Here is a 53,374-nt window from a genome sequence, read left to right as displayed (position 1 = left end):
GTTACAGCGAAGCCAAGCGTGAAGCCGTGGCGGCCCTGCTCGACGAGTTCGGCGTGACCCTGATCGAGGACGAGCCGTACCGCGAGCTGGTGTTCGATGCCGGCAGCGCCACGCCCATCGTCAGCCGTCTGAAACAGGCCAGCTGGATCTACACCGGTACCGTGTCCAAGACGCTGCTGCCGGGCTTGCGTGTCGGTTATCTGATCGCCACCAAGGACCTGTATCCGCATCTGCTGCGCCTGAAGCAGTCGGCCGATCTGCACACCAACCGCATCGGTCAGTGGCAGGCGCTACAGTGGTTGGGCAGCGATCAGTACCGCGGTCACCTGGCCGAGTTGCGTGATTTCTACCGTATTCGCCGTGACGCCATGCAGGCGCAGTTGCTGGAGCATTTCGGCGACCTGGCCGATTGGGAAATTCCGCAGGGCGGTCTGTTCTTCTGGCTGACCCTGAAGCAGCCGCTCGATACCCGCACGCTGCTCGATGCGGCGCTGGCGCAGAACGTCGCCTTCATGCCGGGCGAGCCGTTCTTCATCGACCCGGATGCCAACCCAGGCCACCTGCGACTGAACTTCAGCCACGTGGCGCCGGAGCGCCTGGGCGAAGGGCTGCGCCGGTTGGCGGCGGTGATTCGTGATGCGCAGGGCGCAGCAGCGGTTTGATTTTGAGGCGGCGAGCTTGCCGCGAGGATTGATAGGGAGAGCAACGCGATGTTCAAGGTCTACGGCGATTACCGTTCGGGCAACTGCTACAAGGTCAAGCTGATGCTGCATCTGCTGGGCAAGGAGTACCAGTGGATTGAAGTCGATATCCTCAAGGGCGATACGCAGAGCGAAGCCTTTCTGGTCAAGAACCCCAACGGCAAGATTCCTGTGCTGGAACTGGACGACGGCACCTGCTTGTGGGAGTCCAACGCCATCCTCAACTTCCTCGCCGATGGCAGCGAGTTCCTGCCGACCGAACCGCGCTTGCGCACCCAGGTGCTGCAGTGGCAGTTCTTCGAGCAATACAGTCACGAGCCGTATGTCGCGGTGGCGCGGTTCATCCAGCTTTACCAGGGGATGCCCGAAGAGCGCCGCGAGGAGCACGCGCGCTGCCTGAAGCTCGGTTACAAGGCCCTGAAGGTGATGGAGAAACAACTCGAGCGCACGCCTTATCTGGTCGGTGAGCAGTATTCCATCGCCGATATCGCGCTGTATGCCTACACCCATGTGGCCGACGAAGGCGGTTTCAGTCTCGAGGCCTTCCCGGCGGTCCGCGCCTGGCTCGAGCGTGTCGCCAGTCATCCGCGCCACGTGACCATGTGCGGCTGAGCTGCCTGGGCAAGCCTCGACTAGAGCTTGGCGGTAGTCCTGCGAGGGGGCTGCCATGTCGAATGGAAATCGCAGACTGGGGTTAGGATCGCTGAGAGCTCCGGTGGTGGGGCAGTTGCTGTTCAGTGGATACGAGTGGCTGATCTTTGCTGCGGTGCTGGTGACGGCGCTACCGGCCGGGTATGGGCTGTACGGCGGCCACCTGAGCTTGTGAACGGGCTTGGAGGATCGCCACTCGAGGTGGATAATCGACGCCTGCAATCCAACTGGTAACTGACCTACCCATGCGCGAACGGCTGCGTACCGCTCTAGTCTGCCTCCTGATGCTGGCCTTGCCGATGCAGGCGATGGCCGCGTTCGGCATGCAGCTTTGCCAGCAGGTGCACCGTAGCGCCACCGTGCATGTGATGCCCGAGCATGGTCAGCGGCATGCTGCGATCAAGCCAGCGGCCGACGGTCAGCATCACCCGGCGAAAGCCGCCTCCTGCAGCCTCTGCACGTTCTGCGTCAGTGCGGTGGTGTTCACCCAGCCCTTCGTCCAGGCCGCTGAGGCGCGGCGTGCCGAGCCACCTCAGGCGCTGAGCCCGCGTCTGGTGTCCATAGTGGCGGATACGCCCGAGCGCCCACCCCGTCCGACTTTCTCCTGATCGAACACCTTTCAACCACGGCCTCAGGCCGGCTGCAACAGCCGGCACGCCGCGCGCGCTCTTGCGCGTGAACGTTACCAACGATTGGAGATGCACAGATGAAGCGACGTATCAGCCCCTTGCCGGCCCTGCTTCTCGCTGCGCTGTTGCCTGCACTGCAGGCGCAGGCCCATGAAGACAGTCACGCCGGGCATGGCGACATGCAGATGATGGATCACGGGCCAGCACAGAAACCCTGGGGCATCGCAGGGCAGGCCGACAAGGTCGACCGCACGGTGGAGATTCGCATGGGCGACAGCATGCGTTTCACCCCGGAGAAATTGCAGATCAGGCAGGGCGAGACCATCCGCTTCGTCCATCACAACGATGGCAAGCTGTTGCACGAGTTCGTGCTAGGGACGCGGCAGACGCTGGATGAACATGCCGCCGAAATGCTCAGGGCGCCGGGCATGGCGCATGGTGAGGCGTACATGGCGCATGTTGCGGCCGAGGCGCAGGGCGAGATGATCTGGACGTTCAACCGAGCCGGCGAATTCGAGTTCGCCTGTCTGATCGCCGGGCATTACCAGGCCGGTATGCGCGGCAGCATCGAGGTGCTGGCTAACTAACCAACTAAGGCGGGAAGGGTAGGGGAAGGCCGCGATCCAGAGGGGGATCGCGGCCGCACTCTGAATCAGTTCAGAGCGTCGGTCAGGGCCTTGGCAGGCACCAGCTTGACCACTTTCTTGGCAGCGATTTCGATGCTCTTGCCGGTCTGCGGGTTACGGCCAGTACGGGCCGGGCGCTCGCTCACCTTCAGCTTGCCGATACCCGGCAGGGTGATCTCACCGTCGTTTTCCAGCGCGTCGCCGACAATTTCGCCCAGCTGATCGATCAGGGTGCGGACAGTGGCTTTGGGCAGGGAAACGGCCTCGGCCAGGTCGCTGATCAGTTGGTCTTTGGTGATTGCCATGATGTAACTCCGTTTGCAGGTGAGAGGTTCGGCTTGGCAGACATGAAGCCGCACAGCCGAAAACGTGGGAAAGCTAGCACAAAAGGGATGGCTCGGCAGCGCCTGACAGACTTTACCGATAGGGCTTAGTGTCGCATCAGTCCTGGTGGTTCCAGCGTGCGACCAAAAAACGCAGTCGGCCGCTGATACCGGGTTCACTGGCACTGTCAAACGGCACTTCGATCTCCAGGCTTCCATCCTTCTGAAGGTTGCCATCGAGTTTGCGGTCGGCGCTGTGTACTCCCTCATTCTGCCAGGCGTGACTCACTTGCCAGTCACTGTCGGCGCCGGGTGGGGTTATTTCCAGCATCAGGCTGTTGCGGAACAGATAGCTCCCCTCGAAGTGCTGGTTGACCCACAGCTTGCGCTCCACCTCGTAGTCCGGCACGCGAACGTTGAAGGTCAAGGTATAGGCCAGCCCCTTGCGCCTGCTGTTCACGCGCGCCCGGTCAGCGAGAAACAGGCTGCCGAGGTACAGCTTGCCGTTCTCCTGCGGTGCCTTGAGCCAGTGCTGATGGGCGAGACAGGCCACCGAGTCCTCCTCGGCGGTGCGCCGGCTCAGGTACCAGAGCTTGCCGCGAGGGGCGGCAAGTACTTCGAACTGGTACAAGGCGTTGACTGATTGTCCCTGGCTTGCCGCTTTGCGCAGCTCCTTGGGCAGGCTGATGGCGTCGACTTCGGCCCAGATGTCTACACGCACATCGCCGAATAGAAAACGGGTGAGATTCTGGTAAGCCTCCTCGCTGTTGACGATGCCGAAGTAGCCGGAATGCGCTCGATAGGTAAAGGCTTTGGCGCAGGGCGCTGTCGGTTTGTTGCGAGCATCCACGCCGCCGAGGGTCGCGTTGTCGATGCGCACCAGGCCGTCGCTACCGTGGCCTGCGAAGGTACGCGACAGGCCGAGACCGGCTTCGTAGTCCATGCGGTTGGTGCCAACCATGCAGAAGAAGCGCTTCGACGGGAAACGTGCCTCGGGTAGCCAGTCGACGCGCTCGGTGAGCTTGTAGGCTGCTTCCAGATCGAGAAAAGTCGCCAGGCGCTGGCGGTTGAAGTTGCTGATGTCGCTCAGGCTCAGCCAGCTTGGCGGGTTGATGTCGAGCAGGTCGATACCATTGTGTGGCGTGGCGTAGGTAAAAACCTTGTCCACCAGTTTGGCCGCGCCACCTGGATCCAGCTTGGGGTTTTGCAGCAGGCCTCGGCACACCAGGCCACCCATCGAATGGGCCACCAGGTAGCAACGGAAGTCGGTCTTGGTGATGGCGTTCTTCGGGTTGGCGCACACCAGCTCGCGCACCTTGAGAATCAGCTCGCCAAGCTTGCTGGCGAACACCTCCAGGCTCGGTGTGCTGCCGATACCCAGCAGCCGGGAGGCTTCGTCGTAGTAGCGATAGATGATGATCGAACGGCTGCCCAGACGGTTGTCCGGGTTGGCGGCCCATTCCGGGTCAAGAATGTCGTAGCCGTCTTCGTACACGTCCTGATAGTCGAACTCCGAGGCCAGGCGGATCACCGGCGACTCGAAGACAAATTTGCGTGGCTGGCGGGTCTTTTCCGCTACCGCACGGTAGACGGTGGAACCGAGGTTGAAGCCGCAGAACGGGTCGGCACTGGTCTGGTCGATCTCTCCCGGGGTCATGGCGTAGCCACGCACGTAGATGATCGGATGGAAGGGGCTATGTGAATTGGCCATGGTTGCTCCTGAGGTGGCGTGCGCGTGCCTCGGGAATGCTCATCATGGCCGAACTGCGGGATGCGACGAGTGGCGCGGGTGGTTGTGAAGAAGGTTAGCTCAGCGCTAGAGGTTTTCCGGATTTTTGCGCGGCCAGACGGCGACTTGGCAAGGTTCGACTAAGCTACTGAGACCTGCCTAATGCTGGAGTGCCATCATGCTGCGCGCATTCACCGATCTGGGGTTCCGTTGGAAGATTGCCCTGCCGATTCTGTTGCTGGCCGCCTTGCTGGTAACGATGGGCGCCTTGGGTGTACGTGGCATCACTCAGGTCGCTGAATCCAGTACCACGCTGACCAATCGCCATCTGCCTGCCATCAGCCTGCTGCTCAATGCCGACCGGGACCTGTACCAGGCCTTCGTCGCCGAGCGCAGCCTGCTCGACGAAGACTCCGGTTCGCATGCCGCGCAGTTGCGCGCCTCGCATACCGAGAACCTGCAGCAGGCCTATGACCGCGTGCACAAGTTCGCCGCGATGCAGCCAGGCAGCGAAGCGCTGGCTCTGGTGGCCGATTTCGACCGTGGTTTCGAACGCTGGAAGGCGACCTCGTTGCGCGTGCTGGAGCTGGTCAACAGCGATCCCAATGCAGCCAGCCGGTTGAGCTTCGCCGACAGCGAGGCGCAATTCGAAGAGGCGCGCAGTGCCATCGACAAGCTCGGCGAGCTTGAGGACAACGCGGCCAATGCGGTGGGCACCGAAGCCATCGCCCGTGGCGAGTCTCTAGCCTGGCAGCAAGGGCTGATCATCGCCATCGGCCTGCTGGTGTGCCTGGTGCTGGTAGTGGGCTTCCCGCTGTTGGTGACCCGTCCGCTGCACAACCTGCTGCATCGTATCGAACAGATCGCCGATGGTGACGGCGATCTGCGCGTGCGTCTGGACGTGCTGTCCAAGGACGAACTGGGCCAGCTCAGCCATGCCTTCAACCGCTTCCTCGACAAGCTGCAACCCTTGATCAAGGAAGTCGGCCGCGTCACTGACGAAGTCGCCGATTCGGCCAAAAGCCTGGCTGGCCTGGCGGTTGCCAATGACCGGCTGATCAGCAGCGAGCACGCGGCGGTGGATCAGGTCAGCACTGCGGCCACCGAAATGAGCGTGGCGGTGCATGAAGTGGCGCGCAACGCGCAGAGCGCTGCCGATGCAGCGCGCAATGCCGAGCAACAGTCGCGCGAGGGTGCCCAGGTGGTGGGGGCGACCATCCATTCGATCCGTCAGCTGGCTCAGGAAGTGGAAAGCGCCTCCGACACCATCCAGACCCTGGAGCAGGAAACCGCCAACATCGGCGCGGTGTTGGCGGTGATCAAGGGCATCGCCGAACAGACCAACCTGCTGGCACTCAACGCAGCCATCGAGGCGGCGCGGGCCGGCGAGCAAGGCCGTGGTTTCGCCGTGGTCGCCGATGAGGTACGGGCGCTGGCCGCGCGTACTCAGGAGTCGACCAAGGACATCCAGCAAATGATCGAGCGTCTGCAGGCTGGTGTGCAGAACGCAGTCAAGGCCACACATTCGGGCAGTACCCGCGCGCGGCAGAGTGTGGAGCAGGCCGCTGGTGTGGATCAGGCGCTGAGCGTCACCGGTGATTCGGTGCAGCGCATCAACGACATGGCGGCGCAGATCGCCACTGCCTGCGAGGAGCAAAGTAGCGTCACCGAAGAAATCGCCCGCAACATCAGCGATATTCGCGACCTGTCCAACGAGGCGGCGCAAACCTCCGAGCAGAGCTCGCGGGCCAGCCAGCACTTGTCCGATCTGTCTCATGGCCTGGCGCAATTGGTGGGGCGTTTCCGCGTGTGACGTCAGTGTCTCGCGTATCTAAGTGTTTGAAGCAGTTGTAAGTTTACGTTTAGCCGTTACAATGGCGCGGCCCGTCGCAATGGCGGGCAGCGTTATGGTGGCCCTGCCGGTCCCCTCGCAACGATTACCCGTTAACCTGGTCAGGCCCGGAAGGGAGCAGCCACAGCGGGAACATTGTGTGCCGGGGTGTGGCTGGTAGGGTCCACCTCCAGTTTTCCAAGCCTCCCCCTATCTAAATATCCTCAGTGTCTATCTGAACGTTTTTGCTGTGCGCAATAAAAAGCCCGCGCTTTGGGCGCAGGCTTTTGGCTGTTTGCAGGTTCAGGCGATGCGGTAATTCAACACGCTGTCCTGTTCCTTGAGTGTCTTGCGCAGATCGGCTGGGATATTACCGGCGCGTACGGCCAGTTCCAGGCGAATTTCTTCCAGGCTCTGGGCGAAGGCATCCTGATCGGTGACCTGTGGCTTGGCCAGGACGCGGCTGTAGACGGTGCTGTCGCTCTCGTCGAGCAGGGCGAGGATGATACTGCCGTCCGGGCGCGGCGAGCTGAAGCTGGCGCGCAGCGGATTGAACAGGTGATCGACGAGCTGTTGGTTGGTGAGTTCCATGTCCTACTCCATCCTGAGGTTGGTCACCTTCGACCTCAGGATGATGACTTGGTTCAGGCAGTGAGCGACTGCCGGGTGCGTTCGATCACCTGTTGCAGCGACTCGTCGTTGTACTGGCCAGGGTACAGACGCTGGCTGTACTGGGCGATACCGGTCTTGTCGACCAGGGTAAAGCTGAAGCTGCCCTTGCGCGTTGCCTGGATACGGCAATCGAACGGCGCGAAGGCGTGAGTCAGGGTGCTGATGGCTTTCTGAATTTGATGTTGAGCATTCATTTTTCTAGGTATTCCTTAAAGCATGTGCGCTTCGTTGCGCGTGGTGTAGCTCCATGTTGTTGGCCAAAAAGCGGCCATAGCATGTCAACCGATCGGAGCTTGATTAGCACGATAAAGTTCCATTGTTACGGTTCTTCGGCGTGGTCGGTACGTCGGAGGCAGGCAGAGGAACTGCACCGATAAACGGCGAGTCGGCCTGATCAGTCAGCAGGTGGGATCGGGGAGGGCGGCAGCGCAGAGATGCGCTAGGCGTTGAACCGGGAAACCAGCGAGGGGGCGCAAAGGCCTTAATGACTTACAGCGTGGTACGAACGGCGCGGATGATAATGCGTTGTGCAAGAAATAACCAGCACTATTTCTCAAGTCAGGGTGATGCAGCTCCACACATGCGGGTGGCGGATGCAATTTGCCGGTTGCTCCGCTAGGATTAGCCCACTTTTGCTTTCCTCTTGTGACGGTTTTCCATGAGTTATCAGGTTCTTGCACGTAAATGGCGTCCGCGCTCGTTCCGCGAAATGGTCGGCCAGACGCATGTGCTCAAAGCCCTGATCAATGCCTTGGACAGCCAGCGCCTGCACCATGCCTACCTGTTCACCGGTACCCGTGGTGTGGGCAAGACCACCATTGCGCGGATCATCGCCAAGTGCCTGAACTGCGAAACCGGCATCAGCTCTACCCCTTGCGGCACCTGCTCGGTGTGCAGGGAGATCGATGAAGGCCGCTTCGTCGACCTGATCGAAGTGGACGCCGCCAGCCGCACCAAGGTCGAAGACACCCGCGAGTTGCTCGACAACGTGCAGTACTCGCCAAGCCGAGGACGCTTCAAGGTCTACCTGATCGACGAAGTGCACATGCTCTCCACCAGTTCCTTCAACGCCCTGTTGAAGACCCTGGAGGAGCCGCCACCCCACGTCAAATTCCTCCTCGCCACCACCGATCCGCAGAAGTTGCCGGTCACCGTGCTGTCACGCTGCCTGCAGTTCTCGCTGAAGAACATGCCACCGGAGCGCGTGGTCGAGCATCTGACCCATGTACTGACTGCCGAGAACGTGCCGTTCGAGGACGACGCCCTGTGGCTGCTCGGCCGGGCTGCCGACGGTTCGATGCGCGACGCCATGAGCCTGACCGACCAGGCCATTGCCTTTGGTGAAGGCAAGGTGCTGGCGGCTGATGTGCGCGCCATGCTCGGCACGCTCGATCACGGCCAGGTCTACGGCGTGCTGCACGCTCTGATCGAGGGGGATGCACGTGCGCTGATCGAGGCGGTGCGCCATCTCGCTGAGCAGGGGCCGGACTGGAATGGCGTGCTGTCGGAAATGCTCAACGTCCTGCACCGCGTTGCCATCGCCCAGGCGCTGCCCGATGCAGTGGACAATGGCCAGGGCGACCGCGAGCGCGTGCTGCAACTGGCCCAGGCCTTGCCGGCCGAAGATGTGCAGTTCTACTACCAGATGGGGTTGATCGGTCGTCGCGATCTACCCCTGGCCCCGGAACCGCGCGGTGGCTTCGAGATGGTGCTGCTGCGCATGCTGGCCTTCCGTCCGGGGGGCGCTGACGATGCGCCCAAGGTCACGCTAAAGCCCTTGGGGATCAGCCAGGCCACTGCTGATTCCCAACAAAATCCAGTGGCCGGCACCGCTATGCCGGCTCCTGTTCCTGTGCTTTCTTCGCCTGCTCCAGCTGTCGCATCGGCGCCTGTCGTTGAGCCTGCAGTGAGTGAGCCGGACCCCGAGGTTGTGCCTCCGGTTGCAGCGACCGCTATCGTCGCCCCTGAGCCTGAGCCTGAGCCTGAGCCCGCTGCGCCTGCCGCCGTCGATGTGCCCTGGGAAACGGCCGCACCCGTTGCGCCCGTGGCCGACGCCGTTCAGACCGTCGCGTCAGCCGCGCCTGAGGTGACTGTTGTCGAGCCTGAAGTCCCGCAAGTGACCGCGACTGCCACGCCGGAGCACAGCGAGGCTGCGCAGCCCGTGGTGGAAACCGATGGCGCCGACGACGAGCCGCCGCTTGGCGACTACGACTATGTCGAAATGGACGCCGAAACCCTCGATTACGATTTTGGCCAGGCCGAAACCGCGGCTTCCGTGGTCGAGGAGCCGTTGCCGGCCGCCAAGCCGGCTACGGGGTTGGCGGCGGAGTGGCTGTCACTGTTCCCGCAGCTCGGCCTGGGCGGCATGACTGGCAGCATCGCCGCCAACTGCACCCTGATCGAAGCCAATGGTGATGACTGGCTGCTGCACCTGGACCCTGCGCACAGCGCGCTGTTCAACCCGACCCAGCAGCGCCGTCTCAATGATGCGCTGAACCAGCAGCAGGGACGCAGCATCAAACTGCGCATCGAGCTGTGCAAGCCCGAGCAGGAGACACCGGCACAGGCCGCTGCTCGTCGCCGTGCCGATCGCCAGCGCAGCGCCGAGGCCTCGATCCATGCCGACCCGCTGGTGCAGCAAATGATTCAGCAGTTCGCCGCCAAAGTGCGCGACGACAGCATCGAACCAATCGATACCCCCAGTTAATTCTGAACACCGAGGATACCGACATGATGAAAGGTGGCATGGCAGGCCTGATGAAACAGGCTCAGCAAATGCAGGAAAAAATGCAGAAGATGCAGGAAGAGCTGGCCAACGCCGAAGTCACCGGCCAGTCCGGCGCCGGTCTGGTCAGCGTGGTGATGACCGGTCGTCACGACGTCAAGCGCATCACCCTGGATGACAGCCTGATGCAGGAAGACAAGGAAGTGCTCGAAGACCTGATCGCCGCTGCCGTCAACGATGCGGTGCGCAAGGTCGAGCAGAACAGCCAGGACAAGATGTCCGGCATGACGGCAGGGATGCAGCTTCCCCCCGGCTTCAAAATGCCCTTCTGACAGGCTACGCGCCGTCCAGTCGACGCACATGGCGGCGTTGCCGGCGAACTCGGAATCCTCATGTGCTCCAGCACACTGCTGTTCCTCGTCCGCCGGCGCCTTGCCCTGTACGCCGCCTGATCGCCACTCTTACTTGTGTTGCTCGCGTGTGCAGTTCGTAGGGTGGGCTTTAGCCCACCAGATCATTGCCCGCCAACTTTTGCAGGACTTCCATGAGCTTCAGCCCTCTGATTCGCCAGTTGATCGATTCTCTGCGCATCCTGCCCGGCGTCGGCCAGAAGACTGCGCAGCGTATGGCGCTGCAGCTGCTCGAGCGTGATCGCAGTGGCGGTCAGCGTCTGGCGCAGGCGTTGAATGCGGCGATGGAAGGCGTGGGGCATTGCAAGCGCTGCCGCAGCCTGAGCGAGGATGAGGTCTGCCAGCTGTGCCTGGACGAGCGGCGTGACGACAGCCTGCTGTGTGTGGTGGAAGGTCCGATGGACGTGCATGCAGTGGAGCAGACCGGCTTTCGCGGTCGCTACTTCGTGCTCAAGGGGCACCTGTCGCCGCTCGATGGCCTGGGCCCGGAAGCCATCGGGATTCCAGCGCTGCTGGAGCGCATCGATGCCGGTGCTTTCAGCGAAGTGATCCTGGCCACCAATCCGACGGTAGAAGGCGAGGCCACGGCGCACTACATCGCCCAGATCCTTGCCGGTAAAGGCCTGATCGCCTCGCGTATCGCCCATGGTATGCCGCTGGGCGGTGAGCTCGAACTGGTCGATGGCGGCACCCTGGCCCATGCCTTGGCTGGTCGGCGCCCGATCAGTCTGTAAAACGTCAAACCCTCTCGATTCGGAGTGCCCGTGATCACCGACACTCTGCGCCGTATTGCCCTGTTGTTCCTGCTTGCAGCGCCCCTGGCCGCGCAAGCTCAATGCCCGACCGGGCAGGTACAGGTGTGCCTGGGCAGCTCCTGTCTGTGCGTGCCGGATCCCGTGCGTATGCGTGAGGACGGCCTGAACCTGGCAGCAGTCAGGCTTGAAGCGTGGTTGCTGCAGTCCCGCCAGGCGGCTCTGCGGGCCGGTACCGAGCCCATCCCTTTGATGATTCGCGCGCAGCTCGCGCCGTTCTACGACGATGCGTTGCTCGATGAAGTGCGTTATCGCGTCGGTATCACCGACGAGATGGACGCTGCCACCGTCATGCTGCAGAACCCCGATGTACAGGCTGTGACGCTGGTCGACGTGGTGGTGTTTCGCAGCAGCGATGCCGCCGCAGAGGATGCTGTGCTGTGGGCGCATGAGTTATGGCATGTGCAGCAGTACCGCGAGTGGGGCACTGATGGTTTCGCCCAGCGCTACACCCGTAATTTCCAGGCGGTGGAAGGGCCGGCCTACGAAATGGGCGAGCGGGTGAGGAAGGCGCTGCGCGAGCAGAAATGAAACGCTCGCTTGAAAACCAAGCAAGCGCTAGGTTAGGGTGGCCAAAACAATAACGGGAGTACCCGCATGGCCGCCCCTTTGTCGTATTTCGATGAATCCCACCAACTGGTTCGTGATTCCGTTCGGCGTTTCGTCGAGCGCGAGATCCTGCCGAATATCGACGAGTGGGAGGAGGCCGAGGAATTCCCCCGCGAGCTGTACCTTAAGGCCGGCGCCGCAGGCATTCTCGGTATCGGCTACCCGGAGCAGTTCGGCGGCAGTCACGAGGGCGATGTGTTCGCCAAGGTCGCGGCCAGCGAGGAGTTGATGCGCAGTGGCTCGGGCGGGCTGGTGGCCGGGCTGGGTTCGCTGGATATCGGTTTGCCGCCCATCGTCAAATGGGCCAAGCCCGCCGTGCGCGAGCGTGTGGTGCCGCAGGTGCTGGCTGGCGAGAAGATCATGGCGCTGGCGGTTACCGAGCCTTCTGGTGGCTCCGATGTGGCCAATCTCAAAACCCGTGCCGTGCGTGACGGCGACCACTACCGCATCAATGGCGGCAAGACCTTCATCACCAGTGGTGTGCGTGCCGATTACTACACGGTCGCGGTGCGTACCGGTGGCGAGGGCTTTGGCGGCGTCAGCCTGTTGCTGGTGGAGAAGGGTACGCCGGGTTTCACCGTCGGGCGCAAGCTGAAGAAGATGGGTTGGTGGGCGTCCGACACTGCCGAGCTGTTCTTCGACGATTGCAAGGTGCCGGTGGAGAACCTGATTGGTGTGGAGAACGCCGGCTTCGCCTGCATCATGGCCAACTTCCAGAGCGAGCGCCTGAGCCTGGCAATCATGGCCAACATGACCGCGCAACTGGCACTCGAAGAGTCGATGAAATGGGCGCGCGAGCGTCAGGCGTTCGGCAAACCGGTGGGCAAGTTCCAGGTGCTCAAGCACCGTCTGGCCGAGATGGCGACCCAGCTGGAAGTATCGCGTGAGTTCACCTACCGCCAGGCCGCACAGATGGCGGCTGGCAGAAGCGTGATCAAGGAGATTTCCATGGCCAAGAACTTCGCCACGGATATCGCCGACCGCCTGACCTACGATGCGGTGCAGATCATGGGCGGTATGGGTTATATGCGCGAAAGCCTGGTCGAGCGCCTGTACCGCGACAACCGCATTCTCTCCATCGGCGGCGGCACGCGGGAGATCATGAACGAGATCATTTCGAAGCAGATGGGTTTGTAGCTGCTGGTGTGGGAGGGCCTTCAGCCGCGATCAGCCTAAATGAGACGAAAAAGCTCGCCGCTAAAGCGCCTCCCACGGAAGCAAATGATCAGGATGCTGCCTGGCTCTGCGCTGCCTGGCGCAGGCGCGCGATATCGCGTTGCGGTGGCGCACCGAACAGGCGGCTGTATTCGCGGCTGAACTGTGATGGGCTTTCGTAGCCGACGCGATAACTGGCCGCAGCAGCTTCGAGGTTGTCACAGAGCATCAACCGGCGAGCCTCCTGCAGGCGCAGTTGTTTTTGGTACTGCAGCGGGCTGAAGGCGGTGACGGCCTTGAAGCGATGGTGCAGTGTCGATGGGCTCAGATTGACTTCGCGAGCCAGCTCCTCGATGCGCAGCGGCTGGTCGAAGTTCTTGCGTAGCCATTCGATGGCTCGGGAGATGCGTTGGCTCTGGCTATCGGCGATCACTACCTCATGCAGGCGATGGCCCTGCGGGCTGTGCAGCATGCGGTAGAAAATCTCGCGCAGTGCCAGTGGCGCCAGCATGGCGATGTCGCGCGGGGTTTCCAGCAGGCGCAGCAGGCGGATCACCGCATCCAGCAAGCGTGGGTCGAGACGGTCCAGAAACAGTGCGCGCTGTGAGGCAGCATCGGGCGCCGGAATCGGCGGCATCTCGGTGAGCAGGCTGCTGATCAGTGCCGGATCGATCTCCAGTGCGATACTCAGGTAGGGCGCCTCGGGGCTGGCCTCGATGACCCGTCCGGTCACCGGTAGAACCACTGAGGCCACCAGATAATTCAGTGGATCATAGACGTAGAGCTCGTCACCCAGGCGTATCTCCTTGCGGCCCTGGGCGATGATGCACAGGCACGGATCGTAAACCGTCTGCATCGGCAGGCTCGGCGTGGTGGCGCGCGCCAGTTTCAACCCTGGAATAGCAGTGAGGTGCAGGCCGTCCTCGGGAACGAAGCGATCGACCAGGCGTGCCATTTCATGGCTGAGTTCGGCAAGGGGAGTGTCGAGCGTTGTGGCGGTGTGAATGGGTGACTGCATGGCGCGCCTCCGGAAAGTCAGCGAAGCCTAGCCAGGTTTTTCAGGCAAGTCATGAGGGGCGGCAGGATTAGGCAAATATTTGCCGGTAATGGGCAAATGACCAGGTATACAGAGTATTTCTAGGTTTATCGCATGACGATTCGGCTGCCTGGCAGTGATCCAGTCAATGCAGGTTTAGGCAAGAATCTGCCAGTAATCGACTAACGCTGGGATGACCATCTGCCTGATCTTTGTCGTCAGCGCGTCGCGCCTCTGTGCCGGCTCAAACACCTGCAGTAGCCATGTCCCCCGCTAAGTGGTGCCCACATCCGTCACGAAAGGAGCGAGCATGCCGAGTAAATGGTTGATCGCGCCATTGCCCCTGTTGTTGCTCGCCACGGCCTGGCTCGACTCAAGAGCCGTTGGCGGAGCGGCTTCTGCCGAACCAGGCGCAGCGCCCCATGTTTTGCTGCGAAACGCTGCCGGTCTGTATTGATTCAGTTCCAGGAGGTTGCCATGAGCATCATTCATCGTATGACCTTTTGTGCCCGTCATGGCCGTTCGACTCGGTTGGGTCAGTGCCTGGCGCGGTTGCACGAGGTTGGCCGAGATATGCCGGGCTGCGAACGCCTGCGCGTATTTCCTCTGCACAATGATCCACTAACCTGGTCGGTAGAAGGGCAGTGGCGCTCAGCTGCGGCACGTGACGCTTTCCTCGGTAGCGAAGGCCTGCGCCGGGTAGTGGCGCAGGCGATAGACGAAGGGCTGTTCACTCAGCTCGAATGCGGCATGGAGTTACAGCAGCAGGTCGCCTGAGTCGCTCAGACTTGCCTTTGTGAATTTATCTCTATAGATTTTCATGAAATTAATTATTAAAAATTTCATGAGTCATCTATGTTTCGCCACGCCAGTGAGCACGTCGACAGCTACTACGCGCAGAGCTGTCAGGATCGGCTGAAGCGCTATCCGACCCTGCAGGGTGACTTGCAGTGTGATGTGCTGGTGGTCGGCGCCGGCTTCAGTGGCTTGCACACCGCCTTGCGCCTGACCGAAGCGGGGCGCAAGGTCATTCTGCTCGAGGCCAGTCGCGTGGCCTGGGCCGCCTCCGGGCGTAACGGTGGACAGGCGATTCTCGGCTGGTCCTGCGATATGCCGCCGCTGGAAAATGCGCTTGGTATCGAGCGTGCGCGACGTCTTTGGGACGGCATGAGCTGGGCCGCCCGTGAGCTGCGTGCACTGCCCCAGCGCCATGGCTTCGACTGCGACTACCGCCGTGGCCATCTGTGGACGGCGGTGCTGCCGCGCCGCGTGGCGCTGCTGCATGAATGGCAGGAAGAGGCCGCCTATAAGTGGGGGCACCGCGCGCTGCAGTTCGTCTCTCGTGAGCAGATGCCGCAATGGGTCGCCAGTGAGCGTTATCAGGCAGGTCTGTATGACCCAGAAGCCGGCCACCTCAACCCGCTCAAGCTGGCACTGGGTCTGGCCGCGGCCTTCGTTCGCGCCGGCGGGCAGATATTCGAGCAGAGCCGTGCGCTGAGTCAGGATAAGCAGGGCGACGGCTACCACGTGCGTACCGAGCAGGGCAGCGTGCAGGCCGATCAACTGGTTCTGGCCTGCAACACCTATATCGACGATCTGGAGCCGCGTCTGGCTCGGCGCATCCTGCCGGTCGGCACCTACCAGATCGCCACCGAGCCGTTGGGCGCAGAGCGCGTCGAGGCATTGCTGCCGCGCAACACCTGCGTCACCGACAACCAGTTCGTCGTCGATTACTTCCGCCGTACGCCGGATCACCGCCTGCTGTTCGGCGGGGGCTGCACATACCTCGGCGGCTTGCCAAAGGACATGGCTGCTGCCACGCGGCCATTCCTCGAGCGTGTATTCCCGCAGTTGTCAGGCGTGGCCATCGATTTTGCATGGGGCGGGCATATCGACATCACCCGAGCACGCACGCCGGATATCGGTGGTGAGAACGGCTGTTACTGGCTGCAGGGTTTCTCCGGACATGGCGTCTTGCCGACGCTGGCGGCTGCGCGAGCGGTCAGCGACGCGATCCTCGGCCATGACGATGAGCTGGCCCTGTACCAGCGACTGCGCAACCCCGCATTTCCATTTGGCGAGCGCCTGACGGCGCCGCTCGAGGCCATTGGCAAGGCCTGGTACCGACTAAGAGACAGCTTCTGAAATGGACAGCCCAGAGATGGACAAGAACCTGGAGATGGCGGCCCTGGCCGTGCTCATCCACGACCTGCGCAAGCACAAGAAGGTCACCCTCAACGAGCTGGCCGAGCGCATCGGCCGTTCGGTGGGCTTTCTCTCGCAGGTCGAGCGTGGCTTGTCACGCCCGACGGTGGAGGATCTGACCGCCATCGCTGAGGCGCTCGACGTACCCACAACCTATTTCTACAGCCTGCCCAAGCCCAAGGCGCTGGATTGGGTGACCCGGCCGGACGAACGCCGCACCCTGTACCTGGCTGGCGGCATCACCGACATCATGGCCTCGCCGACGCTGCAGGGCGCCTTCATGGTCGTCGACAGCCTGCTCGAGCCGGGTGCCAGCAGTGGCGAGCGGCAGATGAGCGACCGCTCCGAGCAGGCCGGCTACGTGCTCGAAGGCCAACTGACGCTATGGTTGGGCGAGGACGAACAGAGCGCCACGCTTTACCCCGGCGACGTTTTCCAGGTGCCGAGCTATGCGCGCCTGCGTTATGCCAACCAAGGCGACACCCCCGCGCGGGTGTTGTGGATCTACACCTGACCTACCGTGAATCGGAAATCACCACCATGAACGCCACCCGAGTCGAGCTGCTCGACGAAGTCCGCCAATTCCGCCAGGCCCACCCCGAGGTGCGCTTCGTCGACCTGATCTGTCTGGATATCCCTGGGCATTTCTACGGCAAGCGCTACCCCATCGAGATGCTGGAGAAGGTTGCCGCCGGCAGTGCCCTGAAGTTGCCGCAGAATTGCGTGCTGCTCGGCGCCCAGGGCGGGCTCTACGAGATCGGCGACTACTGCTTCCATGACGGCGACCCGGACGCACCACGGCGACTGATTCCTGGAACGCTCAAGCTGGTGAACTGGGAGCGTCAGCCGCTGGGACAGATGCTGATCAGCTCCGATGGCACCGAAGCACCCATCGAGTTCGAACCGCGCGAGGTGCTGGCGCGTGTGGTGCAGCGCCTGGCGGCGCGTGGCATTCACCCGGTGGTGGCCTTCGAGCTGGAGTTCTACCTGTTCGACAAGGCGCTCAAGGACGGCTTGCCGCAGTACCCGCGCGATGACCTGAGCGGGGATGCCGACGACCAGCCGAACATGCATATCGAACGGCTGTCGCGCTTTGCCGAGGTGCTCGACGACATCAGCGAGACTGCGCGGCTGCAGGGTATTGATACCACGGTGATCACCGCCGAGATCGGCCCGGGGCAGTTCGAGATCAACTTCAGTCATAACGCCGACCCGATGCAGGCCGCCGACTGGTCGGCGCTGTTCTGCCGGGTGACCCGTGGCGTGGCGCTCAAACACGGCCATCGCGCCAGCTTCATGGCCAAGCCGTACCTGCAGTATCCAGGCAGCGGCATGCACATCCACGTCAGCCTTTACGACGAGGCCGGTGACAACCTGCTGGCCCGTGACGAGCAGCGTCCGTTGCGGCATGCCGTGGCCGGTTGCCTGGAGCTGCTGCCGGAGCTGATGCCGATCTACGCGCCGAACCACAACAGCTACCGCCGCTTTGGTGCCCAGGTGAACTCGGCGAGCAAGGCCAGTTGGGGCTTCGAGGATCGCGACGCCTGCGTGCGCATCCCCGAGTCGGACGCGCGCAATCTGCGTCTTGAATTCCGCCTGCCGGGCGCCGATGCCAACCCTTACCTGGTGCTGGCGGCGCTGCTGACCAGTATCGAACAGGGCCTCGACGCCCAGGTCGAGCCCATTGCACCACTGAATGACGACCGCGCCAGCGGCGTCGACTTTCCCAAGGACATGCTCGATGCCGTGCGCCGTATGCAGGCCAGCGAGCGCGTTGCCGCGGGCCTCGGCAGCGAGTTCGTCATGGTTTATTGCGAGAACAAACGCCAGGATCACCTGGCCTTCATGCACGACATCAGCCCGCGCGAATACCGCTGGTACCTGTGATGTCCCGGATCGAAGGAGGCGACATGAACAACGCCCAGAACAACCCGAAAACCGCACACTGGCAGGCTCTGAGCCAGGCCCACCACCTGGCGCCGTTCAGTGATTACAAGCAGCTGGCCGAAAAAGGCCCGCGCATCATCACTGAAGCGAAAGGTGTGCACCTGTGGGACAGCGAGGGCAACAAGATCCTCGATGGCATGGCCGGCCTGTGGTGCGTGGCCGTCGGCTATGGCCGCGAGGAGCTGGTCGCTGCAGCTTCCAAACAGATGTTGCAGCTGCCGTTCTACAACACCTTCTTCCAGACCGCGCACCCGCCGGTGCTTGAGTTGGCCCACGCCATTTCCCAGCTGGCGCCGGTTGGCATGAACCACGTGTTTTTCACGGGTTCGGGCTCGGAAGGTAACGACACCATGCTGCGCCTGGTACGCCACTATTGGGCGTGCAAGGGGCAGCCTGCGAAGAAAATCATCATCGGCCGCGACAATGGTTACCACGGCTCCACCGTGGCCGGTGCCAGCCTCGGCGGCATGAAGTTCATGCACGAGCAGGGCGACCTGCCGATCCCTGGTATCGCCCATATTCCGCAGCCTTACTGGTTCAGCGAGGGCGGGGATATGACGCCGGAAGCCTTCGGCATCTGGGCGGCTGACCAGTTGGAGAAGAAGATTCTCGAATTGGGCGAGGAAAACGTGGCGGCCTTTATCGCCGAGCCGATCCAGGGTGCCGGTGGCGTGATCATCCCGCCGGAAACCTACTGGCCGCGCATCAAGGAAATCCTTGCCAAGTACGACATTCTCTTCGTTGCCGACGAAGTGATCTGCGGCTTCGGCCGTACCGGCGAATGGTTCGGCAGCCAGTACTACGACCTCAAACCTGACCTGATGACGATCGCCAAGGGCCTGACCTCGGGCTACGTGCCGATGGGCGGGCTGATCGTCAGCGACAAGGTGTTCGAAGTGATCGAAGCGCATGGCGACTTCAACCACGGCTTCACCTACTCCGGCCATCCGGTGGCGGCGGCGGTGGGGTTGGAGAACCTGCGCATTCTCAAGGAAGAGGGCATCGTCGAGCGGGTGAAGGCGGAAACCGCGCCCTACCTGCAGAAGCGCCTGCGTGAGCTGGCCGATCATCCGCTGGTGGGCGAAGTACGTGGCGTCGGTATGCTCGGCGCCATCGAGCTGGTGCAGGACAAAGCCACGCGCAAGCGCTTCTCCGGTGATATGGGCGTGGGCATGGTGTGCCGTGGCCACTGCTTCAACAACGGTCTGATCATGCGCGCGGTGGGCGACACCATGATCATTGCGCCGCCATTGGTGATTAGCCAGGCGGAAGTGGATGAGCTGGTAGAGAAAGCGCGCAAATGCCTGGATCTGACCTGGGAGCAGGTGCGTAATTCTGTCTGAGTAGAAATTCGCGGCTGAAGGCGCTCCTGCGCGAAGATTGCATGTGTAGCGGCTGGGCGGCATTCCGCTTCAGCCGCGAAAGACGATGAGCAAGAGAAACCCTGCGACCGTTACCGGTGGCGGGGTTTCTTTTTTTGGGGCGTAGGCGAGAGTCAGACGATGGTCAGAGTGACGTCGATGTTGCCGCGGGTGGCGTTGGAGTACGGGCAGACGATGTGCGCGCTATCCACCAGGGTTTGTGCGGCTTCCGGGGCCAGGCCGGGCAGGCTGATGCGCAGTTCCACTTCGATGCCGAAGCCGGTGGGGATGGCGCCGATGCCGACGGTGCCTTCGATGAAGGTGTCAGCCGGGATGCTCAGCTTGTCGCGGGCGGCGACGAATTTCAGGGCGCCGAGGAAGCAGGCGGAATAGCCGGCAGCGAACAGTTGTTCAGGGTTGGTGCCGTTACCGCCAGCGCCGCCGAGTTCTTTCGGGGTGGTCAGGGCGATGTCGAGGATGCCGTCGGAGGACACAGCGCGGCCTTCACGGCCACCAAAGGCTTCAGCGGTTGCACGGTAGAGAACGTTTTCGATAGTCATGGCGATATTCCTCGTTAGGTCAGTGAATGATGGATTGGCTCGCTAATCATTTGTGCGCTAACCGTTTCCATGGGGAGAACCTTAGTGTGCATATGGTTTGTGCGCAATATAACTTTATAAGGTATTTGGTTATAGGGTCAGTGTTAGATGGAATAACCAGATGCGGCGAGAGCTAGAGCCGTATAGGGGTGGCCATCTTGCTCTCATGCGGAAGCCGTCTGGCAGGGTATGGAAGACGCAGGAGGGGGCAGGTTGGTAGGGCAGGTCAGGCGGGGAGAATGAGGGCGGACGGGGCGATGGCTCGCATCGCCCGCGATCAGAGCGCGTCCTGCAGGTGCTGGCGCAGGTCGACCAGGTCGTCACGCAACTTGCCCAGCGTCGGCAAGTCGAGGCCCGAGGCCCTGAGAATGCAGGCCGGCAATGCCTTGGCCTGTTCGTGCAGGGCACGGCCCTTGTCGGTGAGGTGGAGCTGCACCACGCGCTCGTCCTGGCTGCTGCGTTGGCGCTGCAGCAGGCCCTCGCTCTCCAGGCGCTTGAGCAGCGGGGTGAGTGAGCCCGGGTCGCTCAGCATGCGGGCGCTGATTTCGCTGACGGTGATGCCTTCGTTCTCCCACAGCACCAGCATGGCCAGGTACTGCGGGTAGGTGAGCCCCAGTGCCTGCAGCAGCGGCTTGTAGGTCTTGGTCATCATCAGCGAGGTGGAATAGAGGGCGAAGCACAGCTGGTTGTCCAGCAGCAGTTCGGCGCAGGGTTCCACGGGAGTGGTCATGGCGGCGGCCTGTGAAGTGGCGGGTGGTTCAAATTAGCGCGCTAATGATAGTTGCGCCAGAGGTTGGTGCGGGTAAGCCCGCACCAGGGCGGGCTTAGCCGCAGGTCACGCGAGTGATGACACGCTGCTCGTCGACGTTCAGGTTCAGGCGCTGACGGTTGTATTCCAGGGTCACCACGCTGGTCGGGGTGAGGATGCGTGCGCTGCTGGCACCAGCCTGCTTGCGGGCTTGCTCCAGCAAATCGGGCGTGGCCGTCTGGCCCTTGAGATGCTCGACCACGGAGGAGGTGCAGCTATCGGGCGTCGGGCCGCTCGGGGCCGCGGCGGCGGCCGGTTTGTCCGCCGTGCTGCTGCAGCCGGCAGCGAGCAGGGTGGCACCGAGGATGAGGCAGAAGCGGGTCTTGAAAATCAATGCATGAGCTCCTTTGGGTTACTGCGCGCCTTCCAGGCGCGCCAGACGTTCTTCGAGTGCGGCGATGCGCGCTTCCAGTTCGACCAGTCGATCTTCGTTAGGTGCCGCAGCCTCCCCGCGAGCAGCAGGGCGGTTGGCCAGGAGACTCTCCAGATCAGCAGGCTCGCCGAGCAGATGCATGTAGCGATCCTCGCGCTGACCGCTTTGGCGCGGCAGCAGCAGGGCGAGCCCGCGACCGATCAGGCGCTCCAGTTGGTTCTGGACTTCTGCGACATCGTCGAAGTCGTGCATGCGGTTGCTGCGCGTGAGCAGCTCGTTGAGCGTCTGCGGGCCACGCAACAGCAGCAGACCGAGCAAAACCGTCTGCGGCTTGACCAACTCCAGCTGCTTGTCGCAGCGCTGTTCCCAGCGATCGGCACGGCTGCCCATCACCAGGTGCACCAGCTGGCGACCTTCGAGGCTGCGCAGGTAGCGCCCGACTTCTCCGGTTTCCAGGTTCATCAGCGGTTCGCGGCTGGTCTTCTGGTTGCAGGCCAGTTGCACGGCATTGAGCGTCAGCGGGTAGGTTTCCGGTGTGGTCAGTTGCTTTTCGATCAGGCAACCGAGGATGCGCACCTCGACGGCGTGCAGTGGGGTTTCACCAACCAGCGGGGAAGGAGTGTGCGACATGGATCGATCCTGGCAGAAAGAACTCGCTTAGGTTAACGGCATCCGCCCCTGGCTGACACACTTCAATGTGTGTTCGAACATGACGTTCGCTAAGCTAATGACCGTCAATCAACGGAGTGGGCCATGAACGAGAACAAGAAGGTCGCTTTGATCATTGGCGCTGGCGATGCCACTGGTGGCGCCATCGCCCGGCGTTTCGCCCGCGAGGGGTATGTCGCCTGCGTCACCCGTCGTAGCCTGGACAAACTGCAACCGCTGCTGGAGGAAATTCGCGGCGAGGGCGGTGAGGCCCACGGTTTCGCGTCCGATGCACGGCGTGAGGAGCAGGTGGCTGAACTGGTCGAGAGCATCGAGCGTGACATCGGGCCGATCGAGGTAATGGTGTTCAATATCGGCGCCAACGTGCCCTGCAGCATTCTCGAGGAAACCGCGCGCAAGTACTTCAAGATCTGGGAAATGGCCTGTTTCTCCGGCTTCCTGACCAGTCAGGCGGTGGCCAGACGCATGGTCGGCCGTGGCCGTGGCACCATTTTGTTCACTGGCGCCACTGCGGGTTTGCGCGGTGCTGCCGGGTTCGCCGCGTTCGCCGGAGCCAAGCACGGCATTCGGGCGCTGGCGCAGAGCATGGCGCGTGAGTTGGGGCCGCTGAACGTGCATGTCGCTCATGTCGTGGTGGATGGCGCCATCGATACCGCGTTCATCCGCGATAGCTTTCCGGAGCTCTACGCCAAGAAGGATCAGGATGGCATTCTCGATCCCGAGCACATCGCCGACAGTTACTGGTTTCTGCACAGCCAGCCGCGTGATGCCTGGACCTTCGAGCTGGACCTGCGGCCGTGGATGGAGCGCTGGTAACCTGCGTTGAACCCACGATAACGATAAAGAGCGAGTGAACCTGATGAGCAAGACGGTGGAGTTCTTCTTCGACCTTGGCAGCCCGGCGTCCTACCTGGCCTATACCCAGTTGCCTAGCCTGTGCCGCGAGGCCGGCGCCGAGCTGGTGTATCGGCCGATGCTGCTCGGCGGCGTATTCCAGGCCACCGGCAACACGTCGCCAGCGATGATTCCGGTCAAGGGCCGCTACATGATTCGCGACCTGGCACGTTTTGCCGAGCGTTACGGCGTACCGATGCGTTTCAACCCGCATTTCCCGATCAATACTCTGACGCTGATGCGCTTGCTGGTAGCCGTCCAGCTGCATCAGCCGGAGCGCTTCGACGATGCTTTGCAGGCGCTATTCCGGGCTATCTGGGTCGATGGGGTGAACATGGGGGATCTGGCCAAGGTGGCAGGCGTGCTGGTGGCCGCTGGCTTCGATGCGGCGCAGTTGCAGGCGCAGATCGCTGAGCCGGCAGTCAAGGACGCACTCAAGGCGACTACCGAGGAGGCGGTCAAGCGCGGCGTATTTGGTGCACCGACCTGCTTCGTCGGCGATGAGATGTTCTTTGGCCAGGATCGCCTGGATTTCGTTCGCGAAGCCCTTCGCGCCTAGGTGCTTTTCGTACCGGGCCTGATGCCTGGCACAATGGCCGGATTATTGTCCGGCCGTTCGAGTACCCGATGAACCCCGAAGCATTGAAACTCCTGGTGACCCGCCGAATGCCTTATGGCAAGTACAAGGATCGGCTGATCGCCGATCTGCCTGGACACTACCTCAACTGGTTCGCCCGCACGGGCTTCCCCAAGGGCGAGCTGGGTCAGCTGCTGGCGCTGATGCAGGAGATCGACCACAACGGCCTCAAGCCGCTGCTAGACCCGCTGCGAAAGAATGCGTAAGCCGTCGGGTGTGCCATGCGCATCAGCGTGCGCTTGCAGGAATTGAGGTGCGCACAGAACACCCTACGGTAATGCCGTCATCTCAATGCCAGTTGCGCCCGTGATCCAGCTTCTGGTCCACCAGCCACTTGCCGTGTGCGATGGACGCGTGCTGGGCTTTGCTCAGGTCGTCCATGAAGGCGTAATCCACCGGCAAGGTCTGCCGTTTGCTGGTGTTGCCGTCGGGATCGGTGATCTTGCAACCGCCGGCCCAGGGTGTCGGCAGGCCAGGGTGTTCCATGACGCTGGCACGGATGGTGTGGTCGCGGTGGGTGCAGGTAAGCGCGCTCATGAGGCCACCTCGTAGATCGAGGCGCCGCCCTCGGCGTCGACGCCACACCGAAGTTCCAGCCGGGAGCCGGTAGCGGCGCCGCTTGGATGAGTGATGCGTCTGTTCTCCTACCTTAGCCCAGTTGGCGCAGCAGCGAGCTTTGCCCGACAAACGCACAGGGCCGGCATTGGCCGGCCCTGAGTGGTGTTTTCCTTGAAGCTATTCGATCGCCTCGCGCGCCTTGTCCGCATATCTTGGCTTGGGCGCGAAGCGGGCGGCCAAGCGCATCGAGACGGTTACCAGTCGCTGATACAGCGCCGGCATGCTGCGCTGCATCCAGTCCAGGGCATGGGTATCGGTGCCGATGAGGATGCGCCGTTTGTTGGTCAGCACGCCATTTACGATGACCTTTGCCGTCTGGTCCGGCGTGGTCCGCAGCAGCTGGTCATTGAATTGCTGACGCGCCTGTTCGGCGGCCTGGCCGGTTACCTTGGCCAAGCTGTCATTCATGCGCGCGGTCTTGGCGATGTTGGTGCGGATGCCGCCGGGGTGCACGCAACTGGCGGACACCCCGCAAGGGGCCATGTCCAGCTCCTGGCGCAATGACACGGTAAAACCGCGCACGGCGAACTTGCGGGCGTTGTAGGCGCTAATTCCGGGCTGGGAGAACAGCCCAAAGACTCTGGAGACGTTGACCACATGACCCTGGCCAGCCGCCTTGGGATAAGGCAGGAAGGCCTTGGTGCCGTTGATCACACCCCAGAAGTTGATGTTCATGATCCACTCGTAGTCGGCGTAATCGTTGCCTTCCACGGTGCCACCCTGAGTCACGCCGGCATTATTGAAGATGGCATTGACCCGGCCAAATTCGCTGATGATCTGCTCGGCCCTGGCCTCGACGGCTGCGCGGTCGGCGACGTCGACGCGCTGCTGGCTGACGGTGACGCCAAGTTTGCGCGCCTGCTCGGCAGTCTCTCGGAGAGCCTCGACGTTGACGTCGGACAGCGCCAGGTGACAGCCCTGGCGTGCCAGCTGATAGGCGAGGGCGCGGCCGATACCGGAGCCGGCGCCGGTGATGGCGGCTACCTTGTTCTCGAAGGATTTCATGCGCTGGTCTCCTGCACATCTAGGGCGATGGCGTTGCTCTGTGCCGGGTGAGTGGCCTGCTTGCGACTGAAGTGGTAGGCAGGGGGATCGAAGTGACGCGTCAGCATGCGGTAGCGCCAGGTGAAGCCCGGCCACACCGTGCAGTTGCGGCCACTGACCGGGTGCAGGTACCAGCTCATGCATCCGCCGGCGTTCCAGACGGTGCTGCCGAGATTGCCCTGAATCTTCCTGTTGAAGGCGTCCTGCGCCTCGCGCTTGGGCTCCAGGCTCTGCAGTTGGCCCTCTTCAAGCTGCTTGGGGGCGCCAAGTACATAGGTGATCTGCGACTCGATCATGTAGACCATGGAGTTGTGGCCCAAGCCGGTGTTCGGCACCCTGGTAGACGTCGTAGCACACGGCCTTGTGCTCGTTTTCCTCGATGGCGTGCCACATCCACAGTTGATACAGCTTCGGGTCGTTCATCTGCGTGGTGAGGTCTTCAAGCTTGAGTAACTGCTCAGCCATGGTCGCGGTGAAGTGTTCTAGGGCGCAGGTGGCGGCCAGGCGCTGCTTCTTGGTGCTGAAACGGGTGACCCATTCCAGCAGCACCTTGATGCGCAGCTCGAGGCGTTCCAGGTCGATATCGTGCTCGTTGGCGTAGTAGTTGTAGGCCGCATGCTCCTTGGAGTGCATGGCCTCCTGACCGATGAAGGCGCTGATGTCCTTTTTCAGCTGCGGCTCGCTGACCAGGTCGCGTAAGGCGCGCACGCTGTCGACGAAGAACTTTTCGCCGTAGGGGAACAGCGACGACCGGTTGTTCATGAAATGGCTCATGAAAGGGGCGTCATAGAAGCAGTATTTCGGTGTTTCGCTGAAACTGAAGTCCATGCGACGCACGGGGAAGCTGGATTTTGGCTGCGGTAGGGCGGTACTGGCGCTCATCGTTCGAGTCCTCTTCCGAGTTGGAACTCCCAAGTGTCGTGCGGCTCTGGTTGGCAGCACTCGGGGGCGCAGATGGTCAATCTCGACAGACCAACTGTGTCATTGAACGATGTAACTATCGTGCGTGCGTGCGGGCGCTGAGCGCCGCCAACTTAAGGCGGGTCTGATGGGCAGACATAGGGGAGAGGGCGCGCAAACCGCCGTGCCAGAGACGGCGGATTGCGTTGGTGACAGGGTTTACGGCGTGTTACGGCGCAGCTCGGCCACCTCGCTGCGCAGTGCGCGCAGCTCGTCGAGAATTGCCTGTTCGCGAGCTGCTGCAGCTTGCTCCTCGGCATTTGGCTCATGGGTGTTCTGCATCGCGTTGACGATAACGGCGATGAACAGGTTGAGCATCATGAATGTGGCGACGAGGATATAGGGCACGAAGAACAGCCAGGCCAGCGGATGTTCTTCCATTACCGGGCGCACGATGCCCATCGACCAGCTTTCCAGGGTCATCACCTGGAACAGGGTGTACAGGCTGGCGCCGATGTTACCGAACCACTCGGGGAAGCTCTCACCGAACAGCTGGGTGGCCATCACCGCGGCGACATAGAACACCAACACCATCAGCATGACGATGCTGCCCATGCCTGGTAGCGAGGCGAGCAGCGCCTGCACTACCTTGCGCATGCTTGGGTTGATCGACACCAGTCGCAATACCCGCAGCACGCGCAAGGCGCGTAGCACGGCGAAGGGGCCGCTGGCCGGTATCAGGGCGATGCCCACCACCAGGCAATCGAATACGGCCCAGGGGTCACGTAGCAGACCGACGCCACGGGCGGTGAAGCGCAGCGCCAGCTCGATGACGAAGCAGGTGAGGATGAAGGTATCGAGGATCAGCAGCGGCGTGCCCCAGTCGGTCATGATCGACGGTGACGTCTGCAGGCCGAGGATGACGGCATTGATGATGATCAGCAGGGTTACCAGGCGCTGCATGGTGGCGCCGTCCATGACAGCGCCCAGGCGCTGACGCCAGTCGCTGGATGGGTTCAGTTCGAGTTCGTGCATGGGAGTCTGGTCAAGGTCATCGGTGATGCCGGGCATTGCCCGGCAGAATCATCAACCCACTTGTGGGTTGGCAGGCGCTTCGGCTCAGTGATCGTCGAGGGCGAAGGCCGTCAGCGTGAAGGTGGGGATGCCGGCGTCCTGCAGTTTCTGCGAACCACCCAGCTCAGGTAGGTCAATGATCGCGGCGGCCTCGAAGATCGTTGCGCGCATGCGTCGTACCAAGTTGGCTGCGGCGATCAGGGTGCCGCCGGTTGCGATCAGGTCATCGAAGATCAGTACCGAATCGCCTTCGCAGAGGCTGTCGCTATGGACCTCGAGAAAGGCTTCGCCGTACTCGGTCTGGTAACCCTCGCTGAGGACGTCCGCCGGCAGTTTGCCCTGCTTGCGAAACAGCACCAGCGGCTTGTTCAGTTCGTAGGCGATGATTGAGCCGATCAGGAAACCGCGCGCGTCCATGGCGCCGATATGGCTGAATTCGGCCTCCACGTAACGTTGGATGAAACTGTCGGCGACCATGCGCAGGGCACGTGGCGACTGGAACAGCGGGGTGATGTCGCGAAAGATGACGCCCGGCTTGGGAAAGTCCGGTACCGGGCGGATCAGGGTCTTGATGCTGAATTCGTCAAAGATCATCGTGGGGTCCTAATGTGTGAGCCCGCGAACTCGTGCGAACTCAAACGTCGAGATTGCCGCCGGCCAGAGCACACAGTTCGATCGGGTCGAGAATGTGCACTTCCTTGCCTTCGGCTTCGAGCAGCTTGTTCTGTTGGAAGCGGGTAAATACGCGAGAGACTGTCTCCACCGCAAGGCCCAAATAGTTACCAATTTCGTTGCGCGACATGGCCAGGCGGAACTGATTGGCCGAGAAGCCACGCGCCCGGAAGCGGGCAGAGAGGTTGACCAGGAAGGTGGCGATGCGCTCGTCGGCAGTCTTCTTCGACAGCAACAGCATCATCTGCTGATCGTCGCGGATCTCGCGGCTCATGATACGCATCAGTTGGCGGCGCAGCTGTGGCAATTGCAGGGCCAGGTCATCGAGGCGCTCGAAGGGAATCTCGCAGACCGAGGTGGTTTCCAGTGCCTGCGCGGAGACCGGGTAGCGCTCGCCATCGACCCCGGACAGGCCGACCAGCTCGCTGGGCAGGTGGAAGCCGGTTATCTGCTCTTCGCCGCCATCGCTCAGGCTGAAGGTTTTCAGCGCGCCGGAACGCACGGCGAATACGGAGCCGAAGGAATCACCCTGACGGAACAGGAATTCGCCTTTTTTCAGCGGTCGACCACGCTTGACGATGTCGTCGAGGGCGTCCATGTCTTCCATGTTCAGCGAGAGCGGCAGGCACAAGCTGGCCAGGCTGCAATCCTTGCAATGGGCTTGGTGCTGCGTACGCAGCTTGATGCTCTCGGACATCGTTCAGCTTCCTGATAGATACGCAATGGCGCTTAGGGTACAGCAGGGGCGGGTTTGCGACCAGCCATGCAAGCCTGACTGCTTGCTCAAGTTTGATCCTAGTCTGCCGATGTGACCCTGAGATGATAGATCAAGGCAGGGAGCAGGGTAATGCGCATCGCTTCGCTGGGTTCACTGAACAATCTGGCTCAGGGTGTTCAACGACAGTTCAGCACGGCTGAACGAACTGCGCAGGAGAGTCGCGAAGGATTGCGCGTTAGCCTGTCCGAGCTGGGCAAGGGCATGTCGACCAGATCTGAGAAGCATCAAGATATCGACGATAGCGACCTGCCTCAGGCGATCAGGGATCTGCTCAAGATGATCCGCGAGCTGCGTGCACAGATCGTCGAGAAACAGGCGCAGATCGAGGCCATCATGAGCGACCAGAGGCTTGACGCCGAGGGCAAGCGTCAGCAGTTGGAAGGGCTGCAGACCGAGCTGGCCTCGCTCAACAGTGCGCTGACTTCGGCCAACGCCCAGCTGATCAAGTTGATGCGTGACGCTGGCCTTTCCAGCGAGCAGATGCAGGCTGCGAGCCTGCTGGCGATGAGTTGAGAAGCGCCCGTAACGGAGCGGGCGCTTGCCCGGCTCAGATCACCCGCGAGAAGCGCTGGCGCACCTGATCGTTGAGATAGCGATCGAACAGCATACACAGCGAACGCACCAGTAGGCGCCCGGCCGGGCGCACTTCAATACCCTGAGCGTCGAGGCTGATCAGGCCGTCAGCCGCGAGTTGCTCCAACTCGGGCCACAGGGCGCAGAAATAATCACGGAACACCACGCCATGCGTTTGCTCGATGTCGGCGAAGCGCAGTTGGAAATGGCAGATCAGCTGCTGAATCACGGCGCGACGCAGGCGGTCGTCGGCATTGCAGTGCAAGCCGCGGCGCGTCGCCAATTGGCCGTTGCCCAGGGACTGCTGATAACTGGCGATATCGCTGTCGTTCTGGCTGTACAGATCGCCGATCTGGCTGATGGCGGATACGCCCAGGCCGATCAGGTCGCAGTGGCCATGGGTGGTATAGCCCTGGAAGTTGCGCTGCAGCGTGCCTTCTTCCTGGGCGATGGCCAGTTCGTCATCGGGCAGGGCGAAGTGGTCCATGCCGATGTAGCGATACCCGGCGCGCGTCAGCTGCTCGATGCTGGCCTGCAGCATGGCCAGTTTGTCGCCCGGACTGGGAAGGTCATCGTTGTTGATGCGCCGTTGCGGCATGAAGCGTTCCGGCAGGTGCGCATAGTTGAACAGTGACAGGCGATCCGGTTGCAGGGCGATGACCTCGGCCACGGTGTGGGCGAAGCGCTCTGGGGTCTGTTTGGGCAGGCCGTAGATCAGGTCAATGTTCACCGAGCGGAACTGCAGGGTGCGGGCCGCCTCGACAATGGCGCGGGTCTCTTCCAGGGTCTGCAGGCGGTTGACCGCGCGCTGCACCTCGGGGTCGAGATCCTGCACGCCGAGGCTGACACGGTTGAAGCCCAGCTCACGCAGCAGGCCCATGGTCGACCAGTCCGCTTCGCGTGGGTCGATCTCGATGCTGTAATCACCGGAGTCATCATCTAGCAGGTTGAAGTGCTGGCGCAGGTGCTGCATCAGGTGGCGCAGCTCGTCATGGCTGAGGAAGGTTGGCGTGCCGCCACCGAAATGCAGTTGCTCGATTGGCTGGTTGCGATCGATGTAGCGGCTGATGATCTCGATTTCCCGCTCGAGCTTTTCCAGATAGGGCAAGGCGCGGCCACGATCCTTGGTGATCACCTTGTTACAGGCACAGTAGTAGCAGATGTGCGCGCAGAACGGGATGTGCACGTACAGCGACAGCGGACGCCCGGCCTTGCGACTGTCGCGTAGCGCATGCAGCAGATCGAACGGGCCGATGTCGTCGTGAAACTGCACTGCGGTCGGGTAAGAGGTGTAGCGCGGGCCGGCGAGATCGTAGCGGCGGATCAGGTCGGCATCCCACTGGATGGTTTCGAGCATGGGAAATAATCCTAGACAGGCTGTGTGGCCAGTCTAAGGATGCATGTAGGTGGCGGCCTTGACCTGAATCAAGGGCGCGTCGAGCACCGCAGGTGTTGTCGCGGCGTAGTCTGGATGTAATCCGGTTATAGGTCAGTGCCCCATCAGCCAGTGCTGGTGTGGGCCGGGTAGGGTCCAGATACCGAACAGGATGACCAGCAGGCCGCCGGCCATGCGCACGCCACGCTTGCGTAGCAGAGCGGTGATGCGTTCGGCAGCCAGGCCGGTAGCCAGCAGTACCGGCCATGTGCCCAGGCCGAAGGCCAGCATCAGCAGCGCGCTGTTAAGCGCATTACCCTGGCTGGAGGCCCACAGCAGGGTGCTGTAGACCAGCCCGCACGGCAGCCAGCCCCATAAACCACCGAGAGCCAGGGCGCGCGGCAGGCTGCTGACGGGCATGAAGCGCCGCGTCAGAGGCTGGATACGCCGCCACAGGCCACGGCCCAGTGCTTCGATACGTGTCAGCCCGCTCCACCAGCCGGCCAGATAAAGGCCCATGGCAATCAGCAGTAAGGCAGCCAGCGTGCGCATCGCCACTTCGGCTTTGCTGCCTGCAATGGCCCAGCCGGCAAGGCCCAGGAGCAAGCCTGCAAGGCTGTAGCTGAGAATGCGCCCGAGGTTGTAAGCCAGCAGCAACTGGAGACGCCTGCCGCGTTGCTCGGGGGGAATCGCCAGCGTCAGTGCGCCCATCAGACCGCCGCACATGCCGAGGCAATGGCCGCCGCCGAGCAGTCCAAGGATCAGCGCCGACACCAGCAGCGGTGCCAGCTCAAGCATCAGGTTTTCCCGGCTTGTTGTGGTCCGCGGCCTGCTCGACGCCGGCCTTGTGCAGCGGATCTTCGTCGTCGAACAGAATGCTGTGCGCTGGGCCGTCGAGATCGTCGTACTGACCGCTGTCCACCGCCCAGAAGAACAGCCAGATGGCGAAACCGACCAGGCCGATGGCGACAGGGATCAAGATGTAGAGGGCGGACATGCGGTCTCCAGGGGGCATCTAAGTAGGAGCGAGCACCGCTTCGTTGCGAGCAGCGCTCGCTCCTACGTATTCGGGGTTCGGCTCAGGCGCAAGGCATTGAGCACTACCAGCAGCGAACTCAGGGACATGCCCACGGCCGCCCAGATCGGTGTGATCCAGCCCAGGGCGGCGAAGGGCAGTACCAGGCCATTGTACAGCGTCGCCCAGGCCAGGTTTTCGATGATGATGCGGCGCGTGCGTTTGGCCAGCTTCAGGCCGTCGACCAGGCTGCTCAGGCGGTTCGACAGCAGCACAGCGTCGGCGCTGGTTTTCGCCAGGTCGGAGGCCGAGCCCATGGCCACGCTGATATCGGCAGCGGCCAGCACCGGTACGTCGTTGACGCCATCGCCGAGCATCAGCACGCGGCGCCCTTCGCTGTGCAACTGCTTGAGCACGGCCAGTTTGGCATCCGGGGTCAGGCCGCCCCGAGCGTCTTCGATGCCCAGTAGACGGGCGACTTCGCCCACCATCGGCGAGCTGTCGCCGGAGAGCAGGTGAATATGCCAGCCACGGGCGCGGGCGGCGGCGATCAGCGCAGGCGCATCTTCGCGCAGGCGGTCGTCGAGGACGAACCAGGCTAGCGGTCCCTGTTCGTCGCCCAGCAGCAGCCATTGCCCGTGCTCGCTGGCAATCGCGGGTACTGCCTGGCCACTGAGGGCGCAGACGAAGCTGGCCTCACCAATGCGTAGCAGGCGACCGTCGACGCTGCCCTGCAGGCCCTGGCCCGGGTAGCTGTCGACAGATTCCGCCGCGCGTGGCGCCTGGCTGAAGGCGCGGGCGATGGGGTGTTCCGAACGGTTTTCGAGTGCGGCTGCCAGCGCCAGGCAATCGCCCTCGTCAAGGTCGCGCAGCGGATGGATGGCCTTGAGGGTCAGGCGGCCTTCGGTGAGCGTGCCGGTCTTGTCCAGCACCAGGGTGTCGATCTGGTTGAGACCCTCGATGACATGACCGCGAGTGAGCAGCATGCCCAGTTTGTGCAGGCTGCCAGTGGCGGTGGTCAGAGCTGTCGGTGTGGCGAGGGCTAGGGCGCAGGGGCAGGTGGCCACCAGCAGGGCGAGTACCACCCAGAAGGCGCGACTGGAGTCGATTTCCCACCAGGCGAAGCCGACCACGGCGGCAGCGATCAGAATGAACAGCAGGAACCATTGCGAGACCCGATCGGCGATCTCCGCCAGGCGCGGCTTTTCGCTCTGCGCCCGTTCCAGCAGGCGCACGATGGCCGACAGGCGAGTGGCATCGCCTAGCGCCTGCACCTCGACGGTCAGCGGGCCTTCGACATTCAGCGTGCCGGCGGTGACGCCGTCGCCAATACCGCGTGGCAGCGGCAGGTATTCGCCGGTGAGCAGCGATTCGTCGACGCTGGACTGGCCGGCGAGGATGCGGCCGTCGGCCGGAATCAGCGAGCCGGGCTGCACCAGCACCCGCTCGCCGACACGCAGTTCGCTGAGCAGGATGCGCTGGCTCTGGCCGTCGGCCTCCAGGCGCAGGCAGGAGGCCGGCAGCAACTGCACCAGTTGTGCGGTCGCGGCAGCTGTGCGCTCGCGTGCTCGCCGCTCCAGGTAGCGGCCGGCGAGCAGGAACAGGGCGAACATGCCCACGGCGTCGAAATACAGTTCGCCCTGGCCGGTGATGGTCGACCAGATGCCGGCCACGTAGGCGCCGCCGATGGCCAGCGAGACCGAGACGTCCATGGTCAGGTGACGGGTGCGCAGGTCGCGCAGGGCGCCACGGAAGAACTGCCCGCAGCAGTAGAAGACGATGGGGGTGGTGAGGAACAGGCTGGTCCAGCGCAGGATCTTGTCCAGCTCCGGCGACAGGTCGATGTTGAATTCCGGCCAGGTGGCCATGGTCGCCATCATCACCTGCATCCACAGCAGACCGGCCACGCCCAGCTCGCGCATGCGTCGGCGGTTTTCCGCAGCCAGGCGTTCGGCGGCCTCGTCTGCCCGCCAGGGGTGCGCGGCATAGCCGATGCGGCGCAATTCGGCGAGTAGCTGGCTCAGGGGAATCTGGCTGTCCTGCCAGCGCACCTGCAGGCGGTGGTTGGACAGGTTCAGGTGTGCTTCGGCCACGCCCGGCACGCCGCGCAGGTGCTTCTCGATCAGCCAGCCGCAGGCGGCGCAGCTGATGCCCTCGATCAGCAGCTGCGTTTCGCTCAGTTCGCCCTGGTGCTGGACGAAGGGCTGCTGCACGTCGCTGCGGTCATACAGCGCCAGCTCGTCCGGCAGGGCTGCGGGCAGTGCCTGCGGGTTGGCAGAGTTTTCGCTGCGATGGCTGTAGTAATGCTCGAGCCCCCCGTCGACGATGGCTTCGGCCACGGCCTGACAGCCAGGGCAGCACATTTCGCGGCTCTGGCCGAGTACCTCGGCGCGGAAATGGCTGCCGGCAGGCACCGGCAGGCCACAGTGGTAGCAAGGAGTGGGGGCGGGCATCGGCTAGGTCAGTAGGAGGGGTTGTCACCGATCAGGATGGTCTGGCCATCGGTGATGTTCTCTTCCTCGAACAGACGCCAGTTCTGGCTACCTTCCTGACCAAGCAGTTCGACGAAGCGGCGACCGCTGACCTGGTCGACCATCTGCCCACGGTACTGGCCGTCAGCGGTTGGCTGCAGAATCACGCGGCGGTCGCGTTCCGGCTGGGTCGGCGAGATCAGGTTGAGGACGATCTGCTGCGGATTGCTGCTGCCCTGCAGCGACAGGGTGGCGACACCGGTGGTGTTGTCCAGCACCAGCTCGCCGTGCAGTTGCAGGCGTTCGGCCAGCTTCTCTCGCTCCAGAGACTGGTTGATGCCCTTGCCGACGTCGTAGTAATCGTCGGAGATCAGCCCGGGCGGGTTCTTGGTGGCGATGGTGAGCAGGGTCAGACCCTGCACCACCGAGTAGCCCAGCAGGAACAGGATGAACCAGGGCCAGAACTGCTTGTACCAGGGTTTGGCTGGCGATGGGTTTTGCTCGGACATGCTCTTTCCGTTGTCAGCGGACGCTGGGGCCGATAAAGCGGCTGTCGGCGTCGTTCTTGATACTGGGGTCGTCCGCCGATTGTACGTGGAAGACGATGTTGTTGGCGCTAGACGGCAACTTCTCCGGTGCGATGGAAAGCTCGACCGGGAAGGAGTACACCTCGCCAGCCAGGGCTCGCACTTCTCGCTTGCCTTCGTAGATCAAGCCGTCGAGACCGTCGGCGCTGATCACGTAGGTCATGTCGCGCTGGGCCTTGTTCATGATCTTCAGGGTGTAGACGTTCTCGATGTAGCCGCGCTCGTTCTCGCGGAACAGTACGCGGTCCTTGAGCACGTCCAGCTCCACCAGCGGACGAGTGGCCACAGCCCAGGCGAACAGGCCGATCATCGCGACCAGTGCGACAGCGTACCCGATCAGGCGCGGGCGCAGCAGGTGCGTCTTGCGCCCGGACAGGTTGTGTTCAGTGGTGTAGCTGATCAGCCCCTTGGGATAGTTCATCTTGTCCATGATGTCGTCGCAGGCGTCGATGCACGCGGCGCAGCCGATGCATTCGATCTGCAGGCCGTCGCGGATATCGATGCCGGTGGGGCAGACCTGTACGCACATCTTGCAGTCGATGCAGTCACCCAGGCCCTGTGCCTTGTAGTCGGCGTCCTTCTTGCGCGGGCCGCGCTTCTCACCGCGGCGCGGGTCGTAGGAGACGATCAGGGTGTCCTGGTCGAACATCACGCTCTGGAAGCGCGCATAGGGGCACATGTAGATGCACACCTGCTCGCGCAGGTAGCCGGCGTTGCCGTAGGTGGCGAGGGTGAAGAAGCCGATCCAGAAATAGGCCCAGCCGCTGGCCTGGCCGGTGAAGATCTCGATCACCAGGTCGCGAATAGGCGTGAAGTAGCCGACAAAGGTGATCGCCGTGAGCAGCGACACGCCGACCCAGATGCCGTGCTTGGCCAGCTTGCGCCCGAACTTCCTGCCGCTCATGGGCTGTTTGTCGAGCTTCATGCGCTGGTTGCGGTCACCTTCGGTGACTTTCTCCGCCCACATGAAGACCCAGGTGAAGACGCTCTGCGGGCAGGTATAGCCGCACCAGACGCGGCCGGCGAACACGGTGATGAAGAACAGGCCGAAGGCACAGATGATCAACAGCCAGGACAGCAGCATGAAGTCCTGCGGCCAGTAGGTGGCGCCGAAGATGTGGAACTTGCGTTCCGGCAGGTTCCACCAGACGGCCTGGCGGCCTTCCCAGTTCAGCCAGACGGTGCCGAAGAACAGCAGGAAGAGGAGGGCGCCACCAGCAAGCCGCAGATTGCGAAACAGGCCGGTGAATGCGCGGGTATAGATCTTCTCGCGGCTGGCGTAGAGATCGACGCCGGCGTTCTTGGCAGTAGGAGGGGTGACGTCCTGGACGGGAATCTGTTCGCTCATCAATGCATACCAAAGCGGTTGAGTGGCAGCCCGGGCCGATACGTGCCGGTCAGGGTCAATTCACGGTAGCTCATATGGTACGCCTGAAAGACAACGCCCGGGTGCGACCAGCGGTCGCGACCCGGGCGTTCATTGACCCTTGTCAAAAGAGTCGTTCTGCGATTACTGCTCTTGGGCCTTGTGCGACAGGCTGTACACGTAGGCAGCCAGCAGGTGCACCTTGTCGTTGCCGAGGAATTCTTCCTGGGCTGGCATGTTGCCGTGACGACCGTAGCGGATGCTCTGCTGCAGTTGCGCGTAGCTGCTGCCATAGATGAACGCTGCCGGGTTGGTCAGGTTCGGTGCGCCCATGGCAGGAGTACCCTTGCCGTCAGCGCCGTGGCAGGCGAAGCAGGTACCGGCGAAGACCTTCTGGCCCGCTTCGATATCGGCTTCCACGCCTTCCGGCAGCTCACGACCGGCCAGCTCGGTCAACACGTAGGCGGCGACATTGCGCACGCCGTCTTCGCCAATGGCCGGGCCTTGAGCCGGCATGGCGCCCTGGCGACCCTTGAGGATGGTGGTCTTGATGGTTTCCGGCTCGCCGCCCCAGCGCCATTCGTTGTCGGTCAGATTGGGGAAGCCGTAGCTGCCCTTGGCATCGGAACCGTGGCAAACCGAGCAGTTGGAGGCGAACAGGCGGCCACCCATTTTCAGGGCTTGCGGGTCCTGTGCGACTTCTTCGATCGGCATGGCGGCGTACTTGGCGAACAGCGGGCCGTATTGCTCATCGGCGCGCGCCATTTCCTTTTCCCACTGGTGCACGCCGGTCCAGCCGGAGTGACGCATGGAGCCGTCAGCGATCTGTACGCCGGCTGCGAAAGGCGTCTGCTTTTCGTTGTCGACGTAGTCGTAGCCCGGCAGCAGGCCCTTGAAGTTACCCAGGCCCGGATACAGCGCGAGGTAGCCGAGGGCGAAGACGATGGTGGCGATGAACAGCATGAACCACCACTTCGGCAGCGGGTTGTCATACTCCTCGATGCCGTCGAAGCTGTGGCCGACGGTTTCCTCGGTGGTTTCCTGGCGCTGGCCCTTGCGGGTGCCGAAGATCAGCCAGGTCAGGGCGAAAATGGTGCCCAGAGACAGAATGGTTACGTACCAACTCCAGAACGTGGTCATTGGTTATTGCTCCTGGAAGAGTCCTGATCGCGCTTGGACTCGGGCTTGGGGTCGTCAGCGAAGGGCAGGTTGGCAGCTTCGTCGAAGCTCGATTTGCGCTTGCTGCTGTAGGCCCAGAGCACCACGCCGATGAAGGCGATGAATACCACCGCCGTGCCGATGCCGCGAATCATCCCGATGTCCATAGCGTCTTACCGTTTGTTCTTGATGGAAGTACCAAGCACCTGCAGGTACGCGATCAGCGCGTCCATTTCGGTGTTGCCCTTCACGGCATCGCGTGCACCGGCGATATCTTCGTCGGTGTAGGGGATGCCGAAGCCACGCATGACTTCCATCTTCTTGGCGGTGTCGCGACCGTCGAGCTTGTTCTCCACCAGCCATGGGTAGGCGGGCATCTTCGACTCAGGCACGACGTTGCGCGGGTTGTACAGGTGGGCGCGATGCCACTCGTCCGAGTAGCGGCCGCCGACGCGGGCCAGGTCCGGGCCGGTACGCTTGGAACCCCACAGGAAGGGGTGATCCCAGACGCTTTCGCCAGCGACGGAGTAGTGGCCGTAACGCTCGGTCTCGGCGCGGAACGGGCGGATCATCTGCGAGTGGCAGCCGACGCAGCCCTCGCGGATGTAGATATCGCGACCTTCCAGTTGCATGGCGGTGTAGGGCTTGAGGCCTTCCACCGGCTCATTGGTGACGTCCTGGAAGAACAGCGGGACGATCTGAGTCAGGCCACCGATGCTGACGGCAATCACCATCAGCAGCGCCATCAGGCCGATATTCTTCTCGATGATTTCGTGTTTCATCAGTGAGCTACTCCGGCGGGAATCTGCGCAGCCGCTTCGTATTCAGCCGGCTTGGCGGCACGCACGGTGCGGTAGGTGTTGTAAGCCATCAGCAGCATGCCGGTGACGAAGAAGGCGCCGCCGATCATGCGCACGACAAAACCTGCATGGCTGGCTTCCAGCGCTTCGACGAAGGAGTAGGTGAGGGTGCCGTCTTCGTTCACTGCACGCCACATCAGACCCTGGGTGATGCCGTTGACCCACATCGAGGCGATGTACAGCACGGTGCCGATGGTGGCCAGCCAGAAGTGGGTGTTGATCAGGCCGATGCTGTGCATCTGCTCGCGGCCGAACACCTTGGGAATCAGGTGATACAGCGAGCCGATGGAGATCATCGCTACCCAGCCCAGCGCCCCGGCGTGCACGTGGCCGATGGTCCAGTCGGTGTAGTGGGACAGGGCGTTGACGGTCTTGATGGCCATCATCGGGCCTTCGAAGGTCGACATGCCGTAGAACGCCAGGGACACGACCAAAAAGCGCAGGATCGGGTCGGTGCGCAGCTTATGCCAGGCGCCGGACAGGCTCATCATGCCGTTGATCATGCCGCCCCAGCTCGGTGCCAGCAGGATGACCGACATGGCCATGCCCAGGGACTGCGCCCAGTCAGGCAGGGCGGTGTAGTGCAGGTGGTGCGGACCGGCCCAGATGTACAGGGTGATCAGCGCCCAGAAGTGCACGATGGACAGGCGATAGGAGTAGATCGGACGCTCGGCCTGCTTGGGTACGAAGTAGTACATCATGCCCAGGAAGCCGGTGGTCAGGAAGAAGCCTACGGCGTTGTGGCCGTACCACCACTGGATCATCGCGTCGGTCGCGCCGGCGTAGACCGAGTACGACTTGAACAGGCTCACCGGCATGGCCGCGCTGTTGACGATATGCAGCATAGCGGTCACGAGGATGAAGGCGCCGAAGAACCAGTTGCCCACATAAATGTGCTTGGTCTTGCGCTTGACGATAGTGCCGAAGAACACCACCAGGTAGGTGATCCAGACCAGGCCCAGAAGGATGTCGATCGGCCATTCCAGCTCGGCGTATTCCTTGGTGCTGGTGTAGCCCATCGGCAGGGTGATCACCGCCAGGACGATGACCGCTTGCCAGCCCCAGAAGGTAAAGGCAGCCAGACCGTCGGAAATCAGGCGCGTTTGGCAGGTGCGCTGGACCACGTAGTACGAGGTCGCGAACAGTGCGCATCCGCCGAAGGCGAAGATCACCGCGTTGGTATGAAGCGGGCGCAGACGGCCGAAGCTGGTCCACGGCAGGCCAAGGTTGAGTTCCGGCCACACGAGTTGTGCGGCGATGAACACGCCTAGACCCATCCCAATGACCCCCCAGATCACCGTCATAATGGCGAACTGGCGGACCACCTTATAGTTATAAGCAGTCTGACTGATTGCTGTGCTCATGCTAGGGGTTCCACGGTTAATGGATTTTTATGGGGCAAAAATCGGCGGCAAGTATGGAGAAAGCAGGTAGCCATTGCAACGCAGCATGCCGACACGAACTGGGTTCCAGAGGCTTTAACGGGCCTTGCGAGAGGAACCCGAAAACGCTCTGCGAGCTTTTGGCGCAGTAAGTTTGCGCAGCGCTAAGAAAGGATCGCCTTAGAGTTGTGACAGATGGCGACTGAAAGCCAGCTTAGCCCAGATCAAGGAAATTGCAGGGCTATTGGTCGGCGGGTGCGACACTGAGTCGCACAGGTGTGAGGAGGGGCCGGCGACCGCGATTCGGTCGCCGGTAATGCAGGGGGAGGTTACTTGTTTTCGCCCTGGCTCAGCTTGAGCACATAGGCGGCCAGCAGGTGGGCCTTGTCATTGCCGAGGAAGTCGCCCTGAGCCGGCATGTTGCCGCTGCGCCCGTAGCGAATGGTCTGTTGCAGTTGGGCGAAGCTGCTGCCGTAGATGAACGCGCTGGGTTGAGTCAGGTTCGGTGCGCCCATCGCCGGCATGCCGGTGCCGGCCGGGGTGTGGCAGGCGGAGCAGACGGTGGCGAAGATCTGCTTGCCGGCGGCGACGTCGGCCTGGGCGTCGTCTGGCAGTTCACGGCCACCGAGTTCGGTAAGGACGTAGGCAGCGACGTTGCGTACGCCATCTTCGCCGATCACCGGGCCCTGTGCCGGCATCATGCCCATACGGCCATGCATGATGGTGGTCTTGATGGTTTCCGGCTCGCCGCCCCAGCGCCAACTGCTGTCGGCCAGGTTGGGGAAGCCGTAACTGCCCTTGGCATCGGAGCCGTGGCAAACCGCGCAGTTGGAGGCGAACAGGCGACCGCCCATTTTCAACGCGCGCTCGTCCTTGGCCACTTCTTCGATGGGCATGGCGGCATATTTGGCGAAGATCGGCCCGTATTGCTCATCGGCACGGTTCATCTCGCGCTGCCACTGGTTGACCTGGGTCCAACCGTCCTCATAGCCCGGCAGCAGGCCCTTGAAGTTGCCCAGGCCGGGATACAGCAGCAGGTAGCCCACGGAGAACACCAGGGTGCCGAGGAACAGCATGAACCACCACTTCGGCAGTGGGTTGTCATATTCCTCGATGCCATCGAAGGCATGGCCCATGGTCTGTTCGGTCGGGCTCTTGTGCACCTCGCTCTTGCGAGTGGCGAAGATCAGCCAGAACAGGGCGACCATGGTGCCGAGGGTCAGCAGGGTGATGTACCAACTCCAGAAGGTGGTCATGCTTGGGTCCTCGAAACGGCGGGCTTGGGCTCATCGGCGAAGGGCAGGTTGGCGGCTTCGGCGAAAGCGTCGCGGCGTTTGCCGCTGTAGGCCCAGAGGGTGACGGCGGTGAAGGCGATCAGGACCAGCGCGGTGCCTATGCCGCGCAGGGTGCCGATATCGATAAGCTCGAACATGGCACTCACCTCTTGTTCTTCACGGCGGTGCCAAGCACCTGCAGGTAGGCGACCAGAGCATCCATCTCGCTCTTGCCCTTGACCGCGTCGCTGGCCCCGGCGATATCGTCGTCGCTGTAGGGCACGCCCAATGTGCGCAGTGCGCTCATCTTCTTGGCGGTGTCCTTGCCGTCGAGGGCGTGCTCCACCAGCCAGGGGTAGGCGGGCATGATCGACTCCGGCACGACGTTGCGCGGGTTGTACAGGTGAGCGCGATGCCACTCGTCCGAGTAGCGACCGCCGACGCGAGCCAGATCCGGGCCGGTACGCTTGGAACCCCACAGGAAGGGGTGATCCCAGACGCTTTCTCCAGCGACGGAGTAGTGGCCGTAGCGCTCGGTTTCGGCGCGGAACGGACGGATCATCTGCGAGTGGCAGCCGACGCAGCCTTCGCGGATGTAGATGTCGCGGCCTTCCAGTTGCAGCGCGTTGTAAGGCTTGAGGCCATCGACCGGCTCGTTGGTGACGTCCTGGAAGAACAGCGGGACGATCTGAGTCAGACCGCCGATGCTGACCGCCAGGATCATCACCAGGGCCATCAGACCGATGTTCTTCTCGAGAATCTCGTGTTTCATCAGTGGGCTCCTTCTACCGAGAACTGCGCAGCGGCTTCCATCTCGGTGGATTTCGCGCTGCGTACGGTCAGCCAGACGTTCCAGGCCATCAGCAGCATGCCGGCGAAGAAGATGGCGCCGCCGATCACCCGCACCACGAAGCCGACATGGCTGGCTTCCAGCGCTTCGACGAAGGAGTAGGTGAGGGTGCCGTCTTCGTTGACTGCGCGCCACATCAGGCCCTGGGTGATGCCGTTGACCCACATCGAGGCGATGTAGAGCACGGTACCGATGGTGGCCAGCCAGAAGTGGCCGTTGATCAGGCCGATGCTGTGCATCTGCTCACGACCGAACACCTTCGGAATCAGGTGATACAGCGAGCCGATGGACACCATGGCGACCCAGCCGAGGGCGCCGGCATGCACGTGGCCGATGGTCCAGTCGGTGTAGTGGGACAGGGCGTTGACGGTCTTGATGGCCATCATCGGGCCTTCGAAGGTCGACATGCCGTAGAAGGCCAGGGACACCACCAGAAAGCGCAGGATCGGGTCGGTGCGCAGTTTGTGCCAGGCGCCGGAGAGGGTCATCATGCCGTTGATCATGCCGCCCCAGCTGGGGGCCAGGAGGATCAGCGACATCACCATGCCCAGGCTCTGTGCCCAGTCCGGCAACGCGGTGTAATGCAGGTGGTGCGGGCCGGCCCAGATGTACACAGCGATCAGCGCCCAGAAGTGGACGATGGAGAGGCGGTAGGAGTAGACCGGGCGACCGGCCTGCTTGGGCACGAAGTAATACATCATCCCCAGGAAGCCGGCGGTTAGGAAGAAGCCCACGGCGTTATGGCCGTACCACCACTGGATCATCGCATCGGTGGCGCCGGCATACAGCGAGTAGGACTTGGTCAGGGTGACCGGAATCTCCAGGTTGTTGACCACGTGCAGGATGGCCACGGTGAGGATGAACCCGCCGAAGAACCAGTTACCCACGTATATGTGGCTGACCTTGCGCTGCATCACCGTGCCGAAGAAGACGATGGCGTAGGACACCCACACGATGGTGATCAGGATGTCGATCGGCCATTCCAGTTCGGCGTATTCCTTGGAGCTGGTCCAGCCCAGGGGCAGGGTGATGGCTGCAAGCAGGATCACCAGTTGCCAACCCCAGAAGGTGAAGGCAGCCAGTTTCGGTGCGAACAGCGTGGTCTGGCTGGTGCGTTGCACCGCGTAGTAACTGGTGGCGAACAAGGCGCAGCCACCGAAGGCGAAGATCACCGCATTGGTATGCAGCGGGCGCAGGCGGCCGAAGCTAGTCCACGGTAGGTTGAAGTTGAGTTCGGGCCAGGCCAGCTGGGCAGCGATGAATACGCCGAGTCCCATGCCGACGATGCCCCAAACCACCGTCATAATGGCGAACTGGCGAACCACCCTGTAGTTGTAGGCGGAACGGGTTGTTGTGTTCATGTCTGGGCTTCCATCCACGGTTATGGCAGAGCGGTCGATAACCGTGGTGGACGCAGGCATGAGCAAGCCACGGACACCACGGAAATCGACGCGAGGCAAGCATGAGCAAAGGGCCATCTGGATTTATTGACGCTGATCAATGCGAGCAGGAACTGCCCTGGCAGTGGGACGAACCGCCGCAGGCGGCATCGAGCACGCTGATCCTCGCGCACGGGGCCGGCGCGCCGATGGACAGCCCGTTCATGCAGACCATGGCGCTGGGCCTGGCAGAGCGGGGCGTGCGTGTGGTGCGTTTCGAGTTCGCCTACATGGCGCAGCGGCGGGTGGACGGACGTAAACGACCGCCCAATCCGCAGGCGCAACTGCTGCAGCAATGGCGTGATGTGCATGCACAGGTGCGCCATCGGGTCACAGGGCCCGTAGCCATCGGCGGCAAGTCCATGGGCGGGCGCATGGCCAGCTTGCTGGCTGACGAATTGGAGGCTTCCGCTCTGGTTTGCCTCGGCTATCCCTTCTATGCCGCCGGCAAGCCCGAGAAGCCGCGCGTCGCCCATCTCGCCGAACTGCGCACGCCAACGCTGATCATCCAGGGCGAACGCGACGCACTGGGCAATCGCGAGGCGGTTGCCGGCTATGAGTTGTCAGCGGCCATCGAGCTGCACTGGCTGCAGGCTGCCGACCATGACCTCAAGCCGTTGAAGGCGTCCGGCTTCAGCCATGAGCAGCACCTCGCCACTGCAGCGGCACAGATCGTGGCGTTTCTTGGGCGCATGAAACACTGATCCGAGCTCGGCCGCGTGCTCGTATTCGGACACTTTTTCCTCGCACGGCCGCTGTAAAAGCGGTTGCGCTTGACCGCCTGGTCACGCAATGTGACAGCTGAGTGTCCGGGCCCGTTTCAGTGCGGGCATTGCAGGCTTTTTACCTGCATGGGTAAGCGGATGGCTGCCCTGCACAGCACGCTGTGCCACGCAATGGGGCGGTACGTCATGACGGAAACATCGTATTGCACTGTAATGGTGCGCAATGTTTTTGGTTGATAGGTAGGTTTTTGATTTTAAAGGATTAATTGTGCTGGCTCGGGCCTTGCAGAGGATGCTGCAAGTCCGGGTGACAAGGAGTACGGCATGGCCCGCACCTTTTATGACGAGATGTACGACGCGAGCGGCGCTGTCCGCCCGCATTACCGCGAATTTGCCCGCTGGTTGGCAGAGACGCCGGACGATCTGCTGGCTCAGCGCCGACGAGAAGCCGACCTGTTGTTCCACCGCGCCGGTATCACCTTCACCCTCTACGGAGATGATCAGGGCACCGAGCGGCTGATCCCCTTCGACATCATTCCCCGCTCCATCCCCGCCAGCGAATGGCGTATCGTCGAACGCGGCTGCATCCAGCGTGTGCAGGCACTCAACCTGTTCCTCGCCGACCTCTACCACGACCAGCGCATCATCAAGGCGGGGATCATCCCGGCCGAGCAGGTGCTGGCCAACGAGGGTTATCAGATGGCGATGCAGGGCCTTGACCTGCATCGCGACATCTACGCACACATCGCCGGGGTCGACCTGGTGCGTGACGGCGACGGCAGCTACTACGTGCTGGAAGACAACCTGCGCACGCCCAGCGGTGTGAGCTACATGCTCGAAGACCGCAAGATGATGATGCGTTTGTTCCCCGAGCTGTTCGCCGCGCAACGTGTGGCACCGGTGGATCACTACCCGAACCTGCTGCTCGATGCGCTGAAGAGCTCCAGCCCGCTGGACAACCCCACGGTCGTGGTACTGACCCCAGGGCGCTTCAATAGCGCCTACTTCGAACACGCGTTCCTCGCCCGTGAAATGGGTGTGGAACTGGTGGAAGGCGCTGACCTGTTCGTCCGTGACGACAAGGTCTACATGCGCACCACCGCCGGTGCGCGCCAGGTGGACGTGATCTATCGCCGCCTTGACGACGCCTTCCTCGATCCATTGGCGTTCAACCCCGACTCGATGCTCGGTGTCGCTGGGCTTTTGTCGGCCTATCGTTCGCGCAATGTGGTGCTGGCCAACGCCATCGGCACTGGCGTGGCCGACGACAAGTCGGTCTACCCCTACGTCGGTGACATGATCCGCTTCTATCTGGACGAGGAGCCGATCCTGAAGAACGTGCCAACCTGGCAGTGTCGCAAACCGGCAGAACTGTCCCACGTGCTGGCCAATCTGTCCGAGCTGGTGGTCAAGGAAACCCAGGGCTCCGGCGGCTACGGCATGCTGGTCGGCCCGGCGGCGAGCAAGGCCGAGATCGAGAACTTCCGCGCGCGCCTGATCGCCAAGCCGGAGGCTTACATCGCTCAGCCGACGCTGTGCCTGTCGACCTGCCCGACCTTCGTCGAGCGCGGCATCGCACCACGCCATATCGATCTGCGCCCGTTCGTTCTGACCGGCCGCGAAACCCGCCTGGTGCCTGGCGGTCTGACGCGTGTGGCACTGCGCGAAGGCTCGCTGGTGGTCAATTCGTCGCAAGGCGGCGGGACCAAGGACACCTGGGTGGTGGAGGACTGACCATGCTTTCGAGAACTGCCTCCGATCTGTACTGGATGTCGCGCTACCTGGAACGTGCCGAAAATCTGGCGCGTATGCTCGATGTCAGCTATTCGCTGTCGCTGATGCCGCAGGACGGCCGTGGCGATGGCCTCGACGAACTGGCCATGCCGCTGCTGATCACCGGCACTCTGGACGACTACCTGGAGCGCCACGGCCCATTGCATGCCGAGCGCATGCTGCACTTCTTCGCCCTCGATGCGAGCAACCCGGGCAGTATCTACTGCTGCCTGCAGGCTGCGCGCAGCAACGCCCATGCGGTGCGCGGCCGAATTACCGCCGACATGTGGGAGAACATCAACGCCAGCTGGCTGGAGATGCGCGGGATCGCCGAGCAGGGCCTTGGCCGCTACGGCATCAGCCGCTTTTGCGAGTGGGTCAAGGAGCGTTCGCACCTGTTCCGTGGTGCCACCTTCGGCACCATCATGCGCGGTGAAGCCTACCGCTTCATCCGCCTGGGCACCTTCATCGAGCGCGCCGACAACACCCTGCGCCTGCTCGATGCGCGCTACGAAATGCTCGGCGAGGAGATCGACGAGCTGGAGGAGCGCACCGCGCGCAGCTACTACCAATGGAGTGCGCTGCTGCGGGCGTTGTCCTCGTTCGAGGCCTTTGCCGAGAGCTATCGAGGCTCACCACGTACGCGCAAGGTCGCCGAACTGCTGCTGCTGCGTCCGGACGTGCCGCGCTCGCTGCGAGCCTGTATGGAAGAACTCAACCTGATGCTCGCGGGTCTACCGGGGGAGAACGGTCGACCGGCGCAGCGCCTGGCCGCCGAGCTGGATGCGCGACTGCGCTATACCAGCATCGACGAAGTGCTCGACGAAGGCCTGCATGCCTGGCTTACCGATTTCATCCTGCTGGTGCGCCAGCTGGGCAATACCATCCATACGTCCTACCTGGAGGTCGCATGAGACTCTCGATCAGTCATGACACCACCTACCGCTACGATGACCAGGTACGCGCCAGTATCCAGTACCTGCGCCTGACCCCGCATGACAGCGAGCGCCAGCAGGTACTCAGCTGGCAGCTTGATCTGCCGCGCCCGGTGCACGCGCAGCTCGACCCTTACGGCAACATTCTGCACGTGCTGACCCTGGACGAGCCGCACGAGTCCATCGTCATCGGCGCCCGCGGCCAGGTGGAGATCGACGAAACCTGCGAGGCCGAGCACGAGCGCCAGTCAGCGCTGCCGTTCTTGCGCTTCACCCGCCTGACTCAGGCCGATGAGGCCATTCGTGAGTTCGCCGCGCAGCAAAGCAAGGCGCGCGTGGATCGCACTGGCCTGATCGACCTGATGCATGCGCTTAACGCCCACATTGCCTATCAGCCCGGCACCACCGAAGTGGACACCAGCGCCGCTGAGGCCTTCGCCAGCCGCCGTGGCGTCTGCCAGGATCACACTCATGCCTTCCTCGCCTGCGCGCGTAGCCTGGGCGTGCCGGCGCGCTATGTGTCGGGCTACCTCTATACCGACGATGCCGAGCACCTGGCCAGCCACGCCTGGGCCGAGGCCTGGGTCGGCGATGCCTGGTACAGCTTCGACGTAACCAACTGCCTGGCGCGCCCGGAGCGACATCTGAAGCTGGCAGTCGGCCTGGATTACCTCGATGCCTGCCCGGTACGTGGCATGCGCCGCGGTGGCGGCTGCGAGCAAATGCATGCGCAGGTGCAGGTGGCGCCACTGCTGCAGGTGCGTCAGCAGTGATGCGCCAATAGGCGCTCGTGATATAGGGGCGCCGCGCGCCCCAGACTGACGACCTTTCGAGGGGTGCGCCATGCGCACCTCGGTTTACCCCGCCAAAAATCCCGGTGCGCACGGCGCACCCTTCCCAAATCGTTCTACGGGCTCGTGTTGCTCTTGCGCTGGGCCATGTGCCGCAGGTAGGCGATCAAGCGCTGCAGTTCGGCAGGTGGCAGTACCTGCTCGCTGAAGCCGGGCATACGCCCCTGCGGCCAGCGCCGCAAGCTCTGTGGGTCGCGGATGTAGCGCTCTAGAAAATCGCCTGTGAAATATTCGGTCGGGTTGTGCGGAATATTCAGGTCTGGGCCGAACTCGGAATCACCCGCGCCATTGAGGCGATGACAGGCCATGCAGTTCTTCTGGTAGACGGCGAACCCCGCCTGCACCTCAGCATTGGCATCCGTCGCCGGGAGCAGGGCAGGGAAGCGCTGTTCGACAGCGGCCAGCTGACGAATCCGGGCGACCTGAAAGGGCCATTGCTCGGGGCCGATCTGGCTGGCAGAAGGATCGGTCCAGACCAGGTAGAAAGGTCCCGCGCTGGGTTTGTCCTGCGCCAGCGGCGGCCAGGGATGCTCGGGATCTTCGATGGCCAGCCAGGCTTTTGCACCTTCTTTGGCCAAGAGAATCGAGGCCGGCAGTTCCGCGGCAAAACCGTCGAGCGCCACGGCCTGGAGATGGTCGCCGGGCTCGATACCCTCCAGCAGCGTACTGATCGGCACAGCGCGGTAGTGCATGGGGCGCTTGTAGCTGACGTCATCGATGATCTTGATATCGCGCGCGTGCGGGTGCTCGAGCAGTTCGCTGCTGCTCCAGGCGCGTCGGCCATCGTTGAGTTGCACCTCGAACTCGGCCGCCTGCGCCACGCCGCTCAGGGTGATCAACGTCAGCAACAGGGCAGCTCTCATTCGCGATGCTCCAGCAGCGGTCGCAGATCGTCATAGGCGCCGGCATTGATCACCTGGCGGTAGCCCATTTCCTCGAGGCTTTGCTGGGCGAGGGCAGAGCGGCGACCGCTGCGGCAGTAGAGCACGAGGGGGTGATCTTTGTCCGGGGCGACACTGGCGATCTGGGCGGCGATATCTTCGTGGCCGATACGGATGGCGCCGGGCAGTGCACCCTCCGCGAACTCTTCGGCGCTACGCACGTCGATCAACAGGCTGTCGCTGCGCTGCAAGGCGGAGATGGCGGCGGCCTGATCGATTTCACTGGCATGGGCAGTGAGCAGAGCGAACAGGCTGGTGAGCAGGAGAATCAGGCGCATGGCAGACCCCAGAGCGGATTGATGGGCCCGGCAGCATTGCCCGAGCCTTTCGTGCAGTCTAGGATGCCTCGCTCGACGTGACGGGGGTAGTAGATGTTAGCCGAGTTGTTCGCCGTTCTGGCTCCGGTACTGATTGCGGCAGGCATCGGCTACGGCTGGGTGCGCAGCGGTCACCAGTACCCCACTGATTTCATCGCGCGCCTGGTGCTCAATGTCGGTACGCCTTGCCTGGTGCTGTCTACCCTGAGCCGTGCCGAGCTGGATGTTGGGGCCTTCTCGCAAATGGCCCTGGCCTGCGTGCTGGTGACCTCATGCATGGGGCTGGTTGGCTGGCTGCTGAGTCGCCTGTTCGGCCTGGACTGGAAAGTGTTGGTACCGGCTTACCTGTTCCCGAACTCGGGCAACATGGGCCTGCCCATGGCGCTGTTCGCCTTCGGTGAGCCTGGCCTGGCATTGGCGGTGGCGTTTTTCCTGGTGCTGTCGGTGGGGCATTTCAGTATCGGCATGCTGCTCTCCGGAGCCGCGGCTTCAGTCAAGGGACTGTTGTTAAACCCGATAATGATCAGCCTGGCGCTGGTGTTGCCAGTGCTGTTTCTCAATGTTGAATTGCCGCGCTGGCTGGCCAATACCGTCGACCTGTTGGGCGGTATGACCATCCCGCTGATGCTGATCACGCTGGGTGTGTCACTGGCCAGTATCCGCGTGCAGCACCTGGGTAACGGCCTAGTGCTGGGATTGTTGCGCATTCTCTGTGGCGCGGCGCTGGGCTGGATCATCGGCTGGATAATCGGCTTGCAGCCGTTGGCGCACGCCGTATTGGTGCTGCAGTCGTCGATGCCAGTGGCGGTGTTCAATTACCTGTTCGCGGTGCGCGCAGGCCGGTCACCTGAGCAAGTCGCGAGTCTGGTGCTGTGCTCGACACTGCTGGCCTTCGTGCTGATTCCACTGCTGCTGGCGTGGTGGATACCCGCACTGCGCTGAGCGCGCTACGGCGTCTGCGCAGTTGCGGGGACGGTGGGGATCAACTGACCAGACGGGTCAGATTGGGAAGGATCAGGATGACTGCCGTGGCGAAAAGGATGACGCCAGCCTGGCGGTATTTCGGCTGTTTGAACATGGCCGTATGCCTTTTGTTGTTATGGGTGTGACGTCGAGCGCCTGCCGTACTGCCTGGTGGGTCGCTGCGTCACGCCTGGGCGTTGTTCTGACTCACCGCCCCGGCATGACCCGGCGGCGGCTCCCTGCGCCGCTTTGTGCAAGGGCGCATGTGTAACTCTAGGGTTGGTGTCACAACTTCCTTAGATGACTTGGTTTCTAGCCGAAGCCTGTTAAAACGTTCGAGTTATGTGCGCCTTCGCTGGCCATGCCGCAGGCCTTGAGACAGAGCGCGTGCTTGCTGAGGCCACTGCCAACCCGGCAACCGACCGTTCGTCTGAGCTCAGTGGTCAATGGCGCTGAGCGCTTCGGTCATTGAGCCACGGCGTCTCGGCGCTATGGTAAGCAGGCTCAATAAGAACAGGTGTGGCCGGAGCATGATGTTCCGCCAGCGCCGTAATAGTCTCCGAGGACGCCATGACCGAAGCATATATTTTCGACGCAGTGCGCACGCCCCGTGGCAAGGGCAAGAAGGACGGCGCGCTGTACAGCGTCAAACCTGTTCAACTGGTTGCCGGCCTGCTGAACGCCCTGCAAGTGCGCAATGATCTGGACACCAGTCAGGTAGACGACATCGTTCTCGGTTGCGTGACGCCGGTGGGCGATCAGGGCGCCGATATCGCCAAGACCGCTGCCATGGTCGCGGACTGGGACGTCAGCGTGGCAGGTGTGCAGCTCAACCGTTTCTGTGCGTCTGGGTTGGAGGCGGTGAACCTGGGGGCGATGAAGGTGCGCTCCGGCTTCGAAGATCTGGTGGTGGTCGGCGGTGTGGAATCCATGTCGCGCATCCCCATGGGCTCCGACGGCGGTGCCTGGGTGATGGACCCGGAAACCAACATCCACAGCAATTTTGTCCCGCAGGGTATCGGCGCCGACCTGATCGCCACCCTGGAAGGCTTCAGTCGCGCCGATGTCGACGCCTTCGCCCTGCGTTCGCAGCAGAAGGCGGCGCGTGCCAGCGCCGATGGTTCGTTCACCAAGTCGCTGGTGCCGGTCGCCGACCAGAACGGCATCGTGCTGCTCGACCATGACGAGTTCATTCGTGGCGATTCGACTCTGGAAGGCCTCGGTAAGCTCAAGCCGAGCTTCGAGATGATGGGGCAGATGGGCTTCGACTCCACCGCGCTGCGCGTCTACAGCCATGTCGAGCGTATCGAGCACGTGCACACGCCCGGCAACAGTTCGGGCATTGTCGATGGCGCGGCGCTGATGCTGATCGGCTCCGCGGCCAAGGGCAAGGAGTTGGGTCTGAAGCCGCGCGCGCGCATCGTCGCGGCGGCGGTGACCAGCACTGACCCGACCATCATGCTCACCGGCCCAGCACCGGCCACGCGCAAGGCGCTGGCCAAGGCGGGACTGTCCATCGACGACATCGACCTGTTCGAGGTCAATGAGGCCTTCGCCTCGGTGGTGATGAAGTTCATAAAGGACATGGGCGTGAGCGAGGACAAGGTCAACGTCAACGGTGGCTCCATCGCCATGGGCCATCCGCTCGGCGCCACTGGCTGCGCCATTCTCGGCACGCTGCTCGACGAGCTGGAGAAGCGGCAGCTGCGCTACGGCCTGGCCACATTGTGCGTCGGCGGTGGCATGGGTATCGCAACGATTATTGAAAGAGTTTGAGGCGGAGATAATAAAAGTGACTGACGCCATCCGTTACGAAAAAGGTCAGGACAATATCGTCGTCCTGACCATGGACATGCCCGGCCAGAGCGCCAACACCATGAACGCGGTATACCGCGAAGCCATGGGCCAGATCGTCGAACGCCTGGAAGCGGAAAAGGATTCGATCGCGGGGGTGATCGTTACCTCGGCGAAAAAGACCTTCTTCGCCGGCGGTGACCTCAACGAGCTGATCAAGGTCACCAAGGCCGAGGCTCAAGGCTTCTACGAGATGATCCTGAAGATCAAGGGTCAGCTACGCCGCCTGGAAACCCTCGGTAAGCCGGTGGTTGCTGCCATCAACGGTGCGGCGCTGGGCGGCGGCTGGGAAATCGCCCTGGCCTGTCACCACCGCATCGCCCTGAATGAGAGCCACGTGCAGCTCGGTTTGCCTGAAGTGACTCTCGGTCTGCTGCCAGGCGGTGGCGGGGTAGTGCGTATGGTGCGCCTGCTCGGCCTGGAAAAAGCGCTGCCGTATTTGGCCGAAGGCAAGAAGGTGCGCCCAGACGCCGCGCTCAAGGCTGGGCTGATTCACGACCTGGCCAGCGACCGCGACGAGATGCTGAGCAAGGCCCGCGCCTGGATCGTCGCCAACCCGTCCGCAAAGCAGCCGTGGGACGTGCAGGGCTACAAGATTCCCGGCGGTACGCCCAGCTCGCCCAACGTGGCGCAGATGCTGGCCATCGCCCCGAGCGTGTTGCGCGACAAGACCAAGGGCTGCTTCCCGGCGCCGGAGAAGATCATGTGCGCCGCCGTCGAGGGTGCGCAGGTCGATTTCGACACCGCGCAGATCATCGAGGCGCGCTACTTCACCGAGCTGACCACCGGCCAGGTGGCGAAGAACATGATTGGTACCTTCTGGTTCCAGCTCAACGAAATCAATGCTGGCGGCTCGCGCCCACAGGGCTATCCGAAAACCAAGACGAAAAAAGTCGGCGTGCTCGGTGCCGGCATGATGGGCGCCGGCATCGCCTATGTGTCCGCGGCAGCTGGTATCGAGGTGGTGCTCAAGGATGTGTCTCTCGACGCGGCCGAGAAGGGCAAAAGCTATTCGGCCAAGCTGCTCGACAAGAAAGTCAGCAAGGGCCACATGACGGCCGAGCAGCGTGAGGCTTTCCTGGCGCTGATCAAGGCTACCGATAGCGAGACGGATTTCGACGGCTGCGACCTGATCATCGAAGCCGTATTCGAGGATCGTGCGCTCAAGGGCAAGGTCACCGCGGCAGCCGAAGCTGTTGCGCTGAGCGATGCGGTGATCGCCTCCAACACCTCGACGCTGCCGATCACCGGCCTGGCGACTGCCGTGGCCAACCCCGAGAAATTCATCGGCCTGCACTTCTTCAGCCCGGTGGACAAGATGCCGCTGGTGGAAATCATCCGCGGTGAGCAGACCAGCGATGAAACGCTGGCGCGTGGCTTCGACTACGTCATGCAGATCAAGAAGACGCCCATCGTGGTCAACGACAGTCGCGGCTTCTTTACCTCGCGGGTGTTCGGCACCTTCACCAACGAAGGCCTGGCCATGCTCGGTGAGGGCGTCAGCGCCGCGATGATCGAGAACGAGGCGCGCAAGGCCGGCATGCCGGTCGGCCCGCTGGCGATCAGCGACGAAGTGTCGATGAGCCTGATGAACCACATCCGTCAGCAGACCATTAAGGATCTGGCGGCCGAGGGCAAATCCATCCCGGAACACCCGGCCTTCGCCGTGATCGACCTCATGCTCAACGAGTACAAGCGTCCGGGCAAGGCGGCCGGGAGTGGTTTCTACGATTACCCGGCGGGTGGCAAGAAGCACCTGTGGCCCGAGCTCAAGGCACGTTTCGAAAAGGCCGATGCGCAGATCTCGCAGGAGGACGTGCGCGACCGCATCCTGTTCATCCAGGCCATCGAGACGGTGCGCTGCGTGGAAGAGGGCGTCTTGACGTCAGTGGCTGATGCCAATATCGGCTCGATCTTCGGTATCGGCTTCGCCGCCTGGACCGGCGGTGCGCTGCAGTTCATCAACCAGTACGGGGTGAAAGACTTCGTCGCCCGTGCGCAGTACCTGGCCGAGCAATACGGCGAGCGTTTCCTGCCGCCTGCGCTGTTGCTGGAAAAGGCCGCCAAGCAGACTGTGTGAAAACGTTCTGAACTGAACCGGTTCAATACAAACGCCTCGATTGATTCGGGGCGTTTGTGTTTTTACTGGTGCAATGATGCAAAGTGCAGCGCTCAGG

At 62.5% G+C, this 53,374-nt stretch carries 57 protein-coding genes, 1 other RNA gene and 3 pseudogenes (1 of these 61 cut by a window edge); 29 read left to right on the top strand and 32 right to left on the bottom strand.

Annotation, left to right across the window (positions count from 1 at the left end; translation table 11 throughout):
• From ACNFCJ_RS13695 to ACNFCJ_RS13675, 5 genes are all read left to right on the top strand, one after another.
• Window positions 1-662 carry the 3' portion of a PLP-dependent aminotransferase family protein gene (locus ACNFCJ_RS13695; protein ID WP_416771882.1) on the top strand. Its footprint begins 505 nt before the window's first position, so only the last 662 of its 1,167 coding nucleotides appear in the window; its start codon lies off the left edge, out of view; the stop codon is at window positions 660-662.
• 48 nt (window positions 663-710) lie between these two features.
• Window positions 711-1,313 (top strand): glutathione S-transferase family protein, encoded by a 603-nt coding sequence (locus ACNFCJ_RS13690; RefSeq protein WP_416771881.1) that lies wholly within the window; start codon window positions 711-713, stop codon window positions 1,311-1,313.
• 55 nt (window positions 1,314-1,368) lie between these two features.
• Window positions 1,369-1,527: a hypothetical protein gene (locus tag ACNFCJ_RS13685; RefSeq protein ID WP_416771880.1), complete on the top strand. Its 159-nt coding sequence runs from the start codon at window positions 1,369-1,371 to the stop codon at window positions 1,525-1,527.
• Window positions 1,528-1,597: 70 nt separating this feature from the next.
• On the top strand, window positions 1,598-1,960 hold the full coding sequence (locus ACNFCJ_RS13680) for a hypothetical protein (RefSeq protein ID WP_416771878.1): 363 nt from the start codon (window positions 1,598-1,600) through the stop codon (window positions 1,958-1,960).
• A gap of 98 nt (window positions 1,961-2,058) precedes the next feature.
• Complete coding sequence (locus ACNFCJ_RS13675) at window positions 2,059-2,568, top strand: cupredoxin domain-containing protein (RefSeq protein WP_416771877.1); 510 nt, start codon at window positions 2,059-2,061, stop codon at window positions 2,566-2,568.
• 65 nt (window positions 2,569-2,633) lie between these two features.
• On the opposite strand, the gene ACNFCJ_RS13670 is transcribed toward ACNFCJ_RS13675, so the two are convergent.
• Both ACNFCJ_RS13670 and ACNFCJ_RS13665 read right to left on the bottom strand, forming a co-directional pair.
• Window positions 2,634-2,912 (bottom strand): HU family DNA-binding protein, encoded by a 279-nt coding sequence (locus tag ACNFCJ_RS13670; RefSeq protein ID WP_013715180.1) that lies wholly within the window; start codon window positions 2,910-2,912, stop codon window positions 2,634-2,636.
• Between the two features lie 136 nt (window positions 2,913-3,048).
• On the bottom strand, window positions 3,049-4,641 hold the full coding sequence (locus ACNFCJ_RS13665; RefSeq protein ID WP_416771874.1) for an esterase/lipase family protein: 1,593 nt from the start codon (window positions 4,639-4,641) through the stop codon (window positions 3,049-3,051).
• A 196-nt stretch (window positions 4,642-4,837) separates the two neighbouring features.
• Here ACNFCJ_RS13665 and ACNFCJ_RS13660 point away from each other — a divergent pair.
• The 3 genes and pseudogenes from ACNFCJ_RS13660 to ffs all read left to right on the top strand — a co-directional run.
• Window positions 4,838-5,614 (top strand): annotated as a pseudogene (locus tag ACNFCJ_RS13660) (MCP four helix bundle domain-containing protein); the annotation flags it as partial.
• A gap of 153 nt (window positions 5,615-5,767) precedes the next feature.
• Window positions 5,768-6,472 (top strand): methyl-accepting chemotaxis protein, encoded by a 705-nt coding sequence (locus ACNFCJ_RS13655; protein WP_372858128.1) that lies wholly within the window; start codon window positions 5,768-5,770, stop codon window positions 6,470-6,472.
• A 104-nt stretch (window positions 6,473-6,576) separates the two neighbouring features.
• An RNA gene (gene ffs, locus ACNFCJ_RS13650) (signal recognition particle sRNA small type) lies at window positions 6,577-6,673 on the top strand.
• 120 nt (window positions 6,674-6,793) lie between these two features.
• On the opposite strand, the gene ACNFCJ_RS13645 is transcribed toward ffs, so the two are convergent.
• Window positions 6,794-7,081, bottom strand: coding sequence for a DUF3509 domain-containing protein (locus ACNFCJ_RS13645; RefSeq protein ID WP_099525503.1), 288 nt, complete (start codon window positions 7,079-7,081; stop codon window positions 6,794-6,796).
• A 53-nt stretch (window positions 7,082-7,134) separates the two neighbouring features.
• A complete protein-coding gene (locus ACNFCJ_RS13640) occupies window positions 7,135-7,356 on the bottom strand; it encodes a hypothetical protein (protein ID WP_099525504.1) in 222 nt (73 codons plus the stop codon).
• Window positions 7,357-7,820: 464 nt separating this feature from the next.
• Between ACNFCJ_RS13640 and dnaX the strand changes: the two genes are divergently transcribed.
• The 5 genes from dnaX to ACNFCJ_RS13615 all read left to right on the top strand — a co-directional run bounded on the left by dnaX (window position 7,821) and on the right by ACNFCJ_RS13615 (window position 12,855).
• Window positions 7,821-9,869 (top strand): DNA polymerase III subunit gamma/tau, encoded by a 2,049-nt coding sequence (gene dnaX / locus ACNFCJ_RS13635; protein ID WP_416771872.1) that lies wholly within the window; start codon window positions 7,821-7,823, stop codon window positions 9,867-9,869.
• 23 nt (window positions 9,870-9,892) lie between these two features.
• Window positions 9,893-10,219: a YbaB/EbfC family nucleoid-associated protein gene (locus tag ACNFCJ_RS13630; protein ID WP_074940389.1), complete on the top strand. Its 327-nt coding sequence runs from the start codon at window positions 9,893-9,895 to the stop codon at window positions 10,217-10,219.
• A 212-nt stretch (window positions 10,220-10,431) separates the two neighbouring features.
• A complete protein-coding gene (gene recR, locus ACNFCJ_RS13625; RefSeq protein WP_099525506.1) occupies window positions 10,432-11,031 on the top strand; it encodes a recombination mediator RecR in 600 nt (199 codons plus the stop codon).
• Window positions 11,032-11,061: 30 nt separating this feature from the next.
• A complete protein-coding gene (locus ACNFCJ_RS13620; protein WP_416771869.1) occupies window positions 11,062-11,640 on the top strand; it encodes a DUF4157 domain-containing protein in 579 nt (192 codons plus the stop codon).
• Window positions 11,641-11,706: 66 nt separating this feature from the next.
• Window positions 11,707-12,855, top strand: a complete 1,149-nt coding sequence (locus ACNFCJ_RS13615; protein ID WP_416771867.1) for an acyl-CoA dehydrogenase family protein — start codon at window positions 11,707-11,709, stop codon at window positions 12,853-12,855.
• 88 nt (window positions 12,856-12,943) lie between these two features.
• Here ACNFCJ_RS13615 and ACNFCJ_RS13610 read toward each other — a convergent pair whose 3' ends face one another.
• A complete protein-coding gene (locus tag ACNFCJ_RS13610; RefSeq protein WP_416771865.1) occupies window positions 12,944-13,891 on the bottom strand; it encodes an AraC family transcriptional regulator N-terminal domain-containing protein in 948 nt (315 codons plus the stop codon).
• 495 nt (window positions 13,892-14,386) lie between these two features.
• Here ACNFCJ_RS13610 and ACNFCJ_RS13605 point away from each other — a divergent pair, with 495 nt between their 5' ends.
• The 5 genes from ACNFCJ_RS13605 to ACNFCJ_RS13585 all read left to right on the top strand — a co-directional run bounded on the left by ACNFCJ_RS13605 (window position 14,387) and on the right by ACNFCJ_RS13585 (window position 19,404).
• Window positions 14,387-14,686 (top strand): putative quinol monooxygenase, encoded by a 300-nt coding sequence (locus ACNFCJ_RS13605; protein ID WP_416771864.1) that lies wholly within the window; start codon window positions 14,387-14,389, stop codon window positions 14,684-14,686.
• A gap of 78 nt (window positions 14,687-14,764) precedes the next feature.
• A complete protein-coding gene (locus tag ACNFCJ_RS13600) occupies window positions 14,765-16,054 on the top strand; it encodes an NAD(P)/FAD-dependent oxidoreductase (RefSeq protein WP_416771862.1) in 1,290 nt (429 codons plus the stop codon).
• Window positions 16,055-16,070: 16 nt separating this feature from the next.
• On the top strand, window positions 16,071-16,628 hold the full coding sequence (locus ACNFCJ_RS13595) for a helix-turn-helix domain-containing protein (protein WP_125836536.1): 558 nt from the start codon (window positions 16,071-16,073) through the stop codon (window positions 16,626-16,628).
• A gap of 26 nt (window positions 16,629-16,654) precedes the next feature.
• Window positions 16,655-18,001 carry a glutamine synthetase family protein gene (locus ACNFCJ_RS13590; RefSeq protein ID WP_416771860.1) on the top strand — a complete coding sequence of 449 codons (1,347 nt, stop codon included), beginning with the start codon at window positions 16,655-16,657 and terminating at the stop codon, window positions 17,999-18,001.
• Window positions 18,002-18,024: 23 nt separating this feature from the next.
• Complete coding sequence (locus ACNFCJ_RS13585) at window positions 18,025-19,404, top strand: aspartate aminotransferase family protein (RefSeq protein ID WP_416771858.1); 1,380 nt, start codon at window positions 18,025-18,027, stop codon at window positions 19,402-19,404.
• Window positions 19,405-19,556: 152 nt separating this feature from the next.
• Here ACNFCJ_RS13585 and ACNFCJ_RS13580 read toward each other — a convergent pair whose 3' ends face one another.
• The 4 genes from ACNFCJ_RS13580 to ACNFCJ_RS13565 form a co-directional block, all read right to left on the bottom strand.
• Complete coding sequence (locus ACNFCJ_RS13580) at window positions 19,557-19,982, bottom strand: organic hydroperoxide resistance protein (protein ID WP_416771857.1); 426 nt, start codon at window positions 19,980-19,982, stop codon at window positions 19,557-19,559.
• A 316-nt stretch (window positions 19,983-20,298) separates the two neighbouring features.
• Window positions 20,299-20,751 (bottom strand): MarR family winged helix-turn-helix transcriptional regulator, encoded by a 453-nt coding sequence (locus tag ACNFCJ_RS13575; protein ID WP_416771856.1) that lies wholly within the window; start codon window positions 20,749-20,751, stop codon window positions 20,299-20,301.
• A 94-nt stretch (window positions 20,752-20,845) separates the two neighbouring features.
• A complete protein-coding gene (locus tag ACNFCJ_RS13570; RefSeq protein ID WP_416771855.1) occupies window positions 20,846-21,163 on the bottom strand; it encodes an I78 family peptidase inhibitor in 318 nt (105 codons plus the stop codon).
• An 18-nt stretch (window positions 21,164-21,181) separates the two neighbouring features.
• Complete coding sequence (locus tag ACNFCJ_RS13565; protein WP_416771854.1) at window positions 21,182-21,832, bottom strand: YceH family protein; 651 nt, start codon at window positions 21,830-21,832, stop codon at window positions 21,182-21,184.
• A 123-nt stretch (window positions 21,833-21,955) separates the two neighbouring features.
• On the opposite strand from ACNFCJ_RS13565, the gene ACNFCJ_RS13560 reads away from it, so the two are divergent.
• The 3 genes from ACNFCJ_RS13560 to ACNFCJ_RS13550 all read left to right on the top strand — a co-directional run bounded on the left by ACNFCJ_RS13560 (window position 21,956) and on the right by ACNFCJ_RS13550 (window position 23,608).
• Entirely contained in the window at window positions 21,956-22,687 is a 732-nt protein-coding gene (locus tag ACNFCJ_RS13560; RefSeq protein WP_416771853.1) for an SDR family oxidoreductase, read from the top strand.
• Between the two features lie 43 nt (window positions 22,688-22,730).
• A complete protein-coding gene (locus ACNFCJ_RS13555) occupies window positions 22,731-23,324 on the top strand; it encodes a 2-hydroxychromene-2-carboxylate isomerase (protein WP_416771851.1) in 594 nt (197 codons plus the stop codon).
• A gap of 68 nt (window positions 23,325-23,392) precedes the next feature.
• The gene (locus ACNFCJ_RS13550) at window positions 23,393-23,608 is read left to right on the top strand and encodes a DUF3820 family protein (protein WP_099523655.1); all 216 of its coding nucleotides are present in this window, start codon (window positions 23,393-23,395) and stop codon (window positions 23,606-23,608) included.
• Window positions 23,609-23,690: 82 nt separating this feature from the next.
• On the opposite strand, the gene ACNFCJ_RS13545 is transcribed toward ACNFCJ_RS13550, so the two are convergent.
• The 7 genes and pseudogenes from ACNFCJ_RS13545 to fnr form a co-directional block, all read right to left on the bottom strand.
• On the bottom strand, window positions 23,691-23,939 hold the full coding sequence (locus tag ACNFCJ_RS13545) for a hypothetical protein (RefSeq protein ID WP_416771850.1): 249 nt from the start codon (window positions 23,937-23,939) through the stop codon (window positions 23,691-23,693).
• A 198-nt stretch (window positions 23,940-24,137) separates the two neighbouring features.
• Window positions 24,138-25,025 carry an SDR family NAD(P)-dependent oxidoreductase gene (locus ACNFCJ_RS13540; protein ID WP_416771848.1) on the bottom strand — a complete coding sequence of 296 codons (888 nt, stop codon included), beginning with the start codon at window positions 25,023-25,025 and terminating at the stop codon, window positions 24,138-24,140.
• A pseudogene (locus ACNFCJ_RS13535) lies at window positions 25,022-25,396 on the bottom strand (4-hydroxyacetophenone monooxygenase); the annotation flags it as partial. The gene ACNFCJ_RS13540 and the pseudogene ACNFCJ_RS13535, both read right to left, overlap by 4 nt.
• Before the next feature lie 4 nt (window positions 25,397-25,400).
• A pseudogene (locus ACNFCJ_RS13530) lies at window positions 25,401-25,946 on the bottom strand (metal-dependent hydrolase); the annotation flags it as partial.
• Between the two features lie 237 nt (window positions 25,947-26,183).
• Window positions 26,184-26,999: an ion transporter gene (locus tag ACNFCJ_RS13525; protein ID WP_416771846.1), complete on the bottom strand. Its 816-nt coding sequence runs from the start codon at window positions 26,997-26,999 to the stop codon at window positions 26,184-26,186.
• Window positions 27,000-27,083: 84 nt separating this feature from the next.
• A complete protein-coding gene (locus tag ACNFCJ_RS13520; protein WP_003460975.1) occupies window positions 27,084-27,632 on the bottom strand; it encodes an adenine phosphoribosyltransferase in 549 nt (182 codons plus the stop codon).
• A gap of 40 nt (window positions 27,633-27,672) precedes the next feature.
• Entirely contained in the window at window positions 27,673-28,407 is a 735-nt protein-coding gene (gene fnr / locus ACNFCJ_RS13515) for a fumarate/nitrate reduction transcriptional regulator Fnr (RefSeq protein WP_084341147.1), read from the bottom strand.
• A 150-nt stretch (window positions 28,408-28,557) separates the two neighbouring features.
• Here fnr and ACNFCJ_RS13510 point away from each other — a divergent pair, with 150 nt between their 5' ends.
• Window positions 28,558-29,001, top strand: a complete 444-nt coding sequence (locus ACNFCJ_RS13510) for a hypothetical protein (protein ID WP_179576398.1) — start codon at window positions 28,558-28,560, stop codon at window positions 28,999-29,001.
• 34 nt (window positions 29,002-29,035) lie between these two features.
• On the opposite strand, the gene hemN is transcribed toward ACNFCJ_RS13510, so the two are convergent.
• The 14 genes from hemN to ccoN (ACNFCJ_RS13440) form a co-directional block, all read right to left on the bottom strand.
• A complete protein-coding gene (hemN, locus tag ACNFCJ_RS13505; RefSeq protein WP_416771845.1) occupies window positions 29,036-30,418 on the bottom strand; it encodes an oxygen-independent coproporphyrinogen III oxidase in 1,383 nt (460 codons plus the stop codon).
• A 132-nt stretch (window positions 30,419-30,550) separates the two neighbouring features.
• The gene (locus tag ACNFCJ_RS13500; protein WP_416771844.1) at window positions 30,551-31,234 is read right to left on the bottom strand and encodes a sulfite exporter TauE/SafE family protein; all 684 of its coding nucleotides are present in this window, start codon (window positions 31,232-31,234) and stop codon (window positions 30,551-30,553) included.
• Window positions 31,227-31,433, bottom strand: coding sequence for a cbb3-type cytochrome oxidase assembly protein CcoS (gene ccoS / locus ACNFCJ_RS13495; RefSeq protein WP_099523671.1), 207 nt, complete (start codon window positions 31,431-31,433; stop codon window positions 31,227-31,229). The genes ACNFCJ_RS13500 and ccoS overlap by 8 nt, the downstream gene beginning before the upstream one ends.
• Window positions 31,434-31,495: 62 nt before the next feature.
• Entirely contained in the window at window positions 31,496-33,904 is a 2,409-nt protein-coding gene (locus ACNFCJ_RS13490; protein ID WP_416771843.1) for a heavy metal translocating P-type ATPase, read from the bottom strand.
• Window positions 33,905-33,912: 8 nt separating this feature from the next.
• Window positions 33,913-34,431, bottom strand: a complete 519-nt coding sequence (locus tag ACNFCJ_RS13485) for a FixH family protein (RefSeq protein WP_024307960.1) — start codon at window positions 34,429-34,431, stop codon at window positions 33,913-33,915.
• A 13-nt stretch (window positions 34,432-34,444) separates the two neighbouring features.
• Complete coding sequence (gene ccoG, locus ACNFCJ_RS13480; RefSeq protein ID WP_416771842.1) at window positions 34,445-35,857, bottom strand: cytochrome c oxidase accessory protein CcoG; 1,413 nt, start codon at window positions 35,855-35,857, stop codon at window positions 34,445-34,447.
• 162 nt (window positions 35,858-36,019) lie between these two features.
• A complete protein-coding gene (ccoP, locus tag ACNFCJ_RS13475) occupies window positions 36,020-37,015 on the bottom strand; it encodes a cytochrome-c oxidase, cbb3-type subunit III (protein WP_416771840.1) in 996 nt (331 codons plus the stop codon).
• Window positions 37,012-37,200, bottom strand: a complete 189-nt coding sequence (locus ACNFCJ_RS13470) for a CcoQ/FixQ family Cbb3-type cytochrome c oxidase assembly chaperone (protein WP_017677205.1) — start codon at window positions 37,198-37,200, stop codon at window positions 37,012-37,014. Before ACNFCJ_RS13470 ends, ccoP (ACNFCJ_RS13475) begins: the two co-directional genes overlap by 4 nt.
• A gap of 6 nt (window positions 37,201-37,206) precedes the next feature.
• Entirely contained in the window at window positions 37,207-37,815 is a 609-nt protein-coding gene (gene ccoO / locus ACNFCJ_RS13465) for a cytochrome-c oxidase, cbb3-type subunit II (RefSeq protein WP_017677204.1), read from the bottom strand.
• Window positions 37,815-39,257: a cytochrome-c oxidase, cbb3-type subunit I gene (gene ccoN / locus ACNFCJ_RS13460; protein WP_416771839.1), complete on the bottom strand. Its 1,443-nt coding sequence runs from the start codon at window positions 39,255-39,257 to the stop codon at window positions 37,815-37,817. The genes ccoO (ACNFCJ_RS13465) and ccoN (ACNFCJ_RS13460) overlap by 1 nt, the downstream gene beginning before the upstream one ends.
• A gap of 347 nt (window positions 39,258-39,604) precedes the next feature.
• The gene (gene ccoP / locus ACNFCJ_RS13455) at window positions 39,605-40,531 is read right to left on the bottom strand and encodes a cytochrome-c oxidase, cbb3-type subunit III (RefSeq protein WP_099523686.1); all 927 of its coding nucleotides are present in this window, start codon (window positions 40,529-40,531) and stop codon (window positions 39,605-39,607) included.
• Complete coding sequence (locus tag ACNFCJ_RS13450) at window positions 40,528-40,707, bottom strand: cbb3-type cytochrome oxidase subunit 3 (RefSeq protein ID WP_125835368.1); 180 nt, start codon at window positions 40,705-40,707, stop codon at window positions 40,528-40,530. The genes ccoP (ACNFCJ_RS13455) and ACNFCJ_RS13450 overlap by 4 nt, the downstream gene beginning before the upstream one ends.
• A gap of 5 nt (window positions 40,708-40,712) precedes the next feature.
• A complete protein-coding gene (ccoO, locus tag ACNFCJ_RS13445) occupies window positions 40,713-41,321 on the bottom strand; it encodes a cytochrome-c oxidase, cbb3-type subunit II (RefSeq protein WP_099523687.1) in 609 nt (202 codons plus the stop codon).
• Entirely contained in the window at window positions 41,321-42,760 is a 1,440-nt protein-coding gene (gene ccoN, locus ACNFCJ_RS13440; RefSeq protein WP_099523689.1) for a cytochrome-c oxidase, cbb3-type subunit I, read from the bottom strand. Before ccoN (ACNFCJ_RS13440) ends, ccoO (ACNFCJ_RS13445) begins: the two co-directional genes overlap by 1 nt.
• 101 nt (window positions 42,761-42,861) lie before the next feature.
• On the opposite strand from ccoN (ACNFCJ_RS13440), the gene ACNFCJ_RS13435 reads away from it, so the two are divergent.
• The 4 genes from ACNFCJ_RS13435 (at window position 42,862) to ACNFCJ_RS13420 (ending at window position 47,044) form a co-directional block, all read left to right on the top strand.
• Entirely contained in the window at window positions 42,862-43,542 is a 681-nt protein-coding gene (locus tag ACNFCJ_RS13435) for an alpha/beta family hydrolase (protein ID WP_343350011.1), read from the top strand.
• 345 nt (window positions 43,543-43,887) lie between these two features.
• Complete coding sequence (locus ACNFCJ_RS13430; protein ID WP_416771836.1) at window positions 43,888-45,297, top strand: circularly permuted type 2 ATP-grasp protein; 1,410 nt, start codon at window positions 43,888-43,890, stop codon at window positions 45,295-45,297.
• Window positions 45,298-45,299: 2 nt separating this feature from the next.
• Window positions 45,300-46,250 carry an alpha-E domain-containing protein gene (locus ACNFCJ_RS13425; protein ID WP_061239121.1) on the top strand — a complete coding sequence of 317 codons (951 nt, stop codon included), beginning with the start codon at window positions 45,300-45,302 and terminating at the stop codon, window positions 46,248-46,250.
• Window positions 46,247-47,044: a transglutaminase family protein gene (locus tag ACNFCJ_RS13420; protein ID WP_099523693.1), complete on the top strand. Its 798-nt coding sequence runs from the start codon at window positions 46,247-46,249 to the stop codon at window positions 47,042-47,044. The genes ACNFCJ_RS13425 and ACNFCJ_RS13420 overlap by 4 nt, the downstream gene beginning before the upstream one ends.
• 134 nt (window positions 47,045-47,178) lie before the next feature.
• On the opposite strand, the gene ACNFCJ_RS13415 is transcribed toward ACNFCJ_RS13420, so the two are convergent.
• Together ACNFCJ_RS13415 and ACNFCJ_RS13410 are read right to left on the bottom strand one after the other, a co-directional pair.
• On the bottom strand, window positions 47,179-47,985 hold the full coding sequence (locus tag ACNFCJ_RS13415) for a c-type cytochrome (protein ID WP_416771833.1): 807 nt from the start codon (window positions 47,983-47,985) through the stop codon (window positions 47,179-47,181).
• Window positions 47,982-48,341 (bottom strand): rhodanese-like domain-containing protein, encoded by a 360-nt coding sequence (locus tag ACNFCJ_RS13410; RefSeq protein WP_416771831.1) that lies wholly within the window; start codon window positions 48,339-48,341, stop codon window positions 47,982-47,984. Before ACNFCJ_RS13410 ends, ACNFCJ_RS13415 begins: the two co-directional genes overlap by 4 nt.
• A gap of 93 nt (window positions 48,342-48,434) precedes the next feature.
• Here ACNFCJ_RS13410 and ACNFCJ_RS13405 point away from each other — a divergent pair, with 93 nt between their 5' ends.
• The 3 genes from ACNFCJ_RS13405 to ACNFCJ_RS13395 all read left to right on the top strand — a co-directional run bounded on the left by ACNFCJ_RS13405 (window position 48,435) and on the right by ACNFCJ_RS13395 (window position 53,277).
• The gene (locus ACNFCJ_RS13405; protein WP_416771830.1) at window positions 48,435-49,322 is read left to right on the top strand and encodes an AEC family transporter; all 888 of its coding nucleotides are present in this window, start codon (window positions 48,435-48,437) and stop codon (window positions 49,320-49,322) included.
• Between the two features lie 591 nt (window positions 49,323-49,913).
• Entirely contained in the window at window positions 49,914-51,119 is a 1,206-nt protein-coding gene (locus tag ACNFCJ_RS13400; RefSeq protein ID WP_416771829.1) for an acetyl-CoA C-acetyltransferase, read from the top strand.
• A gap of 16 nt (window positions 51,120-51,135) precedes the next feature.
• The gene (locus ACNFCJ_RS13395; RefSeq protein ID WP_416771827.1) at window positions 51,136-53,277 is read left to right on the top strand and encodes a 3-hydroxyacyl-CoA dehydrogenase NAD-binding domain-containing protein; all 2,142 of its coding nucleotides are present in this window, start codon (window positions 51,136-51,138) and stop codon (window positions 53,275-53,277) included.
• The last annotated feature ends 97 nt before the right edge of the window (window positions 53,278-53,374 follow it).

Source organism: Pseudomonas sp. NY15364 (assembly GCF_048068235.1).
GTDB classification, from domain to species: domain Bacteria; phylum Pseudomonadota; class Gammaproteobacteria; order Pseudomonadales; family Pseudomonadaceae; genus Aquipseudomonas; species Aquipseudomonas mendocina_D.
The sequence above is the reverse complement of the archived record's forward strand: the minus strand, read 5'-3'. Positions and strand labels throughout refer to the sequence as shown.

Coding starts and splice junctions, on each gene's coding strand:
- ACNFCJ_RS13690 (WP_416771881.1), top strand. CDS start 711: ATGTTCAAGGTCTACGGCGATTACCGTTCGGGCAACTGCTACAAGGTC.
- ACNFCJ_RS13685 (WP_416771880.1), top strand. CDS start 1,369: ATGTCGAATGGAAATCGCAGACTGGGGTTAGGATCGCTGAGAGCTCCG.
- ACNFCJ_RS13680 (WP_416771878.1), top strand. CDS start 1,598: ATGCGCGAACGGCTGCGTACCGCTCTAGTCTGCCTCCTGATGCTGGCC.
- ACNFCJ_RS13675 (WP_416771877.1), top strand. CDS start 2,059: ATGAAGCGACGTATCAGCCCCTTGCCGGCCCTGCTTCTCGCTGCGCTG.
- ACNFCJ_RS13670 (WP_013715180.1), bottom strand. CDS start 2,912: ATGGCAATCACCAAAGACCAACTGATCAGCGACCTGGCCGAGGCCGTT.
- ACNFCJ_RS13665 (WP_416771874.1), bottom strand. CDS start 4,641: ATGGCCAATTCACATAGCCCCTTCCATCCGATCATCTACGTGCGTGGC.
- ACNFCJ_RS13655 (WP_372858128.1), top strand. CDS start 5,768: ATGAGCGTGGCGGTGCATGAAGTGGCGCGCAACGCGCAGAGCGCTGCC.
- ACNFCJ_RS13645 (WP_099525503.1), bottom strand. CDS start 7,081: ATGGAACTCACCAACCAACAGCTCGTCGATCACCTGTTCAATCCGCTG.
- ACNFCJ_RS13640 (WP_099525504.1), bottom strand. CDS start 7,356: ATGAATGCTCAACATCAAATTCAGAAAGCCATCAGCACCCTGACTCAC.
- dnaX (WP_416771872.1), top strand. CDS start 7,821: ATGAGTTATCAGGTTCTTGCACGTAAATGGCGTCCGCGCTCGTTCCGC.
- ACNFCJ_RS13630 (WP_074940389.1), top strand. CDS start 9,893: ATGATGAAAGGTGGCATGGCAGGCCTGATGAAACAGGCTCAGCAAATG.
- recR (WP_099525506.1), top strand. CDS start 10,432: ATGAGCTTCAGCCCTCTGATTCGCCAGTTGATCGATTCTCTGCGCATC.
- ACNFCJ_RS13615 (WP_416771867.1), top strand. CDS start 11,707: ATGGCCGCCCCTTTGTCGTATTTCGATGAATCCCACCAACTGGTTCGT.
- ACNFCJ_RS13610 (WP_416771865.1), bottom strand. CDS start 13,891: ATGCAGTCACCCATTCACACCGCCACAACGCTCGACACTCCCCTTGCC.
- ACNFCJ_RS13605 (WP_416771864.1), top strand. CDS start 14,387: ATGAGCATCATTCATCGTATGACCTTTTGTGCCCGTCATGGCCGTTCG.
- ACNFCJ_RS13600 (WP_416771862.1), top strand. CDS start 14,765: ATGTTTCGCCACGCCAGTGAGCACGTCGACAGCTACTACGCGCAGAGC.
- ACNFCJ_RS13595 (WP_125836536.1), top strand. CDS start 16,071: ATGGACAAGAACCTGGAGATGGCGGCCCTGGCCGTGCTCATCCACGAC.
- ACNFCJ_RS13590 (WP_416771860.1), top strand. CDS start 16,655: ATGAACGCCACCCGAGTCGAGCTGCTCGACGAAGTCCGCCAATTCCGC.
- ACNFCJ_RS13585 (WP_416771858.1), top strand. CDS start 18,025: ATGAACAACGCCCAGAACAACCCGAAAACCGCACACTGGCAGGCTCTG.
- ACNFCJ_RS13580 (WP_416771857.1), bottom strand. CDS start 19,982: ATGACTATCGAAAACGTTCTCTACCGTGCAACCGCTGAAGCCTTTGGT.
- ACNFCJ_RS13575 (WP_416771856.1), bottom strand. CDS start 20,751: ATGACCACTCCCGTGGAACCCTGCGCCGAACTGCTGCTGGACAACCAG.
- ACNFCJ_RS13565 (WP_416771854.1), bottom strand. CDS start 21,832: ATGTCGCACACTCCTTCCCCGCTGGTTGGTGAAACCCCACTGCACGCC.
- ACNFCJ_RS13560 (WP_416771853.1), top strand. CDS start 21,956: ATGAACGAGAACAAGAAGGTCGCTTTGATCATTGGCGCTGGCGATGCC.
- ACNFCJ_RS13555 (WP_416771851.1), top strand. CDS start 22,731: ATGAGCAAGACGGTGGAGTTCTTCTTCGACCTTGGCAGCCCGGCGTCC.
- ACNFCJ_RS13550 (WP_099523655.1), top strand. CDS start 23,393: ATGAACCCCGAAGCATTGAAACTCCTGGTGACCCGCCGAATGCCTTAT.
- ACNFCJ_RS13545 (WP_416771850.1), bottom strand. CDS start 23,939: ATGAGCGCGCTTACCTGCACCCACCGCGACCACACCATCCGTGCCAGC.
- ACNFCJ_RS13540 (WP_416771848.1), bottom strand. CDS start 25,025: ATGAAATCCTTCGAGAACAAGGTAGCCGCCATCACCGGCGCCGGCTCC.
- ACNFCJ_RS13525 (WP_416771846.1), bottom strand. CDS start 26,999: ATGCACGAACTCGAACTGAACCCATCCAGCGACTGGCGTCAGCGCCTG.
- ACNFCJ_RS13520 (WP_003460975.1), bottom strand. CDS start 27,632: ATGATCTTTGACGAATTCAGCATCAAGACCCTGATCCGCCCGGTACCG.
- fnr (WP_084341147.1), bottom strand. CDS start 28,407: ATGTCCGAGAGCATCAAGCTGCGTACGCAGCACCAAGCCCATTGCAAG.
- ACNFCJ_RS13510 (WP_179576398.1), top strand. CDS start 28,558: ATGCGCATCGCTTCGCTGGGTTCACTGAACAATCTGGCTCAGGGTGTT.
- hemN (WP_416771845.1), bottom strand. CDS start 30,418: ATGCTCGAAACCATCCAGTGGGATGCCGACCTGATCCGCCGCTACGAT.
- ACNFCJ_RS13500 (WP_416771844.1), bottom strand. CDS start 31,234: ATGCTTGAGCTGGCACCGCTGCTGGTGTCGGCGCTGATCCTTGGACTG.
- ccoS (WP_099523671.1), bottom strand. CDS start 31,433: ATGTCCGCCCTCTACATCTTGATCCCTGTCGCCATCGGCCTGGTCGGT.
- ACNFCJ_RS13490 (WP_416771843.1), bottom strand. CDS start 33,904: ATGCCCGCCCCCACTCCTTGCTACCACTGTGGCCTGCCGGTGCCTGCC.
- ACNFCJ_RS13485 (WP_024307960.1), bottom strand. CDS start 34,431: ATGTCCGAGCAAAACCCATCGCCAGCCAAACCCTGGTACAAGCAGTTC.
- ccoG (WP_416771842.1), bottom strand. CDS start 35,857: ATGAGCGAACAGATTCCCGTCCAGGACGTCACCCCTCCTACTGCCAAG.
- ccoP (WP_416771840.1), bottom strand. CDS start 37,015: ATGACCACGTTCTGGAGTTGGTACGTAACCATTCTGTCTCTGGGCACC.
- ACNFCJ_RS13470 (WP_017677205.1), bottom strand. CDS start 37,200: ATGGACATCGGGATGATTCGCGGCATCGGCACGGCGGTGGTATTCATC.
- ccoO (WP_017677204.1), bottom strand. CDS start 37,815: ATGAAACACGAAATCATCGAGAAGAATATCGGCCTGATGGCGCTGCTG.
- ccoN (WP_416771839.1), bottom strand. CDS start 39,257: ATGAGCACAGCAATCAGTCAGACTGCTTATAACTATAAGGTGGTCCGC.
- ccoP (WP_099523686.1), bottom strand. CDS start 40,531: ATGACCACCTTCTGGAGTTGGTACATCACCCTGCTGACCCTCGGCACC.
- ACNFCJ_RS13450 (WP_125835368.1), bottom strand. CDS start 40,707: ATGTTCGAGCTTATCGATATCGGCACCCTGCGCGGCATAGGCACCGCG.
- ccoO (WP_099523687.1), bottom strand. CDS start 41,321: ATGAAACACGAGATTCTCGAGAAGAACATCGGTCTGATGGCCCTGGTG.
- ccoN (WP_099523689.1), bottom strand. CDS start 42,760: ATGAACACAACAACCCGTTCCGCCTACAACTACAGGGTGGTTCGCCAG.
- ACNFCJ_RS13435 (WP_343350011.1), top strand. CDS start 42,862: ATGAGCAAAGGGCCATCTGGATTTATTGACGCTGATCAATGCGAGCAG.
- ACNFCJ_RS13430 (WP_416771836.1), top strand. CDS start 43,888: ATGGCCCGCACCTTTTATGACGAGATGTACGACGCGAGCGGCGCTGTC.
- ACNFCJ_RS13425 (WP_061239121.1), top strand. CDS start 45,300: ATGCTTTCGAGAACTGCCTCCGATCTGTACTGGATGTCGCGCTACCTG.
- ACNFCJ_RS13420 (WP_099523693.1), top strand. CDS start 46,247: ATGAGACTCTCGATCAGTCATGACACCACCTACCGCTACGATGACCAG.
- ACNFCJ_RS13415 (WP_416771833.1), bottom strand. CDS start 47,985: ATGAGAGCTGCCCTGTTGCTGACGTTGATCACCCTGAGCGGCGTGGCG.
- ACNFCJ_RS13410 (WP_416771831.1), bottom strand. CDS start 48,341: ATGCGCCTGATTCTCCTGCTCACCAGCCTGTTCGCTCTGCTCACTGCC.
- ACNFCJ_RS13405 (WP_416771830.1), top strand. CDS start 48,435: ATGTTAGCCGAGTTGTTCGCCGTTCTGGCTCCGGTACTGATTGCGGCA.
- ACNFCJ_RS13400 (WP_416771829.1), top strand. CDS start 49,914: ATGACCGAAGCATATATTTTCGACGCAGTGCGCACGCCCCGTGGCAAG.